The following is a 53,436-nucleotide window of genomic DNA, read 5'->3' as shown; positions in this document are numbered from 1 at the left end:
ACATATTCAAGGCGGCTGACGGCGGATATTCTGGCATATATGTTAACAAGATATCACCCGATGATCTAGACAATTTTATGCCAGACTCGGAAAATCCAATTACCCTACAGAGATATATCGAAAAGGACTTTGAGGTAAGAAACACCTTTGTTTCGGGGATTAATTTTACTTGTAAAATAGAATCCCAGCGTTCCAATCGAGCGAACGTTGATTGGCGTCGGTACGACGTTGCAAACACGCCTCACTCGGAAATTTCGCTTCCAAATGAAATAGATATGCAAGTGTCGTCCATTATGGCTAGGTTAGGTCTATCCTATGGAGCGTTCGACTTCATCGTCGATAAGGATGGGAAGTGGTGGTATCTCGAAGTCAACTCTGCAGGGCAATGGCTATGGATCGAGGACTTGCTAAACTTGCCTATCTCAGAGAAAATCGCTAGTTCGTTGATCAGGAGCATGTAGGAGCGGGCAATGGGCGTTTTTGGACTGCGTTATCTTGAAAAGATGCAAGCAAGCGAAGTGATTGAGGCAAAGGACTGGAATTGGAAGCCTGCTTCGGGTGATGCGTACCGCATCTACGGTTCAGGCAACTCCACGAGTTCGAGAGAATCGACGTATGCCGCCGAAAAAGATAATCGGCAGGATGAAGACCGACCAAACGAAGGTTTGGCTGCCTAGTTTTATAACGATATGTATGGAAAAGGGAGGCGTTGCCTCCCTTTTTTGTTGAATTACTCCGCCGCCGGCAAATAAATCTCCGCGCCCTCCGCCTTAAACCGCGCGCTCATCTCTTCCATCCCCTTGATCGCCGCGGCCTTGCTGGCTGCCGCGGTCTCCGCGCCGGTCGGGCCGGTCGCGATGAAGCCTTCGACGCCCTGATTCTGCTTGCCCGCAAAATCGCGCACTTCCTGCGTGATCTTCATCGAGCAGAATTTCGGGCCGCACATCGAGCAGAAATGCGCGGTCTTGGCGCCTTCTGCGGGGAGCGTCTGGTCGTGATATTGCTCGGCGGTATCGGGGTCGAGCGACAGGTTGAACTGGTCGCGCCAGCGGAAATCGAAGCGCGCGCGGCTGAGCGCATCGTCGCGCAGCTTGGCGGCTGGGTGGCCCTTGGCGAGATCGGCGGCGTGCGCGGCGAGCTTGTAGGTGACCACGCCGACCTTGACGTCGTCACGGTCCGGAAGGCCCAGATGCTCCTTGGGCGTGACGTAGCAAAGCATCGCGGTGCCGTACCAACCGATCATCGCGGCGCCGATGCCGCTGGTGATATGGTCATAGCCGGGCGCGATGTCGGTGGTGAGCGGCCCGAGCGTGTAGAAGGGTGCCTCGCCACACACTTCGAGCTGCTTATCCATATTCTCCTTGATCTTGTGCATCGGCACGTGGCCGGGGCCTTCGATCATCACCTGCACGTCGCTCTTCCACGCGCGGTGGGTGAGTTCGCCGAGCGTGTAGAGCTCGCTGAACTGCGCTTCGTCATTCGCATCGGCGATGCTGCCGGGGCGCAGGCCGTCGCCGAGGCTGTAGGCGATGTCATACGCCTTCATGATCTCGGTGATTTCATCGAAGCGTTCGTAGAGGAAGCTCTCTTTGTGGTGCGCAAGGCACCATTTCGCCATGATCGAGCCGCCGCGCGACACGATGCCGGTGACGCGCTTGGCGGTCATCGGGATGTAAGCGAGGCGGACGCCGGCGTGGATCGTGAAATAATCGACGCCCTGCTCCGCCTGTTCGATCAGCGTGTCGCGGAAGATTTCCCAGGTCAGGTCCTCGGCCACGCCGCCGACCTTTTCGAGCGCCTGGTAGATCGGCACGGTGCCGATCGGCACGGGGCTGTTGCGCAGGATCCATTCGCGCGTGTCGTGGATGTTGCGGCCCGTCGAGAGGTCCATCACCGTGTCCGCGCCCCAGCGGATCGACCACACCATCTTGTCGACTTCGGCGGCGACATTGCTGGCGACGGCCGAGTTGCCGATATTGGCGTTGATCTTGACCAGGAAGTTGCGGCCGATCGCCATCGGCTCGCTTTCGGGGTGGTTGATGTTGTTGGGGATGATCGCGCGGCCGCGCGCGACTTCATCGCGGACGAATTCGGGGGTGACGTAATCGGGGATGCTGGCGCCGAACGATTCGCCGTCGCGGATCAGCTGTTCCTTGGCGGCGGCGCGGCCGAGATTTTCGCGGATCGCGACATATTCCATCTCGGGCGTGATGATGCCGCGCCGGGCATAATGCATCTGGCTGACATTGTGGCCGGATTTGGCGCGCAAGGGACGCCGCACGACATTGGGATATTGCGGCACGCCGGCCGAGCGATCGGGGCCGGTGAGGCCGTTATCCTCGGGGCGGATTTCGCGGGCGTCATATTCTTCCACGTCGCCACGCGCGAGAATCCAGTCGCGGCGCAGCTGCGGCAGGCCGCGGTTGATGTCGATCTGCGCCTTGGGGTCGGTGTAGGGGCCCGACGTGTCATAGACCCGCAAGGGGGCTTCGTTGGCGGAGGGTTCGAGCACGATCTCGCGCATCGCCACGCCCAGGCCCGGAATGTTGGGCGAGGGGACGTGGATCTTGCGGCTGCCACGGATGGCGCCGGTGGTGACGCCGATTTCGGTACGGGCGGGGATGTCGGCCATGGTGTCGCTCCAAAGACTCGGAATGGAGCGAAAACGGAAACCCACTGCGGACACCGCTCCCTCCCTCCGCCCGTGCTAACGGGATCAGGTTCAAACGGGTCGTAGCCTCAGCTACCTCTCAGCTGCTCAGGCGCAGCCCCCCGGGGAATGGTGTCAGTCTAGGCGCATTGGCGGCGGCTGCAAAGCCCCGTAATGTCGCTCAGTTTGCCGCGCTGGTCTTGATATTGCCGTTGACGCCGCCGGGGAAGAACCCGCCGCCAACCACCGCATTCTTATTGAGATACAGCACGTTGAGCACCTGGCCCGCGGTGCGGGCGAGCGCGAGGCCGTTGCTGTCGAGCGGGGAAATGTTCGACGTGACCGAATCGCCGACAATGCCCTGGTCGAGATCGGTCGATCCGTCGAATGCGTCGCGCGCATTGCTGATAAGGCCAGCATTGGTCAGCAGCGACGGAGTCGAGACCGAGCCCTTGGCGTAGAGCACGGTGCGGATCAGCCCGGCGTGATACGACGTGGTGGCGTGAATGCCTGCCGCCGCATCGATCAGCAGGGTGGTCGCGATCGTCGATTGGCGACCGGTATAGGCGGTGACGACCACGTCTTCCAGCATGAACGCTGCCAGCAGGAAGTTCTCGTCGCTGGCATAAGGATCGAACGCCGCGCCTGCCGCCACGACGGTTGCCGCCTGCGCCAGCGCGCTGAAGGCGCCGCTCGCGCTGCCATCGATGTTGATCGCAGGCTGCGCCACCGTCGCCGCACCCAGCGCCGAGCGGAGGAACGCGACATGCGCAACCTTATCGGCGGCGATCTCGCGCGCATATTGTGCGACCAGCGGATCGGTGAAGGTGACTTGCCGCCCGCCCGTTACCGCGCCCTGCACGGTCTGGTTGCCGTCGCCCTTGGCGATCAAGGCGTTGGGCAGGCCCGCGCCAGTCACCGCGACGGTGTAGAATTGCGCCTGGAGATAGGCGAGGTTGAGCAGGAAGTTGAAGCTGTCCTGATCGTTCAGCGTGTCGGTCGAGCTTGGGCTTGGCGTCGGCGTCGAGCTGTCGGTCGCGCTCGGGGTCGAAGTGCCCGAACCGCCGCAGGCAGAAAGCAGTGCGCTGCCGCCGAAGGCGAGCGTCGCCACGCTCGCGCTGCGCAGGAAGTGACGACGCCCGGCGCGGCGGCGCTCCTTGGCATCGGGGGCTGGCACGAGGATATCGCTGTCGTTCACGGTAACTCTCCCATACGGGCGAAGGCAATAAAGAAGGCGGCGCTCAGTTGGCCGCGCTGGTGACGACGGTGGCGTTGAGGCCGTTCGGGTAGAACCCGCCCTTCGTCACTGCCAGGCTGTTGAGATAGAAGATGTTGAGCACGTTCGCCACGAGGCGGCCATAGGCGATGCCATCGGTACCGGCGGGGACGATGTTCGAGGCGGTCAAGCCATTGAGCGCCGCAAGCTGGCTGTTGGCGATCGCTGCCGGCGAAATGCCGACATCGTCCTTGGTCGTCCCGTCCAGCGTGTCGCGGACCGCAGAAATCGCGTCGGCCTGAGTCCGCAGCGCGGCGGTCGTCGCGCCCTTGGTGTACAGGACGGTGCGGATCAGCGCGGCGTGATACGCATGCGCCGCCAGCAGTCCGGCACCGGCATCGCGATAGGCGGGGGTGGAAATAAGCTGTGCCGCCGCCTTGTATGCGGTGACCACGACATCTTCCATGAAGAAGGCGGACAGCAAGAAATTCTCGTCGCTGGCATAGGGATCGAAGGCCACGCCCGACGCGACCACGTTGGCCGCACGCATCGCCACGCTGAAGGCGCTGGTCGCGGTGCTGCCGATATCGATCGCGGGCTGGGCGACGACGGCGGTACCCAGCGTAGCGCGCAGGAAGGCGACTTGCGCTGCCTTTTCATTGGCGATCTCGCGCGCATATTTCGCGACGAGCGGATCGGTGAAGCTGACTTGCTTGCCGCCGGTCACTGCGCCGACGGTGGTGGTGCTGGCGCTGCCGGGGGCGAGCTGGGCGCTGGGAAGGCCCGCGCCGGTGACGGCGAAGGCATAGAATTGCGCTTCAAGATATTCGAAATTGAGCAGGATGTTCAGAAGGTTGGTATCGCTGGTGGTGTCCGCCATGGCACGCGAGCCAAGCGTCACGGCTGCGGCGCCCACCGCAGCGATCGCCCCTGCGCCAAGCGCGGTGCGGAAGAATTCGCGGCGTTCGCTGCGCCGTTCGGCACCCGCTTCGAGTCGCTCGAGCAGCTGTGCGCCGGAGTCCTGGGGGAGATCGGTCATGCGGGCGAACCCTCTTTATCGTGAAACGGGCCTTCTGGCGCAGGCTGCGTGGCACCTCGGGCGTGGCGACGCAAGACTGGATTTCGCGGCGTTGATCAAGTTTGCGCCAGTTAGAGCGAGTTACGGTCGAGCTGCCGACCTTTTCGCGACCAAATGCAGACGACCCGGCAGTCGCGCCGATGCGCTTCTGCCGGTCGAATGGCGGCTTCCTCAGAAGGTATAAGCGAGTCCGAGCGCGCCCAGCCATTGGTTGGGGGACCCGGCAATGCGGGTGACCGGGCTATAAGAAAAGTCACCCAGTTCGCGTGAGTAGCTACCCCCCGCCAGTACCTTGAAGCCGTGCAGCAAATTGCCGGTCAGCGAATAGGTCACGAACCCGCCGACCGAATAGCTCTTCCAGCCGCTGTGGGCATTGTAGGTCGGCAGGCCGCTGGCCAGCGCCTGCGTTGGCGTGATGCTGAAATAACTGTCGGCATAGCCCTGACCGACATGTTCGGCCGAGGCGTACAGGCCGACTGCGGCCTTGGTGCTGAGCGGGGTGAGATAGGTGAATTGCGGTTCCCAAATGTCGCTGCGATGGCCGCCGGATACACCCTTGCGATAGCTGACCGACACCGACACCTTGTCGTACGGGCTGGTGATCACGCCGGTCTTGCCAATCCCGACATAGCCGCCAAGCTCGATCGCGGTGCCGCGCTTGCCCAACGCGCGAATGCGCGGGTCATCGATGCTGGAGAGGCTGGAGCGATCAAAATTGACCACGCCGACCGGGCCCAATTGCAGATCGAGCGTCTGGCCGGGGCGGTTGGGGATCACATCCAGGCTCGCGCGGTTCCCGACGACCGAGAAAGCGAAGCCCTTGACCGACCCGATCGCGACCGGGGCGGGCGTGAACCGATAGGTCTTCGAACCTTCATAGTCCGGAAAATACGCCCCGCCGATCCCGACCGTGACGGTGTCCTTGTCGAAGTCCGCGGCGATTTGATCGCGTTCGGACGTCGCCGGGGTTTCCTGGGCGAGCGCGGGGGTGGCACCGGCCAGCAGCAGGGCGGCGGCGGAAAGGTATAAACGACGGTCAATCACAGGCAGCTCCCAGAGAGAGATTTGGCGGGGTAACGTCCTCGCGACCGCTTTAGGTCCGTTGTTGCCCGATTAGAGCAAGTATCGCATCCGCACCTGTTGCCGATCGGCATCACCTGTCAGGGTGAAGCGGGCTGCGGAAAAGCGCGGCGGGCCAAAGGCGATGGGCGGATTGCGCGAGAAACCAAAGCCTTCGCGGGGGATGCCGGCAAAGGTATCGAGCTTTTTGTTGCCATTCTCGTCATGGATCACGGCAATGGCATAGCCGCCCGGGGGGAGTCCGTCGAAATGAAGGCCGCTGGCGCTGGCCGGGATCGAGCGCGTCACCGCCTTTGCATCGTCGATGCAGGCGGGGAAATTGGCCGGGTCGGCGGTCAGGCAGACGCGCACCATACCCTTGTGCGAGCGCAGGTTGGCAATGTCGACGGCCAGATCAGAAGTCGCCACTGCCCCGGGCAGCGAGAGCAGCAGCCCCATCCCCGCGCCGCCGACGCCGACGAGCCTGCGTATGCGCGCGCGAGAAATCACCGATGCCCTTGTCGGTGCCGCACAGGCGATCCCAGAAACGGAAATAAAGCCCATAATTTCCCCGATACAGATCGTGGTGTCGCTGGTGATGGCTCGCGGTAATCACCCAGCCGCCTAATCGACCGGCCCACATGAACCGGGGGAAAATCTCCCACCCCATATGATTGGTCACCCCCATAACCGTCATGATGCCCAGCACCAAGCCCAGCGCGCCGATGTGGATCGGAATCCCGAGCGTCAGTAGCGGAATTATCACAGCGCCGGTGACCGCCTCGATCGGGTGGAACGCCATTGCCGCCCAGGCGGTCGGCGGGCGGCTGTCATGATGCACCGCATGAGCGATGCGGAACACGCGCGGTGTGTGCATCCACCGATGCGTCCAGTAGAACCAGGTGTCGTGCGCGAAGAGGTACAACAGCACCGACAGCGGCAGATACCATAAGGGATAGGCGTGGACGTCGCGGTAGATGAGGGTCCAGCCGTGCTGCTGCCAACCCCAGGCCAGCACGCCGGCGGGCACGCCATAGATCAGCGCGGAGGCGAGGCTCCAGCCAATCTCGCGCCGGATTTGTGGGGAAAGGCCGTCATACAGCCCCGGATGGCGCGCGCGCGTCGCCGCCGCGAACACACCCGAGACGAGGAGATAGCGCACGCCGACGATCGCGGACATGGCGAGCGCTGAGGCGACGATAGCGATGGCAACCATGATGTCGCATTAGCGCGTGTGGTGCCCCGCGTCAGGCGGTTTCGGCGTGCAGCGTGCTTGCGCGCTGCGGCGTTTCGGCTATCGCTTGGCGATGCCTTCGATCATCCCCTGCGATATCGCCATCGTCGGCGGCGGGCTGGCGGGCGGGCTGATCGCGTTGGCCTTGGCCAAGCAGCGACCCGGCCTCGACGTCCGCATCGTTGAGGGATCGGACAGCATTGGCGGCAATCATTTATGGTCGTTCTTCGCCACCGACATTGCGCAGGACAATCGCTGGCTGGTTGCGCCGCTGATCTGTTATGGCTGGACGCATTATAACATCGCGTTTCCGGCGCACCGCCGCACCCTGAAAAGCGCCTATTATTCTATCGAGTCCGAACGGCTCGACGCGGTGGTGCGCGCCGCCCTCCCGCCCGAGGCGGTGATGACCGGGCGCAAGGTGCTTGCCGCAAGCCCGACGGCGGTGGTGCTTGCCGATGGCGACCGGATCGAGGCGAAGGGTGTGATCGATGCGCGCGGGTCGGGCGATCTCTCCCTGCTCGATCTTGGCTGGCAGAAGTTCGTCGGGCTCGAATTCGCGCTGGAGGAACCGCACGCGCTGTCGGGCCCGATCGTGATGGACGCGACGGTGCAGCAGATCGACGGCTATCGCTTCGTCTACACACTGCCCTTGTCGGCGACGCGGCTGTTCATCGAGGATACCTATTATAGCGACACGCCCGATCTGGCGCGGGCGGAACCCGGCGGGGCAAATGCCGACCCGGTCGCCGAGCGCGTCCGTGCCTATGGCGCGGCGCATGGCTGGGACACGCGCACCGTTACGCGCGAGGAATGGGGTGTGCTGCCGGTGGCGATGGGCGGCGATTTCGAGGCCTATTGGCAATCGGGCGGCAACAAGGTGGCCAAGGCCGGAATGCGCGCCGGGCTGTTCCATCCGACCACGGGCTATTCGTTGCCCGACGCGGTGCGCCTCGCCGCGCTGATCGCGCGGGCGAGTGATCTGTCGGGCACGGCGTTACACACGCTGACGCATGATTTCGCCAGAAGGACGTGGCGGGCGCGCGGCTTCTATCGTATGCTCGACAAGATGCTGTTTCGCGCCGCCGGCCCTGATGAGCGCTACCGCATTCTCGAACGGTTTTACCGGCTCGATCCGCAGCTTGTGCGGCGCTTCTACGCAGGACAATCGACGATGATGGACAAGGCACGGATTTTGACCGGGAAGCCACCGGTCCCGATCACGCGGGCATTGCGCGCGATTATCGGGGGGAAACCGGCATGAGCTCGGCGGCACCACGCGGCACGCCGCGCCGCGCGATCGTCATCGGGGCGGGGTTTGGCGGGCTCGCGCTCGCCATCCGGCTGCAATCGGCGGGGGTCGAGACGACCATCGTCGAGGCGCGCGACAAGCCGGGTGGGCGCGCTTATGTGTGGGAGAAAGACGGCTTCGTGTTCGATGCCGGGCCAACCGTGATCACCGATCCGCCGTGCCTGCAGGAGCTATGGGCGCTGACCGGGCGCGACATGGCCGAGGACGTGACGCTGGCGCCGGTATCGCCTTTCTACCGGCTCAACTGGCCCGATGGCGTCAATTTCGATTATTCGAACGACGAGCCTGCGCTGCGCGCCGAAATCGCCAAGCTCAACCCGGCCGATGTCGCGGGCTACGCCAAGTTCCTGGAATATTCTGCCGGGGTCTATGAGGAGGGCTATCGCAAGCTCGGCTCGGTCGCGTTTCTCGATTTCGCGTCGATGATCAAGGCCGCCCCCGCGCTCGCCAAATATCAGGCGTGGCGCTCGGTCTATTCGATCGTGTCGTCTTATGTGAAGGACGAGCATCTGCGCCAGGCGCTGTCGTTCCACACGCTGCTGGTGGGCGGCAATCCGATGAACACCAGCGCGATCTATGCGCTGATCCACAAGCTCGAAAAAGACGGCGGCGTATGGTTCGCAATGGGCGGCACCAACCAGTTGATCGCCGGGATGGTCAAGCATTTCGAGCGGCTGGGCGGGGTGTTGCGGCTGAACGATGCCGCGGTCGATATCGCCACGCTGGGCGACCGTGCGACCGGCGTCACCACGGCGAGCGGCTGGCACCAGGATGCCGACATGGTCGCGTGCAACAGCGACATCATGCACAGCTATCGCGACTTGCTCAAATCCTCGCGCAGTGCGCAGCGGACCAAGAACGGGCTGGCGCGCAAACGCTATTCGCCGTCGCTGTTCGTGGTGCATTTCGGGATCAAGGGCACCTGGCCGGGTATTCCGCACCACATGATCCTGTTCGGGCCGCGCTATAAAGGGCTACTCGCCGACATTTACGATCATGGCGTGCTACCGGAAGATTTCTCGCTCTATCTGCACCATCCGACCGTGACCGATCCGTCGATGGCGCCCGAGGGGCATTCGACTTTCTACGTGCTGGCGCCGGTGCCCAATCTCGGCAAATTCCCGGTCGACTGGAACGAGATCGGTCCGATCCTGGAGAAGCGCATCCTCGATGAGGTCGGGCGGCGGCTGATCCCCGACATTCACGAGCGGATCGTCACCAAATTCCATTATGCACCCAACGATTTCGCGCAGGATCTGAACGCGCATCTCGGCAGCGCCTTCTCGCTGGAGCCGATTTTGACGCAGAGCGCGTGGTTCCGCGTGCACAATCGCGACGACCATATCCCGAACCTGTATTTCGTGGGGGCAGGCACGCATCCGGGGGCCGGGATTCCGGGGGTGGTCGGCAGTGCAAAGGCCACGGCGGCATTGATGTTGGAGACGGAACGGTGAAGCGTCTGGCGGTGTATTGTGGGTCGGCAACGCCGGCGGACCCGGTGTATATTGACTGTGCGAAAGAGGTTGGCCGGACGCTGGCCGAGCGTGGCATCGGCCTGGTTTACGGCGGTGGTCGGCTCGGGCTGATGGGCGCGGTGGCCGATGCGGCGATGGCCGCGGGCGGCGAGGTGATCGGCATCATCCCGCAGGCGCTGGTCGATGCTGAAGTGGCGCATCAGGGCCTCACCGAACTCCATGTCGTCGGCACGATGCACCAGCGCAAACAGGCGTTTACCGATCTGTCCGACGGTTTCATCAACCTGCCCGGCGGCACCGGCACGATGGACGAATTGTGGGAGGCGCTGAGCTGGGCGCAGATCGGCTATCACGCCAAGCCGGTCGGGCTGCTCAATATCGCTGGCTATTACGACCATCTAATCGCTTTCTATCACCATATGGCGAGCGTCGGTTTCCTGCGGCCGCAACATGCCGGGATCCTGCTGATCGACAGCGCGCTTGACGGGCTGCTGGCGCAAATGGCGAGCCACGAGCCGATCGAGACGATCACCAAGATCGGCGCGCGCGACCTTTGAGCGCGGCGGCACCCTCGCGCGACGCGATCGTCGCGACCGCGCAGGAATCGATCGCACGCGGATCGAAGAGCTTTGCCGCCGCCAGCCGCCTGTTCGCGCCCAAGACGCGCGAACGGGCGTGGTTGCTCTATGCCTGGTGCCGCGCGTGCGACGACATTGCCGACGGGCAGGACCACGGCCATGACATGACCGGGGTCAGCGATGGCCCGGCGCGGCTGGCCGAAATCTCGGCGCTGACCGAGGCGGCGCTGGCCGGGATCGTGGTCGGGGACCCGGCGTTCGATGCGCTACGGATCTTTGCCGCGGAGACGGCGTTGCCCCCGGCGCTGGCGCGTGACCTGATCGCGGGCTTTGCGCTTGATGCGCAAGGGTGGCGGCCGCAGACCGAGCAGGATCTGTATCTTTATTGCTATCATGTCGCGGGCGCGGTCGGCTGCATGATGGCGCTGGCGATGGGCGTGCCCGCCGATGACGAGGCGACGCTCGACCGCGCGTGCGATCTGGGACTGGCGTTCCAGCTTGCCAATATCGCGCGCGACGTGGCCGAGGATGCGCGCGCGGGGCGGTGTTATTTGCCGCAGACGTGGCTCGACGAGCTGGAGATTCCGGCGGACGACCTGCTTGCGCCACAGCATCGCGATCGGCTTGGGCAATTGGGCGAGCGGTTGGGCACGCTGGCGGCGCGCTATGAGGCGAGTGCGCGGCGTGGCACCCCGGTGCTCCCGTTCCGCTCGGCCTGGGCGGTGCTGGCGGCGGCGGGGATTTATGGCGCGATCGGGCGCAAGGTGGCAGCCTTTGGCGCACGCGCCTGGGATCGGCGGGTGAGCACCTCGGGCATCGCCAAGATCGGTTTCATCGTGCGCGCATGGCGCGAGGCGCGGCAGCGCGCGACGCTGTATCCGCCACAGCCGCGCGATCCGGCGCTGTGGACGCGGCCGCGCTGATTCAGCCGAGCAAGGGCTCGCCGGGATAAGGTTTGTGGTGCAGCTTTTGCGCTAGCCAGCCGCCGAGCAACGGCATAACCACCGCGCAGATTTGCATCCATAGCGGATGCGGCAGCATTGCCTGATTGACCAGGCCTGCCACCAGAAACACCAAAGTCACCACCCAGCCGACCCAATGGCCATCGGCAATGCGCAAGGCGAGCCAGGCACCGCCGAGCGGCGAGGCGAGCCAGCCGACGACCATCAGTACTTTTGCGGGCAGGGGAATGCTGGCAATCAGCGCGGCCAGCGTCGCTGTGTCGGCGGCATTGATGTCGCCCGATACGGGGTACAGCGCGCTGCCGATAAAATCGAACAGAGCCACGAGCGCGAACGCGACCAGACACCCCGCGGCGACGGCAAAGAGTTTACGCATTCACATCAGCCCCGCTTTGGAAGCGCGAGCTTACCACGCGCCGCGCGCGCTGGGAATCATCCGCGCGGCGAGTGCGGCACGACCTGTGCCATGCGTTCGCCGGTCGCACGGCACGATGCGGCCACGACGGGGTAATCAATATCGCTGTTGCGCGCCAGGGCGGCGGGCATCGCCATCTGGCAGGCGCGGATCGATTGGTAATGCGCGGGCTCGACGCGGGCCTGCTGGCAGGCGGTGCTGCCGTCGCCGCAACCCATGATCGCCATGACGTAGAACAGCGGTTCCATGATCGTCTCCGTTCGCCTGTAAAACCGACGAGACGCCTTGCTTGTTCCATGAAGCGCTTGGGATACCGCTTGACTGCGCTTACATGAGGGAAAGATGCCCCCCGATACCGCCACCTCCTCGACCGCGTCCGAGCGGCCCATGCTGCCGACGCTCAAGCGTTTCCTGCCCTATCTGTGGCCGGCGGACGCGCCGATGCTGCGGCTGCGGATCGTGGGGGCGATGCTGCTGGTCGCGGTGTCCAAGGTCACCCAGGTCTATGTCAGCGCTTACACGCTGAAATGGGCGGTCGACCGGATGGCGCAGGGCGATCGCTCCGCAATGTGGATCGTGATCGCGTTGGTGCTGGGCTATGCCGGTGCGCGCTTCGCGACGACGCTGTTCGACAATCTGCGCAATGCGGTGTTCGAGCGCGTCGGGCAGGATGCGACGCGGCGCCTCGCAGCGAGCGTATTCCGCCACCTCCACCAGCTCAGCCTGCGCTTCCATCTGGAACGGCGCACGGGGGCGGTGACCAAGGTGGTCGAGCGCGGTACCAAGAGCATCGATACGATGCTGTATTTCATGCTGTTCAACATCGCGCCGACGGTGCTGGAGCTGCTGCTGGTGCTCAACATCTTCCGCTCGAGCTTCGGCTGGGGGCTGGTCGCGGCGACGATGGTGATGGTGGTCGCTTATATCTGGTTCACGCGGATGGTGACCGACTGGCGCGCCGCCTTGCGCACGCGGATGAACGATCTCGACACCGGGGCGGTCAGCCATGCGGTCGATTCGCTGCTCAATTTCGAGACGGTCAAATATTTCGGGGCGGAGGAGCGCGAGGGCAAGCGCTATGATGCGGCGATGGCGGCTTATGCCAATGCCGCGGTCATTTCCGAAAACTCACTGGCATGGCTCAACGTCGGGCAAGCGCTCATCACCAACCTGATGCTCGGCGGCGGGATGGCGTTCGTTGCCTGGGGCTGGGGCGGCGGCAGATTCTCGGCGGGCGACGTGGTGTTCGTCTCGACGCTGCTGTCGCAACTGTTCCGTCCGCTCGATCTGCTCGGTATGGTCTATCGCACGATCCGTCAGGGCGTGATCGATATGGGCGCGATGTTCGACTTGATCGATACGCAGTCGGAGGTGGTCGACGCACCCGACGCCACGCCGCTGCTGGTGGCGCGCGGCCACGTCCGTTTCGAGGATGTGCGCTTCGGTTATGATGCGGGGATGCCGATCCTGAAGGGCATCGATCTGGATATTCCGGCGGGCAAGACGCTGGCGGTGGTCGGGCCATCGGGCGCGGGCAAATCGACGCTCGCGCGGCTGATGTTCCGGTTCTACGATCTGACCGGCGGGCGCATCACGATCGACGGGCAGGATATCGCGCAGGTGACGCAAGCGAGCCTGCGCGCGGCGATTGGCATCGTGCCGCAGGATACCGTGCTGTTCAACGACACGATCGGCTACAACATCGCGTATGGCCGCGAAGGGGCCGGGCAAGACGAGATCGAGGCTGCGGCGCGGGGCGCGGCGATTGCGGGGTTCATCGAGCGCCAGCCCGAGGGCTATGCGACGCGTGTCGGCGAGCGCGGGCTGAAGCTGTCGGGCGGTGAAAAGCAGCGCGTGGCGATCGCGCGGACCCTGCTCAAGAATCCGCCAGTGCTGATCCTGGACGAAGCGACCAGCGCGCTCGACAGCCGTACCGAGGGCGAGATTCTCGATACGCTGCAGGCGATCGAACGCGGCCGCACCACGATCGTGATCGCGCACCGCCTGTCGACCGTGGTCCATGCCGACGAGATCGTCGTGCTGGAAGCCGGGCGCGTGGTCGAACGCGGCAGCCATGCCGTGCTGCTGCGCAAGAACGGGCTGTATGCGGAAATGTGGAACCGCCAGGCGCAGGAGCGGGCGGAGGAGTCGGTGGCGGCGGAGTAGCGCGATCGGGCGGTGGACAGTCCCGAATTCCCGTTCGAAACGAACGGGGTGGGCAATGCTGTTACGCCAGCAATTCCCGATACTCCGGATGCTTCTCGATATAGGCCGCGACGAACGGGCATTGCGGGATGACCTTCAACCCCCGGTCGCGCGCCGAGTCGAGTGCGGCGCGGATCAGTTTCGAGCCGACGCCGCGGCCCTCCAGCGCCTTGGGCACGATAGTGTGGGTGAACACGATCGTGCCGCCTTCCATCTGATAGGCCGCGACCGCGCGCTTGCCGCCGACGGTCAGTTCGAATTCGGCCTCGGCCTTGTTGTCGATCACGTTATCCATGCCCGGCGTTTGCCCGCGATGGATCGGGTTGCGCAAGAGGGTTGGGAGTATGAGGCCGCAGCGCCCACGCCTTGCCGAACGGCGCGAACACGGCATTTCGCCAGCCATGCGGCCGCATCCCGCCACCTTCCACGCCCAACCGCAACGGCTCGCGGCGTGCGCCCGGCACGTATAAGGTGCCGAACAGCCGGTCGAACAGCGCGAGCGTATTGCCAAAATTGCGGTTGTGATGCTGCACGTCCATCGAATGGTGGATCTGGTGATGCGCCGGGCTCAGCAGCCACCGGCCCCAGCGCGGGCCGAACGTCACCCACAGATGCGAATGCTGCAGATGGGTGAGCGTGATGGCACCGATCATCGTCAAGGCGTTCACCCCGCCGATCGTCACACCGTGCGGTTCCCCCAGCAGCGGACCGGCCAGGCCTTGCGTCACCCCGATCAGGATGGCGGTGATATTGGCGAAGACGATCGTGTCGACCGGATGGACGCGGAAGGTCGTCAACAGCGACAGGCTTTCGGCGGAGTGATGGACCGCATGGAACTGCCACAGCAGCGGGACTGCGTGGCTCAGATAATGATCGAGCCAGTACGAAAATTCATAAGCGAGATAGAGCAGCACCGTCAGCACCGCACTCGCCACGAGCGGCGGCAGGCCGAGCGGCGCAATCGGGCCGGTTGCCAGACGAATCAGCGCCGTAATCTGCACGCTCGACAGCACTGCCCAGCCGAACAGCAGCCCATAGCCGAACAGGCTGAATGCGAACCACCACAGATCGGCGCGGCCCGAGGCGCTGGAGAAGATCCGGCGGGGGAATAGCGCGCGCCGCCACACCGCCAGCCGGGGCATCGCCCGCCGCCCGCGCGGCACCGCAAGAAACGCGGCGATCAGCACCGTCACCACCAGCCCGAAAATCGACAGCGTCGACCCCGTGCCGAAGAAGGTTCCGCCGAGTTGATTGGCCCAATAGCCGGCAAGCCAGCCGATACCGTCCGAAACCATCGTCATTGTCGCGTGCACGGCACCCCCAGCCGGTCCGGGTTTCGGGATGGGGTGACTTTAGGACCGGATTGTGAGCGCCCGGTTAATTGCGTGGGTGTGCCCCTTACGCTTCGGGGCGGGGCACGCTAGATCGGGGCATGACGCTCGACCCCCTCCCCATATTGCAATCGACCTTCGGCTTTCCCGCCTTTCGCGGGGTACAGGGATCGGTGGTGGAGCGCGTGCTGGCGGGGCAGAACACGCTGGCGGTGATGCCGACGGGGGCGGGCAAGTCGCTTTGCTATCAATTGCCTGCGCTGGCGCTGCCCGGCACCTGTGTCGTGGTGTCGCCGCTGATCGCGCTGATGCACGATCAGTTGCGTGCGGCGACCGCGATCGGGATCAGCGCGGCGACGCTGACCTCGGTCGATACCGACCAGATGGAGACGATCGCGCGCTTCCGGCGCGGCGAGCTCGATCTGCTCTATGTCGCGCCCGAACGCGCATCGAGTGGCAGCTTTCGCGATTTGCTGGGGCAGGCGCCGCTCGCTTTGTTCGCGATCGACGAGGCGCATTGCGTGTCCGAATGGGGGCATGACTTCCGCCCCGATTACCGGCTGCTGCGCCCGCTGCTCGATGCCTTTCCCGAGGTGCCGCGCCTGGCGCTGACAGCGACCGCCGACGCGCATACCCGTGCCGATATTCTCGACCAGCTCGGTATTCCGCATGACGGGATGATCGTCGCCGGGTTCGACCGGCCCAATATCCAGTACCGCATCAGCCCCAAGGACAATGCCACCCGCCAGATCGCCGATCTGATCGCGGAAACGCCGGGGGCGGGCATCGTCTATGTCCAGAGCCGCGCGGGGACGGAGAAAATGGCGGAGGCGTTGGCCAAGACCGGACGGCCGACGCGCGCCTATCATGCCGGGCTCGATCCGCATGTGCGTGCCAAGAATCAGGCCGATTTCGTCGCCAGCGAGGACATGGTGATGTGCGCGACGGTCGCCTTTGGCATGGGCATCGACAAGCCCGATGTGCGCTTCGTCGCGCATGCCGGGCTGCCCAAGTCGATCGAGGCCTATTATCAGGAAACGGGGCGCGCGGGCCGCGATGGCGATCCGGCGGTGGCGCATCTGTTCTGGGGTGCCGAGGATTTCGCGCGGGCGCGGCAACGCATCGGCGAGGTCGAACCCGCGCGGCAGCCGGGCGAGCGGCAACGGCTGGCGGCGCTGGGCGCGCTGGCCGAGACGGCGGGGTGCCGGCGCAAGATCCTGCTGAAGCATTTCGGCGATGACAGCCCCGAAACATGTGGGAATTGCGACAATTGCCTCAACCCTCCGGCGGCGGTCGACGCGACGGAGGTGGCGAGGAAATTCCTCTCCGCGGTGTTTCGCACAGGCCAGAGCTTTGGCGCGGGCTATATCGAACAAGTCCTGATGGGCCAGTCGAGCGAGCGCAGCCTGATGAACGGGCATGAGTCGCTCGGCGTGTTCGGCATCGCCTCGTCGCCGGAGGAAGCGGCGCTGATCAAGCCGGTGGGACGCGCGTTGTTGCTGCGCGATGCGTTGCGCGCGAACGACTTTGGCGGGCTGGAGTTTGGGCCGGGCGCGCGCGGTATCCTGAAGGAAGGCGAGCGCGTCGATCTGATTCTGCCGCCTAAGCGTACGCGGCGCACGCGCGGCGGCACCGGCGCGCAACTGAATCCGAGCGGCGATCCGCTGTTCGAGGCGCTGCGCACCAAGCGCCGCGAACTTGCGCTGGAGGCAAGCGTGCCGCCGTATGTGATCTTCCACGATTCGGTGCTGCGCGAAATGGCGACGCTGCGCCCCGCGACACTGGCGGCGATGGGGCGAATCACGGGCGTCGGCACGCGCAAGCTGGAGGCCTATGGCGAGGCGTTTCTGGCGGTGGTGCGGCGGTTTTAGGCGAGAAGAAGGGGTTCTCGCGCGAAGCCGCGAAGACGCAAAGAGAAGAAAGGGGGATGGCTGTGCGACCAATCGCTTCGCGCCTTTGCGTTTAGCTTTTCTTCTCCGCGCATCCACAATCTGTCGCTTTCGCAACGCCACCGTGCTGGTTAGATTAACCGCATGACCACACTCCGCACCATCGACGCCACCATCTCCGTCGCGCCGCAGATTGCCCTGGACGATCTGGCGGAGCTCGCTGCGGCCGGCTTTACCGTCATCGTCAACAACCGCCCCGACGGCGAGGATTTCGGCCAGCCGACCGGCGAGGAAATCGCCGCCGCCGCAGCGGCTGCCGGGCTTGGCTATACCGCCATTCCCGTCACCCATGCCGGTTTCTCGCACCCGCAAATCGACGCGATGGCAGCGGTGCTGGGCGAGGCCAAAGGGCCGGTGCTGGCCTATTGCCGCTCGGGCACACGGTCGTGCAATCTGTGGGCGCTGGCGGCGGTGAAGGCGGGCGCGCACCCCGACGCCGCAATGGCGAAGGCTGCGGCGGCGGGGTATGACCTGACCGGCCTGCGGCCGCTGCTCGATGCGCTGTCCACGGCGGCATGAACTGGACGCAACTCGGCTATAGTCTTGCAGGCGTGATCGCGCTCGCGCTGATCGCGCGCTGGTTGCGGCTGGGCGAGAGCCGGATTGCGAGTGTGGCGCAAGCGCGCGAAACCGCCGAGCAGATGCTGGCGGGGTTCATCGCGCATGACGCCGTGATCGGTACCGATGGTGGCGCGGCGCTGGTCGCGGGCAATGGTGCCGTTGCCCTACTCAAACGCCACGGTGCGAGGATCGCCGCGCGTCGCCTGATCGCGCCGCTTCAGCTCAGCCAGGGAATCGAGGGCGTGCGGATAGAAACGGGCGAGCGGCTGTTCGGCAGCGTGCTGTTGTTCGGCGTAACCGATATCGAAGTGCGCGCGATCGAGGCATCGGCCGACCGACCGCGCGATGTCGTGGTCACGCTGCATTGACAAAGAGGCACTGACAAGGGTGTAAGTAGCGTCATGGAGCTGCCCGATCCCGTCCAATATGCTGTGCCCGGCTTCATTGTGCTGGTGCTGGCCGAGATGGTGGTCGCCCGGATGCGCGACCGCACCCGTTACGAACCGCGCGATACGTTGACCTCGCTCTTGCTGGGGCTGGGCAGCACCGTCGCGGGGGCGCTGTCGGTCGGCCTGGTTTATGCGATGGCGCTGTGGGTGTGGCAGTTCCGGCTGTTCGACATCGGCTACCAATGGTATTGGTTCGTGCTCGCCTTCGTCCTCGACGATCTGGCCTATTATGTCTTCCATCGCTCGGCACACCGCGTCCGCTGGTTCTGGGCGAGCCATGTCATCCACCATTCGAGCCAGCATTATAATCTGTCGACCGCGCTCAGGCAGACCTGGACGGGCTTCATCTCGATCGGGTTCATCTTCCGCCTGCCGCTGTTCCTGATCGGTTTTCCGCCAGCAATGGTGTTCTTCGTTGCGGGGCTGAATCTGATCTACCAATTCTGGATCCACACCGAAGTGATCGACCGGATGCCACGCTGGTTCGAGGCGGTGATGAACACGCCGTCGCACCACCGTGCGCATCACGCGACCAACCCGCGCTATCTCGACACCAATTATGCCGGGGTGTTCATCGTGTGGGACCGGATGTTCGGCACGTTCGAGCCCGAGCGCGCCGATGACCGGCCCCAATACGGCATCGTCAAGAATCTCGGCAGCTTCAACCTGTTATGGGCGGCGTTCCACGAATGGATCGGCATCGCGCAGGATGTGTGGCGCGCGCCCGGGCTTCGTGCCAAGCTCGGCTATCTGGTGATGCCGCCGGGGTGGAGCCATGATGGCAGCCGCGACACGTCGGAGACGATCAAGGCGCGGTGGCGCGCGCGCGTGAGCGGCACCACAGAGCAAGACACAGACAGGGTGCAGTAAAGCGCCAGGGTGGGGAGAGGTCGAATGGAAGAAGCCGACATCGTCGTCGTCGGGGGCGGATCTGGCGGAGCGGCGGCGGCCGGGCGGCTGAGCGAAGGCGGGAAATTCTCGGTCGCCTTGCTGGAGGCGGGCGGGCGCAACACCGGTTTGCGCACGCGCATTCCGGCTTTCCTCGCTTTCCAGACCGACAAGACCAACTGGAATTACGAGACGGTGCCGCAAGCCGGGTTGAACGGCCGACGCGGGCATCAGCCGCGCGGCAAGGGGCTGGGCGGATCGAGCGCGATCAATGCGATGATCTATATTCGCGGCAATCGCTGGGACTATGACAATTGGGCGGCGATGGGCTGTCCCGGCTGGTCGTATGACGAGGTGCTGCCCTGGTTCAAACGCAGCGAACACAATGTGCGGCGTGGCGATGCCTATCATGGCGGCGACGGGCCGTTATGGGTGAGCGACCAGAAATTCGCCAATCCCGGCAGCCTTGATTTCATCGAGGCAGGCGCGAGCCTGCAAATCCCGCGCAACATGGATTTCAATGGCGAACGGCAGGACGGGATCGGCCTGTATCAGGTGACGCAGAAGAATGGCGAGCGCTGGACCTCGGCGCGCGCCTATCTGGGGGATCGCCCGGCCAATCCCGATCTGCATATCCTGACCGGCGTTACCGCCGAACGTGTGCTGTTCGACGAAGGGCGGGTGTGGGGTGTCGCCTATTTGCAGGATGGCCAATCGAAGGTGATTCGCGCGCGGCGCGGCGTCATCCTGGCGGGCGGCGTGTTCGGCACAGCGCAATTGCTGATGCTGTCGGGGATCGGACCCGGCGTGCATTTACGCGAAAAGGGTATCGCGGTGCGGGTGGACCGGCCTGCGGTCGGGTCCAATTTGCAGGACCATATCGATTATGTCGCAGCGTTCGAGACACCGGGGACCGAGTTTGTCGGTTCATCGCTGAAGGGCACGCTGGCGATGGGCAGCGCGTTCTTCCAATGGCTGCGCAAGCGCCAGGGCATGATGACCACGCCTTTTGCCGAAGCCGGTGCCTTTCTGACCGTATCGCCCGATGCCCCCGCCCCCGACGTGCAGCTCCATTTCGTGATCGCAGCACTCGAGGATCATGGCCGCACCAAGGTGCCTGGGCATGGCTTTTCCTGCCACGTCTGCGTGCTCCGGCCCGAAAGCCACGGCACGGTGCGGCTGGCCTCGGTCGATGCGCGCGCAGCACCGTTGATCGACCCCGCCTTTTTCAGCGATTCCCGCGACATGGAGGTGATGAAGCGCGGCGTGCGCGCGATGTACCGCATTCTCGAGACCGCGCCGCTGAGCAACCACAAGGGGCGCGATCGCTACCCGATCGATCTGAGCGACGATGACGCGCTGGAGCGCCTGATCCGCGCGCGCGCCGACACGGTGTATCACCCGGTCGGGACGGCGCGCATGGGATCGGACGACGCGGCGGTGTGCGATCCGCGGTTGCGCGTGCGCGGCGTGGAAGGGCTGTACGTGGCCGATGCCTCGGTTATGCCCAAGCTCATCTCGGGCAACACCAACGCCCCATCGATCATGATCGGGGAGCGCTGTGCCGATTTTGTGACAGCGGATCTGGGATGATCGTCTAAGCGCTCCGGATGGAACGCAAAGAAACGAACTGGAACCGGATTGGGCTGGCGGCAGCGGTGGTGCTGGTGCCGGGGGGCTTTCTGCTCGGTGCCGCCCTGATGGCGCGGCGCTATCGGCAGAAGAGCGTGGGCAACTCGGCGGCCGCAGCGGAGGCCGACGAAGCGGACCCCGTCATCGAGCAGACGATTAGCGGGTAGCCGGTGCTTTCGCCTCGGTCGGGGTGGTGGCCCGCGCGCCTTCGGTCGGGTGCAGCGTTACAAGAGCGACCGCGCCCAAGGCGAAGCCACCCGCAAACTGCCACAAGAAACCCGACTTAAGAACGCTGCGCATTGTAAACCCTTTCGCGCTCGGCCCAATGCCGATCGCTGCGACGCAGCAAATCGACATTGTCCGATCGTTTCGCAAGAGGCTTTTCAGCAACCAATCGTTGCTAAAAGCTGAACCAATGGCTCAACGTACGTTTGCGCAGGCCGTCTGGATGCGTTCGCAGGCTTCGCGCAGCAGCGCGTCGGAAGTGGCATAGGAAATGCGCATCGCCGGGGACAGGCCGAATGCCGCACCCTGGACGGCGGCGACCTTGGCATCGTCGAGCAGATAGGCGACGAAGGCTTCGTCGCTGTCGATCAGCTTGCCCGACGGCGTCGATTTGCCGATCAGCGCCGAGAATTCGGGATAGACATAGAACGCCCCCTCCGGCTTCGGGCAAGTGATGCCTTCGGCCTCGTTCAGCATCGACACGACCAGATCGCGCCGCACCTGGAACGCGGCGGCACGGTCCTTGAGGAAGCTCTGGTCGCCATTGAGCGCCGCAACGGCAGCGGCCTGCGCGATCGAGCACGGGTTGCTGGTCGATTGCGACTGCAGCTTGGACATCGCCTTGATCAGCCACGACGCGCCCCCGGCATAGCCGATGCGCCAGCCGGTCATGGCATAGGCCTTGGAGCAGCCGTTGACGGTCAGCGTGCGCTCGTACAGCGACGGGCATACTTGCGCGATCGTGGTGAATTCGAAGCCGTCATAGAGGATATGCTCGTACATATCGTCGGCGAAGATCCACACATGCGGGTGGCGCTCGAGCACTTCGCCCAGCGCCTTCAACTCGGCAGCGCTATAGGCAGCACCGGTCGGGTTCGAGGGCGAATTGAGGATCACCCATTTGGTGCGCGGGGTGATCGCCGCCTCGAGCTGCTCGGGACGCAATTTGTAGCCCTGCTCCGGCCCAGCCGCGACGAACACCGGTGTGCCGCCCGCGAACAGCACGACATCGGGATAGCTCACCCAATAGGGCGCAGGCACGATCACTTCGTCCCCGACATCGACCGTGGCGACGATCGCGTTGAACAAGGTGTGCTTGCCGCCGACATTCACGCTGATCTGGTCGGGGGTGTAGGACAGTTCGTTGTCGCGCGCGAACTTTGCGACGATCGCGGCCTTCAGCTCCGGCGTGCCGTCGACATTGGTGTACTTGGTCTGGCCGTCGCGAATCGCCTTGATCGCGGCTTCCTTCACGAAATCGGGCGTGTCGAAATCGGGCTCGCCTGCGCCGAGACCAATCACGTCAACGCCTGCGCGCTTCAATTCCTGCACGCGCGTGGTGATCGCCAGCGTCGGCGAGGGCTTGATGCGGGCGAGCGCGGCGGATGGATGCATAAGAAAGAGCCTTGGGAAAAAGCCGTGGCGGCGGGGAACTCGCGCGAGCGCTTATCCCGCCAGCGGCGTTGCCGCAACCGTGCGTCGCGCACGAATCAGTCCGCGCAGGGCGTTACCGACGAAAAATTCATGCGCCAGATCGGCCTCGGTGAGTACACCCTCGATCGCCCGGCCTTGCGCCAGCAGGTCGGCGCGCAACACCCCTGGTAACAGTCCGTCCTCCAGTGGCGGCGTAACGAGGACATCCCCGCGCGGCACGAACAGCGAGGTGAAACTCCCCTCGGTCAGCCGCCCGTCGGGGCGCACGAACACCACTTCGTCGCTGCCCGCAGCCACACGCGCGCGGTCGTAAAAGGCGCGGTCGCTGGTTTTGTGGCGTAGGCGAAAATCGTCGGGGGTGACCGGCAGGGGAACCACCGCCACCGACAAGGGCTGATCCGAAGCCGCAGGCATTTCGGCGATTTCGATCGCGACCGCGCCGCTCGGTGCCAGCACCAGGCGGACCTTGCGCCGCGTCCGCAGGCGGAAGGTCGCCGCCTGCAGCTCATTGCGGGTGCCGTGCCGGTCGAACGCGAAGCCGAACGCCTGCGCACTCGCCGCAAGCCGCCGGAGGTGGCGATCCAGCCGCAAGACGCCGTGCTCGGGATCGAACGCCATCGTCTCGATCAGGTCGAACGCGCGCGCATCTCGAGTCAGGAAGTCGGTCTTGGCACGTGCTTCGTCCCATTCCTCGGCCGCGACCGAATCGGCGACGATGCCACCGCCCGCGCCAAAGCTGGCGTACTCCGCGCCATACGGCAGCGTCAGCGTGCGAATCGCGACGTTGAACATGGCATCGCCATCGGCATCCAACCGGCCGATCGCTCCGGTATAGAGTCCGCGTGCGCCCCCTTCGATCGCGGCGATTGCCTCCATTGCCGCGATTTTCGGAGCGCCGGTGATCGATCCGCACGGAAACAGCGCCGCCAGCACGTCGATCGCGTCGGTGTCGGGCGCGATCGACGCGGTGACGGTCGAGACCAATTGATGCACCGTCGGGTAGGTTTCCACCTCGAACAAATGCGGCACCGCGACCGATCCGGCGCGGGCAACGCGCGCCAGATCGTTGCGCATCAAGTCCACGATCATCAAATTTTCGGCGCGCTGCTTGGGGTCTTCGACCAGCGCTGCGGCAATCGCGCGGTCGGCATCGGCGCTATCGCCGCGCCGCGCCGTGCCCTTCATCGGCCGACACAGCAGCGTGTCGCCTTCCAGCGAAAAGAACAATTCGGGCGAAAGCGAGAGGATCCGTTCGGCCCCGGTGTCGATCAGCGCACCAAACCCGGCGCGCGCTGCATTGCGCAGGCGCGCGTACAGCGAAAGCGGATCGCCGAGGACACGGGCGTGTGCGCGATAGGTGAGATTGGCCTGGTACAGGTCCCCGGCGACGATGCGCGCCTGCACGGCGGCGAAATGCGCATCATAGGTCGCGCGGTCGATCGCCGGTTCGGGCGCACCGATCCACGCCCCCGCCGGATCGGGCAGCATGGCCGGCACCGCGTCGGGGGCGATCTCGGTATAACGTTCGAACAAGCCGAACCACAGCAAAGGAGTCCCGGTCTCGTCCGGCTCCGCTCCCGCGACCGACTCGAACGCCGTACCGGCTTCGTAGGACAGGAATCCGGCGGCCTGCAGCCCGCCAGCCCGCGCGGCGCGCAGCGCCTCCAGCGCCGGGCGGACTTCGGACACCGATCGCGCCGTGACGATTCGCACCGGATCGCAATAGAGCCGCGCCGCTGCACCGCCATCGCGCGCGTCGTCCAGCAGGACGAAGGGGCTCCGCAGGACAAGCGGGTTGGGCGATGGCGTGTGCATAATGTCGTGTAACAAATGCCCCGGCGACGCCCCTGTCGGCAACCCTTGGTTTTCGCGCGCTTGGTTTTCCGCCGCACTCACCGTATTTCAGGGCGCATGACCGCTCAGCCCCCCCAGCCGCCGCTTCGCGCCACGATCATCCCGGTGACGCCGCTGCAACAGAATTGCACGCTGTTATGGTGCACCGCGACGATGCGCGGGGCGTTCGTCGATCCGGGTGGCGACTTGCCCAAGCTGCTCGCCGCCGCCGCGCAGCACAAGGTGACGGTCGAGAAGATCATCCTTACCCACGGCCATATCGACCATTGCGGCGAGGCCAAGCCGCTCGCCGAACAGCTCGGCGTCGCGATCGAGGGGCCGCATGAGGAGGATCGTTTCCTCACCTCGACCCTGTCCGAAAGTGGTGCGCAATACGGCATCCCCGGCGTCAATTTCGAGCCGGACCGCTGGCTGGTCGAGGGCGATACCGTCACCGTCGGCAATCTCGTGCTCGATGTTTATGAGACGCCTGGCCACACGCCTGGCCACGTCGTCTTCCACCACGCGCCCTCCAAACTGGCGCTGGTCGGTGACGTGCTGTTCGCAGGGTCAGTCGGCCGCACCGATTTCCCGCGCGGCAACCATCCGCAATTGCTCGAGTCGATCGTCACCAAGCTGTGGCCGCTCGGCGACGACACCACCTTCATTCCGGGGCACGGCCCGGCGAGCAGTTTCGCGCATGAGCGCCGCACCAACATGTTCGTCAGCGATGCGGCGCTCGCCGCCTGAGGCTCAGCCCGCGCGGACGGCGCTCGGGGCGGTCACGCTGGTCGCCGCGTGTGGCAGATAGGGCAGCACCACCGCATAGCCGCCCAGGCCGAGCAGCAGCGCGAACGTAATGATCGTGCCGACCATCCGTCCGCCGGGCAAACCTTCCATCCCGAGCGCATGGCCGACTCGGCCAAGCAGGAACACCGCGCTCGCCACCCACAGCCACAGCGACGTGCCTGTGGTGTATTCGATCAGGGCGATCAGGATCAGGATGAAGGGCGTATATTCGACGAAATTCGCATGTGCGCGCATCCGGCGAATCAGCAAATCGTTGCCGCCGTCGCCAATATCGATCTTGGCCTTGGTCCGGACCGAGCCGGTGCGCATGGCGAGCCACAAATTGAGCAGGGCGGCGGCACCCGCTGTCATCAATGTGATTGGCAACATGATCGAACTCATCGTTCTTCTCCCCCAGAAAGTCCGGTAAACCGTGTGATGCGGCCTTGGCATCCATTCCCTGAGCTTGCAACGCCGCGCAGAATCGCTATAGGCCGCCATCTTCGCGATTTGTCTGGCATCGGTGCCGCTTGCGCGGCCAACCTCAGGCGTTGGTTGCGGAGAGCCCGAACCGGGCGTATCGCACCTGTCAGACAAGCATAAGGTTTCGCCGAAATGGCCGTCCCCAAAAGAAAAACCACGCCGTCCAAGCGCGGCATGCGTCGTTCGCACGATTCGCTGACCGTCGCGTCGTTCCAGGAATGCCCGAATTGCGGCGAACTGAAGCGTCCTCACAATCTGTGCCCGTCGTGCGGCCATTATAACGGTCGTGAGATCGTTTCGGTCGAAGGCTGACCTGACGCAACGCTCGGACAGTGAACAGGGGGCGGCCAGCGTGACGAACAGCTCCCGGATCGCGATCGATGCGATGGGTGGCGACGAAGGGCTGGCGGTGATGCTCGCCGGGGTGGCGCGTGCCCGCCGCCGGTTCGAGGACATGCGCTTCATTCTGGTCGGCGACGAGGCAGCGATTCGGGCTGGGCTGTTGAACCACCCCAACCTCACCGCGCATTCCGAAATCGTCCATGCGCCGGAGGTTGTCGGCTCGAGCGACAAGCCGAGCCAGGCGATTCGCCGCGCCAAGACCACATCGATGGGTATTGCCATCGACATGGTGAAGCAGGGCCGCGCTGCCGCTTGCGTGTCGGCGGGCAATACCGGTGCGCTGATGGCGATGTCGAAGCTGTCGCTGCGCATGATCCCGGGGATCGACCGCCCGGCGCTGGCGGGGCTGATGCCGTCGCTGGGCGACAATGACACGGTCGTGCTCGATCTCGGTGCCAATACCGAGTGCGATTCGCGTAATCTCATTCAGTTTGCCGTGATGGGCGCGGCCTATGCGCGCACGACGCTGGATCTCGCGCGCCCGCGAGTCGCGCTGCTCAACATCGGCAGCGAGGACCAGAAGGGCACCGAGACGATTCGCGACGCCGCCACCGCCTTGCGCGCCGCCGCGCATCTTCCACTGGAATTTACCGGCTTCATCGAAGGCGACAAATTGTCGCGCGGTGATGTCGATGTGATCGTGTGCGACGGCTTTTCCGGCAATATCGCGCTGAAAACCGCCGAAGGCACCGCGCGGTTCGTCGCCGATCTGCTCAAGCGGGCTTTCCGGTCTTCGGTCCGCTCGAAGATCGGCTTCCTCATCTCGCGCCCCGCAACCGAATTACTGCGCCATCATCTCGACCCGAATAACCACAATGGTGCCGTTTTTCTGGGGCTTAACGGGCTGGTCGTTAAAAGCCACGGCGGTGCCAACGAAGTGGGCGTGGCCACCGCAATCGCGGCGGCGGCGAAGATGGTGCGCGATGATCTGACGCGGCGAATCGCGGAAGATCTGGGTGATTTCGAGAAAAAGGCGGCATGATGCAAAGCGTGATTATCGGCACCGGATCGGCGCTGCCGACGCGGCGCGTGTCCAATGCCGAGCTGGCCGAAACCGTCGACACCTCGGACGAATGGATCGTCGAGCGCACCGGCATCCGCTTCCGTCACATCGCCGGCCCTGACGAGACCACCGCCACGCTGGCCGCAGACGCCTGCCGCGCGGCGCTGGGTTCCGCCGGTATTGCGGCGCAGGACATCGATTTGATCGTGCTGGCGACGGCCACGCCGGACCAGACCTTCCCGGCCAGCGCGACCAAGGTGCAGGCGATGCTCGGCATCGATGATTGCGTGGCCTTCGATGTCGCCGCCGTCTGTTCGGGCTTTCTCTATGCGCTGCAGGTTGCCGACAGCATGTTGCGCAGCGGGGCCGCCAGGCGTGCGCTGGTGATCGGTGCGGAGACCTTCAGCCGTATCCTCGACTGGGAAGACCGCGCGACCTGCGTGCTGTTCGGCGATGGCGCGGGCGCAGTGGTGCTGGAGGCGCAGGACACGGGCGCACGCGGCATTCTCGCGGTGCGGCTCCACGCCGATGGCCGCCATAACGAACTGCTTTATGTCGATGGTGGTCCCTCGACCACCGGCACTGTCGGCAAGGTGCGGATGAAGGGGCGCGAGGTGTTTCGCCACGCCGTCGTCAATCTCGCCTCGGTGATGACCGAGACGCTGGCCGTTGCCGGGCTTTCGGCGGGCGATGTCGACTGGCTGGTGCCGCATCAGGCCAATGCCCGCATCCTGGATGCAACGGCGCGCAAGCTCAACCTGTCGCCCGACAAAGTCGTCGTCACGGTTGACCAGCATGCCAACACTTCGGCCGCCTCGGTTCCACTCGCGCTCGATACCGCGGTCAAGGACGGGCGGATCAAGCATGGCGATCTGATTGTGCTGGAAGCGATGGGCGGCGGCTTCACCTGGGGTGCCGCGGTGATTCGCTTCTAATCCCTTCTTACGAGGAAGTAACTAGTACTTTCAGTCAAGCACTTCTGTGTGTTAGGTCGGTTCTCTACCATTCTTCGGGGAGGGAAACGGAATGGCATCTGTAGGAACGTTGACACGGGCCGATCTGGCGGAGGCGCTCCATAATAGTGTTGGCCTGTCGCGCGCGGATTCGTCCAAGCTGGTTGAGCAAATCCTTGGCCATATGTGTGGTGCGCTGGCCAAGGGCGACAACGTCAAGATTTCGGGCTTCGGCACCTTCGTCCTGCGCGACAAGGGCGAGCGCGTCGGTCGAAATCCAAAGACGGGCATCGAAGTCCCGATCGCGCCGCGCCGCGTGCTTACCTTCCGCGCCAGCCAGATGATGCGCGATCGCATCGTCGACGCCGACTGACGCTGACCATGGCGGTTCCGCCCGCGAAAGCCGACGCTCCTGCTGCAGCGGAGTCGGGCGGCAAGGCGGCGGGCGCGTATCGCACGATCGGGGAATTGTCGCGGGAGACGGGGCTGCCGCAGCATATCTTGCGCTATTGGGAGACCCGCTTCCCCCAGCTGCGACCGCTGCAGCGCGCCGGCAATCGCCGTTATTACCGTCCCGAGGACGTGGCGCTGGTCCGGCGTATTGCGGCGATGCTGGAGCAGGACGGCTATACGATTCGCGGCGTGCAAAAGGCACTGTTGCTCGAGGGCAAACCACCGTCGCCCCGCAACGCCGCGCTGGATAACAGAGCGCGGGACGCAATTCTGGCGGTGCGCACCGCTTTGGCAACGGCCCTCACCGACGACGCGTGAGCGGCGTGCCGAAGGGAGGGGAAGCGGAGGACAGCGCCCGCTTCCCGCGCGTGCTTCACCCGTCCAGGCTGCGCGACGCCTGTTCCGCCATATCCTTCGACAAGCCCGGCACCGCCACGATCCGTTCGAGCTGCGCGCGCATCAGCGCGGCGCGGCTGGGGTCGAAGCGCTTCCAGCGGCCGAGCGGGGGAATCAGCTTGGCGGCGGTTTGCGGGTTGATCCGGTCCAGCGCGATCAGTTGATCGGCCAGGAAGCGATAGCCCGATCCATCGGCTGTGTTGAAGGCGCGCTGATTGACCCCGAAGGCACCGATCAGCGCGCGTGCGCGATTGGGGTTGGCGAGCGTGAAATCGCGATGCTGTGACAGTTCCAGCACGATCGCGCCGGTGTCGTCGCGCGGGGCCATCGCCTGCACCGAGAACCATTTGTCGAGCACCAGCGCATTGTCGCTGTAGCGATTGTAGAAGATGTCGAGCGCAGGCGTGCGCTGGGTGGAATCGCCCGCGACCAAGGTGGTCAACGCGCTTTGCCGGTCGGTCATATTGTCGGCGGCTTCGAATTGCGCGAACGCCAGTGCGCCCGCGTCACCCGCCCCCGACGCCGCAATATAGCCGAGCGCCACCGATTTCAGCCGCCTCAGGCCCTTGGCCTCCGGCGAATAGACATAGCCGTCGGTGGTGGCGCGGGCCGCATGATAGGCAGTGCGCCACGCATCCTCCAGCGTGCGCCCGATATCGCGGCGCAGGGCTTCGCGGGCGCGGAAGATCGCTTCGGGATCGACCACCGTCATCTGGTCGCCGATGAAGCTTTCCGATGGCAGCAGCACGGCTTCCGCGACGAAAGCGCGGTCGAGTTGCGGGTTGGCGAGCGTGCCGCCGATCGCGGCGATCACGGCGGTGTGATCGACGCGGGCACCACCGGCACTTTCCACCAGCGTATCGAGCATGAGTTGCTGCAACGCTTCGTAGCGCGCGAACGGATCGTCATCCTGCGCGGCGAGGAAGGCCAGGTCGGCGGCGCTGCGATCGGTCTCGAGGATCGCCGGGGCGGAGAAACCGCGGTTGATCGACAGGATCGGGCGTTCGCGCACGTCTTCGAAAACGATGCGGTGTTCCGCCTCGGTCAGCAGCACGGTTTGCTCGGGTGCATAGGGCTGTCCGCTGTCGGCCCCGAACAGTTTTACCCGCAACGGCAGCACGACCGGTTGCTTGATGCTTTGGCCCGGCGTCGGGGGGGTGTTTTGCGCCAGCACCAGTTCCGCGCGGCCCGAGCCTTGATGATGCAGCAGCGAGGCGGTGATGCGCGGCGTACCCGCCTGGGAGTACCAGCGGCGGAACTGGGTCAGGTCCGTAGCGCTGGCATCTTCCAGCGAGGCGACGAAATCCTCGCAGGTGGCCGCGGTGCCGTCGAAGCGGTCGAAATACAGGTCGGTGCCGGCGCGGAACGCCTGCGCGCCCAGGATGGTCGCCAGCATCCGGATGATCTCGGCACCCTTGTTGTAGATGGTGGCGGTGTAGAAGTTGGAGATTTCCTGATAGGAATCGGGGCGGATCGGGTGGGCGAGCGGTCCGGCATCCTCGGGGAATTGCGACGCACGCAGGCCGCGCACATCCTCGATCCGCTTGACTGCGGCCGAGCCCTGATCGGCCGAGAAGCACTGGTCGCGATAGACGGTGAAGCCTTCCTTCAGCGACAGCTGGAACCAGTCGCGGCAGGTGACGCGGTTGCCCGACCAATTATGGAAATATTCGTGCGCGACGACGGCGGCGATGCCGTCATAATCATAATCGGTCGCGGTGTCGGGGTCGGCGAGGATGTAGCGGCTGTTGAAGATGTTCAGCCCCTTATTCTCCATCGCGCCGAAGTTGAAATCATCGACCGCGACGATGTTGAACACGTCGAGATCATATTCGCGGCCATATGTCTGCTCGTCCCAGGCCATTGCGGCTTTGAGCGCGGCGAGCGCATGGTCGGTGCGCGGCACGTCGGCGGCGCGCACCCAGATGCCGAGCGCGACTTCGCGCCCCGACATCGTAACGAAGCTGCCGCGATTGACCGCGAGATCGCCCGCCACCAGCGCGAACAGGTAACAGGGCTTGGGGAAGGGGTCGCGCCACTCGGCCCAATGCTTGCCCTCGGGCAAATCGCCCGAGGCGATCGGGTCGCCATTGGCGAGCAGCACCGGATAGCGCGCCTTGTCCGCAGTCATCCGCACCTGGTAGCGGCTGAGTACGTCGGGCCGGTCGGGGAAATAGGTGATGCGGCGAAAGCCCTCGGCCTCGCACTGCGTGCAGAGGTTGCCGCCCGAGGCATAGAGGCCCATCAGCTGCGTGTTGCGCTCGGGCGCGATCTCGACCTCGGTTTCGACGACATGCGCCGAGCCCGCCAGCGGCAGCACCAGCGTTTCGCCCTCGATCGTCCAGTCATTGACCGCGACCCCGTCGACGCTGACCGACAATAGCGTCTGCCCCGCCCCGTCGAGCCGCAGCGGGCGATCATGCGTGTCGCTGCGCTGCACGTGCAGCATGGCCTTCACGCGCGTGCTGGCCGGGTCGAGGTCGAAGTCGAGCGCGATCTCGGGCACTTGCCAGTCGGGCGGCGTGTAATCCTCACGGCGCGTAACATGCGGCGTGGCCGTCGGCAGGGCGGAGCTGGTCTGGATATCGAGCATTCCCTGCGATGTAGGGCCCGCAACCGTGCCGTGCCACCGAAATCGCCCGTTTTGCGTGCGGTAATCCCTATGGTAGCGGGCCAGGATAGCAAAAGGGATGACGATGAAGATCTGGATGGCGGGCATGATTGCGCTCGCGAGCGCAAGCGCGGGGCTCGCGCAGGACGCGCCCTTGCCCGACGATCAGGCCGCGATGAAGGCGCATGTCCTGTTTCTTGCCTCCGATGCGCTGCGCGGGCGCGAGGCGGGCAGCCCCGAATATAGGATCGCCGCGGAATATGTCGCCGCGCAATTCTTTGCCGCCGGGCTGAAGCCTGCCGGGGATGCGGGCAGCTATATCCAGAAGGTGCCGCTGGTCACCTATCGCGCTGCCGACAAGGGCGATGTCGTGCTGACCGGCGCGGGCGCGGGCCCGCGCACGCTGGTCTTTGGCGAGGATTATGTGCCGGGCGCGGTGGCGAGTGCCGCGCAGACCGCGCTCGATGCGCCGGTGGTGTTCGTCGGCTATGGGCTGGTCGCGCCGACTTATCGCCGCGACGATTATGCCGGGGTGGATGTGCGCGGCAAGATCGTCGCGCTGTTCGCGGGCGCGCCGAACAGCTTCCAGAGCGAGGAACGCGCGCATTTCCAGAGCGTGGCGACCAAGGCGGTGATCGCGGCGCAGCATGGCGCGGTCGGCGTGGTGGTGCTGACGCGGGGTCCTCTGCCGGGGAACGGGGCGGGCTTCGACCGGCCGCGCACGACCTGGGCGCGCGCCAATGGCACGGGCGAGACCGTCGGCGCGCCGGTGCTGGCGACGCTCAGCGCGACCGGGGCGGCCAAGCTGTTCGCGGGCGCGAAGGCGCCCTGGAGCGATATCGTCAAAGCTTCAGCCGACCGCGAGGCGGTTCTCCGCGCGGAGCCGCTGGGCGTCAGCATGACGGTGTCGCTGAAGACGGCGTTCGAGGCGATGGGCAGCGGCAATGTCGCCGGGATGCTGCCCGGCAGCGACCCCAAGCTCGCCAAGGAGGTGGTCGTGCTGTCGGCGCATCTCGATCATCTCGGCGTCGGGCGGCCCGATGCCAAGGGCGACACGATCTATAATGGCGCGGAGGACAACGCCGTCGGTATCGCCTCGCTGATCGAGGAAGCCAAGCGTTTCAAGGCTTCGGGCAAGCGCCCGCGCCGCTCGATCCTGTTCCTGGCAGTGACGGCGGAGGAGAAGGGGCTGGTCGGCTCCGACTATTTCGCCAAGCACCCGACCGTGCCGATCTCCAGCATCGTCGCCGACGTCAATCTCGATATGCCGATCCTGTCTTACGCCTTTGAAGACATGACGGTGTTCGGGGCCGATCGCTCAACCTTGGGGCCGATCGTCGCGCAGGCGGTCGGCACCTTGGGGGTGACGATGTCGCCCGATCCCGATCCGGCGCAGGGCATTTTCGTGCGCTCCGATCATTATCGCTTCGTCCAGCAAGGCGTGCCCTCGGTGTTCCTGTGGCCAGGGCAGAAGGGGCCGGGCAAGGCGGCGACGGCGGAGTTCTTCGCGCACCGCTATCACCAGCCGGCCGACGACCTGTCGCAGCCGATCGACTGGGCGCAGGGCATCCGCTTCGTCGATGCCAATTATGCGATCGCACGCGCGATTGCCGATGGCGATGCGCGGCCGCGCTGGAACAAGGGCGATTTCTTCGGGTTGCTGTACAATGGCTATGGGGCGAAGTGATGTGCGGCTGCTGATCTTCGGGCTTGGCTATACCGCGCAAGTGCTGGCGGCGCGGGTGCGCGGCGCAGGCGGGGTGGTGGTCGGCACCACGCGCGACGGGCGCGACGGTACGATCCGCTTCGATGATGGCGCGGCGGTTGCGCTGGAACTGGGCGCGGCGACGCATATCCTGTCCTCGGTGCCGCCTGCGGGCGAGATCGATCCGGTGCTGGTCACCTATGGCACAGCCCTGCGCGCGAGCGGGGCGTGGCTCGGCTACCTGTCCTCGACCGGGGTTTACGGCGATGCTGGCGGGGCGTGGGTCGATGAGAGCGCCGCGATCGGCAGCGGTCGCCGCAATGCGCGGGCCGAAGCCGATGCCGCGTGGCAGGAGATCGGCGCTGGGGTGTTTCGCTTACCGGGTATTTACGGTCCGGGGCGGTCGCCGCTGGATCGTGTCGCCAGCGGTATGGCGCACCGCGTCGATGTCGCCGACCAGGTGTTCAGCCGTTGCCATGTCGACGACATAGCCCGCGGGGTGATCGCGGGGTTTGCGGCCCCGCCCGGCGCGTACAATCTCGCCGACGATGTCCCGGCCAGCCAGAATGCGGTGGTGGCGTTCGCGGCGCGGCTGTTGGGGCTCGCCGCGCCTGCCTTCGTGCCGCTGGAGACGCTGTCGCCAATGGCGCGCGGTTTCTATGCCGAGAATCGGCGGGTGGCCAACGGCAAGGCGAAGCGCGTGCTCGGCTGGAGACCGCTCTACCCCGATTACCGCGCGGGTCTGCGTGCCCTGAGCGCGATGATCAGGCCGCCGATCACCAGCGCCGCGCCTGCCCCGGCGAGCAGCGACCAGCGATAGCCCTCGAACAGGGTCGACAGGCACATGGCGATGACGGGGACGAGCACGCCCGAATAGGCCGCCTTGGCCGGGCCGATCACGCGGAGCACGCCGAAATAGAGCGGGAAGGCGATCGCCGAGGCGAACACGCCGAGATAGAGCGTGGCGGCGAGATAGGGTAAAGTCGGCTCGATCACCGGTGGCCCGGTCGTCACCCAGGCGAAGGCGGCGTCGAACGACGCGCCGATCAGCATGGCCACGCCGAGCGTCGGGATCATCGGATAGGCGCGCGCGGTGCGCGTGCCCTGCATGACATTGGCGGTCGAGGCGGAGAAGATCGCCAGCGTGGTAAAGCCGATCCCGGTCATCACTTCGCCGGGACCATGCGGATCGATCCGCATTTCGCGCAGGAACAGGAGGGTGACCCCGACCATCGCCACGCCGACCCCGACGAGCAATTGCCGCCCGAGCCGCTGGCCGAGAAAAATGAGCCCGAACAAGGCGTTGGGCAACAGCATCAGCGCGAACACCACCGCCACCAGCCCGGAGGCGATATGCGCCTCGGCACGATAGACGAAATTGAAGTTGAGGCAGAATTGCATCAGCCCGAGCAAGGCGGCAAAGCCCCAGCCGCGCGCATCGAGCTGGACGCGCTCGCGTCGGACGGCGGCATAGCCGAGCATCACGATCCCGGCGATGAGGAAGCGATAGGTGACCGACCAGCTTGGCGGCACCACGCCCAATTGCCCGCGAATGACCAACCAGGTCGACCCCCAGATCAGCGTGACGATGCCGAACGGGATCAGGATCGCGAGACGGCTCGAATTGGGGGGCGGATCGCCGCTCAAAGCGCGGCGATCGCATCGGCGAGCGGGCGGATGTCCTCGGGGCGCTGATTCCACGAAACCACCAGTCGCGCTTCGCCCGGACCCCAGTCATAGAAATCGAAACCAAGTGCGCGCAGTGCCTCGGCCTCGGTGGCGGTGACGCGCAGGAACACTTCGTTCGCCTCGACCGGGTTGACCAGCCGGTCGCCCGCAGCCTGCGCCAGCAAGGCCGCCCCGGCATTGGCACCCCGCGCCAGATCGAGCCACAGATCGCCGTCGAGCATCGCCAGCAATTGCGCCGCGAGATAGCGGCCTTTGGACAATAGCAACCCGGCGCGCTTGCGGCGATAGAGCGTCGCGGCGGCAAGCTCGGGCTTGAAGAAGATCAGCGCCTCGGCGCTCATCCCGCCATTTTTGATAAAGCCGAAGCTCAGCGCATCGACCCCGGCACGCCACGTCACGTCGGCGGGGGCGCAGCCGAGATGCGCGACCGCATTGGCGAAGCGCGCACCGTCCATATGCAGGCCGAGCCCGCGTTCGCGCGCGAGATGGCCGATCGCGGCGACGTCATTGGGGGAGTAGACCAGCCCATATTCGGTGGCGTTGGTGATCGAGATGGCGTGCGGCTGGACCTGGTGGACGTCGGTGCGCGTCGCATCGAGCAGGGCGCGGATCGAATCGGGGGTCAGCTTCGCGCCCTCGCCCTCGGCCAGCAGTAATTTGGCACCGTGCGTGTAGAATTCGGGCGCGCCGGCTTCGTCATTCTGGATATGCGCGTCGCGGTGGCAGACGATCGCGCCATGCGGCGGGCACAGAGCGGCGAGCGCGAGGCAATTGGCCGCCGTGCCCGAGGGCACCCACAGCGCGCGAACCGGGGTTTCGAACAGCTCCGAAAAACGCGCGTCGAGCTGCTTGCTCCAGCCGTCGCCGTCATACGCGGTGTCGAGCACATTGGCGTCGGCCATGGCAGCGAGGACGGTGGCGTGGACGGGGGCGGCATTGTCGGAGAAGAAGCGCATGGCACAGCAATGCGGGCGTGCTTGCCCGGCGTCAACCGGCGCTATTGGTCGTCGTTCGGATCACTCTGGTCGCGGCGCGGGGCGCGATCGTCGGGGGCATCGCGGCGGCGGTCGCGCTGGTCGGGGCGGGTGGGCGCGAAGTCGATTTCGCCATTGCGCAACCGTATCCGTCCGACGCCCGGAATCTCGCCCTCGACCGGGGGAATCGCGCTGGGATCGAGGAAGTTTTCGAGCGCGTCGCCCAGCGAATTGCCCGCATCGGGATCGACTTCTTCGACCGGTTCCGGCGCGGCGGCGGGGCCGACGCCGAGCGCGGTCTGCATGAAATCGCGCCACACCCGCGCCGGAATGCCGCCGCCCGACAGCCCGGCATTGGGGGTGTTGTCGTCATTGCCGACCCACACGCCGACCACGAGCCCATTGGCGAAGCCGACGAACAGCGCGTCGCGGCTGTCCTGCGTGGTACCGGTCTTGCCATAGGTCTTGACCGACAGAGCGGCGGCGCGCCCGGTGCCCGTCTCGGCCGAGGCGGAGAGCAGATCGAGCATCTCGTCATGGATGGTGCCATCGAGCGAATGGGTGCGATCGGTGAGCGCGGCGATGATCCCGTGCTCCGCCGGAGCGGCCTCCAGCCCGTGTGCATGGACCGGATAGCGTTCGGCGAGAATCGCGGCATAAGCCGAGGTCAGTTCGAGCAGCGACATGCTCGACGTGCCGAGCGCGATCGTCGCTTCATTGGGGATGGGCGAGGTCACGCCCAAGTCGCGTGCCGCCTGGATGACGTTGGCGACGCCGACTTGCTGGGTGATCCGTGCTGCTGCCACGTTGGAGGAGCGCGCGAACGCCTGGCGCAGCGTGATCGGCCCGAGATAGCGGCCATCGGCGTTCTTGGGCGACCAATTGGCGATGGTGATGGGCTTGTCGTCGATTACCGAATCGGGCGTCAGGCCGTGGCGCATCGCCGCGAGATAGACGAACAGCTTGAACGCCGAGCCCGGCTGGCGCTGGGCTTGCGTGGCGCGGTTGAACGGGCTGTCGGCATAGGATTTGCCGCCGACCATCGCGACCACGCGCCCGTCCGGCCGCATCGCCACCAGCGCAACTTGCGCCTGGCGCAAGCCCGCACGCCGGACCGCATGTTCGGCGGCGCGTTGCAGGCGGCGGTCGAGCGTGGTCTGCACCGTCGTCTCCGTCGCGATCTCGCCCGCGCGGTCGCGCGCCTCGGGCAGTACCCAATCGGCGAAATAGGTGCCGTTGGGCAGCACCTGGGTATGGTCGGCGATCGGGCGCGCCGGACGGACCGTGGCGGCCTCTGCCTTATCGAGAAAGCCCGCATCGACCATCGCCGCGACGACCAAGGCGGCGCGATCGCGCGCGCCCTTCAGGTTGATCGTGGGGGCGAGCTTGGATGGGGCCTTGACCAGCCCGGCCAGCATCGCCGCCTGGCCGATCGACAGATTTTCCGGCGTGCGCCCGAAATAATGCCGCGCGGCGGCGCGCAGGCCATAGACGTTGTCGCCGAAATAGACGTTCGACAGATAGCGCGACAGGATCTGGTCCTTAGTCAGCCACGCCTCCAGCCAGAAGGCGATCATCACTTCGCGAATCTTTCGCGCGGCGGTGCGATCCGAATCGAGAAAGGCGTTCTTGGCGAGCTGCTGCGTGATCGTGCTGCCGCCCTGGTCGCGCCCCTTGGAGGTGATGTTGTGGAAGAAAGCGCGGGTGATGCCGCGCGGATCGATCCCCCAATGCGTGCGGAAGCGCCGGTCCTCGATCGCCAGGAACGCGTTGGTGACGTTTTTGGGCAGCTTGGCGGCATCGACCGGTGCCCCCAGGATCGCGCCGCGCCGCGCGATCGGCGTGCCGTCATCGGCGAGCAGGGTGATGCTGGGCGGGGTCGGCGGCTGCAACGATTTCGACAAGGGCGCGGTGACCGCGAGCCAGCCGACCGCGAACACGAACAATACGATCAGCGCGGCGATGCCGCGCATGACCCAGCGCAGCCGGTTGGGCCGCTGCACCACCGGCAGGGTGGTCGTATAGCCGTCGTCCTCATCGGCGTAAGGCTCACCCTCGGCCTGGTAGCTCGGCCCCCCATGACGTTCGGGCGGCGGCATACCGCCGGTCAGCTCGAGCGCATCGTCCGCGCGCTGCGGCCGATCGGCCGGATCGAAGGGATAGGAACGCATGGACTAGATCCCGCTACACCGAAAGCGTGTGTTACTCATATAAAACAGATCGTGCAAGCAAGGGTCACGCATCGATGCCGGGTGTAGCAGCGCGGGGGGCAAGGCGCGAGGGGGAGCCGATCGGGCCCCAGTTGGCGATTGAGCCCGGCGCGCGCGCCCGCTATCGAACGCGGACCGTGGCCGTGTGCCGCCCCGCTGCGAAAGATTTCCCCGATGGCCGATTCCGCGCCCGATCTGCCCCTTGTCGTCGGGATTGGCGGCACGATCGGAGGGGTGTCCTCGACCGAGCGCGCGCTGGCGATCGCGCTGGACGCGGCGGCACGCGAAGGTTTTCGCACGCGCATGTTCGGCGGTGCCGACATGGCGCAGCTGCCGCTTTATGATCCAAGAGCGACGACGCGGACCCCGCAGGAGCGCGAGTTCGTCGATACCGTGCGGCAAGCCTCGGCGCTGATCATCGCCTCGCCCGGCTATCACGGCAGCATTTCGGGCGTGGTCAAGAATGCGCTCGACTTGCTCGAGGAAACCGCGCGCGATCCGCATCGTCCATATCTGGCCGATATGCCGGTCGGCTTGATCGCGACGGCCTATGGCTGGCAGGCGACGGGCAGCACCATCGCCGCGCTGCGCTCGATCGTCCATGCCCTGCGCGGCTGGCCGACGCCGTTCGCGGCGGCGGTCAACACGCAACTCACCAAATTCGATGCCGAGGGCGGCGCGAGCGACCCCGCCGTGATCGAACAGCTTTCGCTGGTCGGGCAGCAAGTCGCGCGCTTTGCGCCGCTGGCGATCCAGCATGGCTGAGTGGCTCCGCCAACCCATCGCGCGGCGCAGCGCGCTGACGCTCGGTGCGGGCGCACTGGCGAGCAGTCCGCTGTGGGCGCAATCCCTGGTCGATCTTGGCTTTTCGCAGGGCGATGGCCGCCGCCCGCTGACCGATGCTTTTCCGGGCAAGCGCGGCATGATCCTGCAGCGCGTGCGCGCGCCGCTGCTCGAAACGCCGATGGCGGCGTTTGACGGGGAATTGGGCGCATCGACCTTCACCCCGAACGACCGCTTCTTCGTGCGCTGGCATTATGCCGACATTCCGCTGTCGGTCGATGTCGACAGCTTCCGCTTGCAGGTCGGCGGGGCGGTCAAGCACCCGCTGTCGCTGAGCCTCAAGCAGCTACAGTCGCTGCCGCAAGTCGAGATCGCGGCGGTCAACCAATGTTCGGGCAATTCGCGTGGGGCTTTCGGTCCGCGCGTGGCGGGCGCGCAATGGGGCAATGGCGCGATCGGCAATGCGCTGTGGACCGGGGTGCGTTTGCGCGATCTGCTGGAACGTGCAGGCGTCGCGCCGGGCGCGGTGCAGGTGCAGTTTGCCGGGCTCGATCGTCCACCGGGCGATGCGCCGTGGTTCGCCAAGTCGCTGGCGATCGACCATGCCCGCGCCGACGAGGTGATCGTGGCGTACGGCATGAACGGTGCGCAACTCCCGCTGCTCAACGGCTTTCCGCTGCGGCTGATCGTGCCGGGCTGGTTCTCGACCTATTGGGTCAAGGCGCTTGACCGCATCACCGTGCTCGCCGCGCCCGACACCGGCTATTGGATGGACAAGGCCTATCGCATCCCGGCGACCCCGCGCGCAAACGTGGTGCCGGGGGCCAAGGATTTTCCGACCGTGCCGATCGGGCGGATGCTGCCGCGTGCCTTTTTCACGCGCGCCGATGTGGGCGCGGTGCGCGGCATCGCGCTGGGTGGGGCGGCTGGCGTGGCCAAGGTCGACTGGTCGATCGATGGCGGCAAGAGCTGGCATCCGGCGCAGCTTGGCCCCGATGCGGGGCGCTACGGTTTCCGGCGCTGGGCGGCTTCCGTCCCGCCGGGCGCGCAGACGGTGGCGGTGCGCACCACCAACACCAATGGTGAGACGCAACGCTTCGATCCGATCTGGAACCCCGGTGGCTATATGCGCAACAGCATCGAGACGATGAAGGTGACCCGGGCATGATGCGACGGCTTGGATCGATCGTCGCGCTGGCCGCAGTGGCGCTGCTGGCCGGGTGCGAGCGTTATGCCACGCCCGAGTCGCTGCGCGGCACGGGCGCGCCGATCGCGCTGACCTCGCAAAGCATCACTTTGCCCGACGAGACGGTGACGCTGCCCGCCAGTGCCGAGATCGTGACGGTCAACTGCACGGCGTGCCATTCGCCCGATTTGATCCTGAGCCAGCCCAAGCTCAAGCCCGAGCAATGGCAGGCCGAAGTGACCAAGATGCGCGGTGCCTATAAAGCGACGATCGATGAGAAGGACGACGGCAAGATCGTCGCGGCCTTGCTCGCACTTCAGAAATAGGCGCGCCAGAAAAACACCAAAGTGGTCGCGCCGGTGACGAACAAGGTCCAGCCGCGCACCACGCCGTGTGACAGGCGCTTGCCGATATGCGCGCCGATCCAGCCGCCGAAGACCGCGCCGACCAGCATCGGCAAGCACGCGGCCCAGGCGATCAGCCCGGCGAGGATGAAAATGATCGCGGCGGCGGCATTGGCGATGGCGAGCATCAAGGTGCGCGGCGCGAACAGGGCGCGCGGCGAAACGCCCGCGAGCAGGCCATAGACGGCGGTGGTCATCAACCCGACGCCGCCGCCGAAATAGCCACCATAAATGCCGAGCGCCGCCTGCACGACCACCAGCATGTGCGGCGTGATGGTGACGCGGCTGTGCAGCGCATCGGCGGCGCGTTTGCCGAAGGTGATGACGACGAAGGCGAACAGCAGCAGCCACGGGATCAGCAAGTCGAACACATGCGTCGGCGTCGCCCAGAGCAGCGCGCTGCCGGCCAGGCCGCCGACAAAGGTGATTGCGGCGAGCAAGCGGATGCGAACCCCGCCGATCGGCTGCAATTCGTCGCGAAACGCCCAGGCGCTGGTCGCGGCCCCCGGCAACAAAGCGAGGTTGGAGGTGGCGTTGGCGGTGTTGGCAGGCAGGCCGAGCGCGATCAGCGCGGGCAGCGTGGCGAAGGTGCCGCCGCCCGCCAGCGCGTTCATCGCGCCGCCTAGAAGGCCCGCGCCTGCAGCGAGGCCGATTGTCGTCAGATCCACCGTCATTCCGTCATGCCGGGCTTTGTCCCGGCATCGACCGTGCCGCACATTCCGCCAGACCGGTTTGTGACGCGCGCGACCGGGCGAGGCAAGGTGTGCAGCTCGCTGACCTCCGCCGTGCTCCTGCGCTGGCAGGAGCCCAGGGCTGCAAGCGCCACGCCCGTAACCCTGGGTTCCTGCCAGCGCAGGAACACGGGGGGTTAACCCAGCGCCGCCTGCTTTTCCTCGGCCAGCCGGTCGAGCTCGGCGCGGGTCCGCTTTTCGCTGGCGGTTTTCAGCTGCCCGCAGGCGGCATCGATGTCGCGTCCACGCGGGGTGCGCACCGGCGCGCTGATGCCGGAATCGAACACGATGTTGGAGAAGGATTTGATCCGCTCGGGCGTCGAACATTCATAGGGCGCGCCGGGCCAGGGGTTGAACGGGATCAGGTTCACCTTGGCGGGCAGATCGTATTTCTTCAGCAGCCGCACCAGCTCGCGCGCATCGGCGTCGCTGTCATTCTTGTCCTTGAGCATCACATATTCGAAGGTGATGCGCCGCGCATTGTTGGCCCCCGGATAATCCGCGCACGCTTGGAGCACCTGCTCGAGCTTGTACTTGCGGTTGATGGGGACGATCTCGTCGCGGATCTCGTTGGTGACGGCGTGAAGCGACACCGCGAGGTTGACCGAAATCTCTTCGCCCGCGCGCGCCATCAGCGGCACGACGCCGCTGGTCGACAGCGTGATGCGGCGGCGTGACAGGCCGATGCCGTCGCCATCCATCACGATCTTCAGACCATCGCGGACATTGTCGAAATTGTAGAGCGGCTCGCCCATGCCCATCATCACGATGTTGGTGAGCATCCGCCCCTCGGGCTGGCTCGGCCATTCGCCCAGCGCGTCGCGCGCGAGCATCACTTGCCCGACAATCTCGCCCGGCGTCAGGTTGCGCACCAGCCGCATCGTGCCGGTGTGGCAGAAGCGGCAGTTGAGCGTGCAGCCGACCTGGCTCGACACGCACAAAGTGCCGCGATCGGCGTCGGGGATGAACACCATCTCATAATCATTGCCGTCATCGGTGCGCAGCAGCCATTTGCGCGTGCCGTCGGTCGACACTTGCGCCTCGACCACTTGCGGGCGGCTGATCGTGAACCGCTGTTCCAGCCAGGGCTGCATGGCCTTGGAAATGTCGGTCATCAGCGCAAAATCGGTGACGCCGCGATTGTAGATCCAATGCCACAATTGCTTGGCGCGCAATTTCGCCTGTTTGGGGTCGAGCTGCGAAGTTTCCAGCGCCAACCGCAAATCGGCCTTGGACAGGCCGAGCAAATCGATTCGCCCGTCGCTGCGAGGCACCAGCGCGCGCGGCACGGGTACGGGATCGATATGCCCCGGAATGGGCATGGAGAGGGCTGGAGCTGTCTGCATCCGGGGCACATAGGCTAAAATGCCCGCTTTTTCTACTCCCGCCGATTTTCGTGCGGCAGGCAGCCGAGCGCGCGCAGCGTCGTGGCCATCGCCTGGTCGAGCGGGGTGTGCGGTTCCGCGCCCAATAGTGCCACCAGATCGCGATGGTCGAGCGCGAGCGGGTTGCGCCAGAAGGTGCGCATCTCGATCAATTCGCGCATGGTCGCGTTGAACGGTGCGATCAGCGGCAGCAGCGCCCAGGGCATCCGCCGCACGGGCAGCGCAGGATTGCCGACGGCGTGGCGGATGGCACCTGGGAACAGCGTGCCGTCGGGGTCGTAATAGCCCGCGAAATGATAGCGCGCGAAATCCGGCAGCGTGGCGTCCCGGTCGAGCAATTGCGCGAAGGTCTCGCCGACATCGGGCAGATAGGCCCAGCTATGGCCGATGCCGCGATCGCCGGGATAGGTGATGGCGGTAACCGGCTTGCCCGGGGTGACCATGCCCTGTGACAGCCAACTGCCACCCGGGCGCGGCCCGAAAAAGTCGCCAGCGCGCAGGATGACAGCGCGCATTCCGCCGCGACAGGCCGCTTCGATGCGCTGTTCCATCGCGACGCGGATGGCACCTTTGCGCGTCACCGGCTGCTGCGGAGAGTCCACCATGGCGACGGCGATGGTGCCGACATCGTAATTGTAGATCGTGCCTGGCAAGGCGAGCCGCGCGCCCACCGCCTGGGCCGCGGCGATGCTGTTGTCGAGCATTGGCAGCACCAGCCTGCTCCAGTTGCGATAGCCGGGCGGGTTGACCGCATGGACGATCGCATCGACGCCGTGTGCGGCATCGAGCACGGCGGCGGCGTCCATCGCGTCGCCGGCGAGCCAGGTGATGCCAGGCTGCGCGGCGCGCGGCGTTCGTGTCAGCGCGCGCACTTGCCAGCCGTGCGCGATCAACGCCCGTGCGGTTTCCCCGCCGACGCCGCCATTGGCACCCAAGATCAAAGCCGTTTTGTAGGTCATCTGCGCCTCCTGTTGCTGCGACATGGAGATACGCGCCCAGGGGGTTGTCGAAAATTGGCAAGAACTGCCAGGCCGCCTATACAAAAATGATGAGCATCGACTCGATCGACTGGGAGCGTCAGCGCGCCTTTCTGGCGGTGCTGCGGACGGGCAGCCTGTCCGGCGCGGCGCGGCTGCTGGATATCGCCCAGCCGACGGTGCGGCGGCGGATCGCCGAGCTGGAGGCGGCGACGGGGGCAGCGCTGTTCACCCGCACACCGGGCGGGTTGCAGCCAACCGAGGCAGGCCGCGCGGTGGCGGGCCATGCCGAGGCGATGGACCATGCCGCCGCCGCCTTCGCCCGCGCGGCGAGCGTTTCGGCCGAGGTCGCCGGGCGCGTGCGCATCTCGGCGAGCGAGATCATCGCGGTCGAAGTGCTGCCGCCGATCCTTGCGGGGTTACAACGTGCGCATCCGGGCTTGATGATCGACTTGTCGCCGACCAACCGCAATGAGGATGTCTTGCGGCGCGAGGCCGATATCGCGGTACGCATGGTCCGCCCGACGCAAGACGCGCTGGTCGCACAGCGCGTCGGCGATGTGCCGCTCGGCCTGCACGCGCGGCGCGACTATCTCGCCCAGTACGGGACGCCGGACAGCGTTGCCGAGCTCGCCGGGCATCGCATCATCGGCGTGGAGCATGACAATGCCATCTTGCGCGGGATGCGGGCGCAAGGCTGGCCGATCGACGTCGAGCGTTTCGGCTTTCGCAGCGATAACGACCTGGCCCAGCTCGCGGCCATTCGCGCAGGCCTGGGAATCGGTTTTTGCCAGATCGGGCTGGCGGCGCGCGATCGCGATCTTGTGCGGGTCTTGCCCGATACCGTAGCGGTGGCGCTCGACACCTGGGTCGTTGCGCATGAGGATCTGCGTGGCGTTGCGCGGATCCGGGCAACCTTCGATCATCTTGTCGCGGGCCTGCGCGCCTATATCAGCGCCTGAGGCAGCCGAGCGATGCCGCGTCGATGGCGGTTGCGGCTCCGCGCAGCGCATAGACATCGGCAAAGGGCGCACCGCTTTTGGCGAGCGTCTCGACACTCATGCTGCGGCTGGAGCGAATCGCGGTGACGATCGCGGCATCGGTGCGCGCATCGGGGGCCCAGGCGTCGGCATTGCCCGCGACCAGATCGAAGCGCCGCTCGCCCACCGACAGCGTGACGCGCGATTGCGGATTGCGTTCGCGGCTGAGGCGGATGTGGAGCTGGTTGCGCACGCCTTGCCCCGGCCAGGTGGCGATGCTGGCAAAGGGGCGCCAGGCGGACGCTCCGCCCGATTGCGCCGGGGCGGCGATCGCGTAGCAGCGCAGCGGAGAGGGATCGGTAAAGGCCCCCCAGCGATCGAACACGCCAAGCGACTCCCGCGCGGCGGCGGGGGCGGCGAGCAGGACCAGCAAAACCGCCACCCGGCGCTTCATGCAGGCGCGTGCCCCAGGCCGAGATGCACCACGCTTTCGATGCCGCGATCGATCATCACGACCGACCCCTGTGGCAGGCCGGGCGCTGCGGGTGCGCCATAACCGGGTGTGTCCGCAGCGTTCGTCATCACCCCGCGCAGTACCCGGCTGGAAATGCCGTGCATGATGACGAGCCGGTCGCCATGATCGGCGGCGGTATCCGCCAGCCAGCCGGACACGCGCGCCGCAATTTCGGGATAGGTTTCGCCATCGGGTGCGGGAAACAGCAGGCCGGCATCCCGATCGACCACGCGCGCACCCTCTGCCGCGAGATCCGCGTAATAGCGTCCGCCCCACGCGCCCATGTCGATTTCGACGAGCCGCGAATCGGTACGCGCCGCATGCCAGTCGAGTTCGAGATGCTCGGCGATCACCGCGAGCGTCTGCAACGCGCGTCCGGTGGGGGAGGCCCATAGCGTCAGCGGCGGGCGCGGCCCCAATTTTTCCCGCAGTGCCCGTCCCATTTCGTCGGCCTGGGCAAAACCGGCACGGGTGAGGGGGGTATGGGCATGGTCGCCCTGCAACCGTCCGGCGGCGTTGAACACCGTTTCACCGTGGCGGGCGATGAAATCGCGGCCCTTTCGTGGCGGCATCTGGGCGTTGGAATCCATGGCCTGCCTTTCAACCCCGTGTGACGCAAAAGCAACGGTTTTCCTCGTTGTCTGAGGTTCATGCAACTCCCCGCCGGGCTGCCTATTTGAGGGTTCCCCACGCAATACCAGTGGGATGTACCAACGGAGTTACCCTAATGCGCAAGCTAGCCCTCACCGCCACCGTTGCCGCTTTCGGCCTCGGCCTGGCCGCCCCCGCCTTCGCTCAGGACGGACCCCCGCCGTCGCGCGACGATGCAACCTTCACCGGCCCCCGCGTCGGCGTGATCCTTGGCTATGACAAGCTGCAGCCGGGCCGCGGTCCCAATTCCAGCATCAGCAGCGACCGCAAGGCCGATGGCCTGACCTATGGTGGCGATTTCGGCTATGACGTGGCGCTCAACCGTTTCGTGATCGGTGCCGAAGGTGAAGTCACCGGCTCGACCGGCGATGTCAGCAACGCACCGACCAGCGCCGCCGCGCTCGGCTATGGCCGCGTCAAGCAGGGCCGCGACCTGTATGCCGGTGCCCGCATCGGCTATGTCGTCGCACCGAAGACGTTGATCTACGCCAAGGGCGGTTACACCAACGACCGTCTCGACTTGACCGCCAACAACGGCACCACCACGACCGGCGCGCACTATAACCTCGACGGCTATCGCGTCGGTGCCGGTGTCGAGCAGAAGATCGGCCGCACCACCTACGCCAAGCTCGAATATCGCTATTCCAACTATGGCGATGCGCGGCTGGAATATGCCAATGGCGGCAACACCAACAATTTCAGCGTCGACACCGACCGTCATCAGGTCGTTGCCGGGCTGGGTGTCCGCTTCTGATGCAAGCTGCCTGTTTGCAGGCGTAAAACGGGGGTCGGGGCGCTTGCCCCGGCCCCTTTTATGTTTAAGGAAAGAGACACGGCGAATTGCCCCCGGCGCGTACGCGTCCGGCGGGAGTGAAGTGGGCGATGGGCCCGGGGGAACGACATGAAGGCGACGATCGAACGGGCGACTCTGTTGAAGGGCTTGAGCCACGTCCAATCGGTGGTGGAGCGGCGTAACACCATTCCGATCCTCTCCAACGTGCTGATCGAGGCGACGGCCGAGGGCGGCCTGAAGCTGATGGCGACCGATCTCGATCTCCAGATCAACGAGACCGTTGCCGCCGCAGTCGACCAACCCGGTGCGACCACGGTGTCGGCGCACACGCTGTTCGACATTTGCCGCAAGCTGCCCGAAGGCAGCCAGGTGTCGCTCGCCGCCGCCGACGGCAAGCTGACGATCATGGCCGGGCGCGCCAAATTCCAGCTCGGCACGCTGCCGCGCGACGATTTCCCGGTGATCGCCGAGGGCGAGCTGCCGGTGTCGTTCGAACTGCCCGCCGAGACGCTGAAGCAGATCATCGACAAGACGCGCTTCGCGATTTCGACCGAGGAAACGCGCTATTATCTGAACGGCATTTTCTGGCACGTGTCGGAAGACCCGCTGCCGGTGCTGAAAGCCGCCGCGACGGACGGCCACCGCCTGGCGCGCATCACCATGCCGCGGCCCGAGGGGGCGGAGGGGATGCCCGATATCATCATCCCGCGGAAGTGCGTGGCCGAGTTGCGCAAGCTACTCGACGAAGTCGACGGGTCGGTCGGCGTGTCGATGTCGGCGACCAAGATCCGCTTCGATCTCGGCCAGGCGCTGCTCACCTCCAAGCTGATCGACGGGACCTTCCCCGATTATTCGCGCGTCATTCCGACCGGCAATGACAAGATCCTCAAGATCGACCCGCGCAGCTTCGAGGAAGGCGTCGACCGTGTCAGCACGATCGCGACCGAGAAGACGCGCGCGGTGAAGATGGCGCTCGACCGCGACAAGATCATCCTCTCGGTCACCAGCCCCGAAAATGGCACGGCGGCGGAAGAAGTGCCGGGCGAATACACTTCGATGGGCTTCGAGATCGGCTTCAACAGCCGCTATCTGCTCGACATTCTCGGCCAGCTTCAGGGCGACACGATCGAAGTGCATCTGGCCGACGCCGCTGCGCCGACGCTGATCCGCGAGAATGACAAGTCTGCCGCGCTGTATGTGCTGATGCCGATGCGAGTGTGAGGGACGCCTCCACCTAAAGGCCGATTGACGTAGCGGCACCCGATCTTTATTGACATGCATGTCAGCAAGGATCGAGTCGATGGCCAAGCTTCCGCCTTTTCCGGGTACGACCGGGCGTCGCGACTGGCGCACCGCCTTTGATGCCATTCGCAAGCTGCTCGCCAATGGCGACGACACGACGCAGGTGTTCCGCATCATGCGCGCGCTGAATGTCGGCAACGCGCCGATGAATTACGCGCGGTTGATCGCCACCACGCAGGGCGGGCGGCTGGCTTCCGAGCAGGTCGAGCTGGCGGCGCGCTTTTCCGATCCGGCCTTTGTCGCGCAATTTGGGCCTGGCACGGTCGGTGCGGCGTATCGCCACTTTCTGGAAACAACCGGCTATTCCGCCGACGGGCTGGTCGCGGTCAGCAAGGTAATCAACGAAGATCAGGTTCAGCATCCTTATGCGTGGTTCGGTCGTCGCGTGCGCGACACGCATGACATCTGGCATGTGCTGACTGGCTATCAGGCCGATGAATCGCTCGGCGAAGCATGCCTGGTGGCGTTCAGTTATGCGCAGGTCGGCGGGCTCGGCTGGGCGTTCATCGCGGTGGCGGCGGCGCTGAAGAGCCTGAAGGCGACCGGCAACACGCTGTTCGCCCGCGCGGTGTGGGAAGGTTATCGTCACGGTCGCCGCGCGCAGTGGCTGTCGGGCGAGGATTATGAAGCCTTGCTGGCGGAGCCGATTGACGCGGCGCGCGCACGGTTGGGAATCGCGACGCCGACGGCCTATCTGAAGGCGCAGCGCGAGCTGGGGCCGGAGATGGCCTCTTATCTCAGCCAGCGGCGTGGTGACGCGGCACCGGTTGCTGCCTGATTCGATCACGATCGCGTTTCAAACGAATCGTACCCTGCGCCCCCGTTCGCCCTGAGCCTGTCGAAGCGCCCCTCCGCAGGCGACATCCTCGCTTGTGGGGGGGCTTCGACAGGCTCAGCCCGAACGGTGTGGGGGAGGCGGTGGCGGCCACTTCCCCCGTTCGCCCTGAGCTTGTCGAAGGGCACCCCTCCACCCCGTGAGCGCTGCGCTTGCGGAGAGGGGCCCCTCGACAATCTCATCCTGAACGGAATTTCGGGTATCCCCCTCTAAAACCCAGCGGCTCTAATCCCGCTCAGGCACCGGCACGTTGAAGCCGTTGAGCGTCATCGACACCAACGCATACAGCCCGACCAGATAGATCAGCTCATTGGTGCCGTGCTGGCCGAAGGTGTGCACCGCGAGCCGGTAGCACGGCTCGGGCAGCACCCCGCCATTGACCAGCGCAAAGGCCACATCATAGGCGACGCTCTCTTGCGGAGAGAGGTCGTGCGGCTTGATGTTGGCGCAAAGCTCGGACAGGCGCTGCGGCGACATCTGCTCATGCTCGGCGACCGCAATGTGCGCGTAGATTTCATAGGCCGCATCGAAATGCGCGCCGCACACCAGGATGGCGATCTGGCGCGGCTTGTCGTCGAGCGTCGCTTGCGCGGTCATCGCCTTGGTCAGCTCCCACACCGCCTTGCCGATCACCGGCTCGTGCAGCCACGGATTCCACGGGCCGATCAGCGCGCCATCGGCATTGACCGTCTTGAACACGTTGAAATTGGAGGCGATGCCCGCCTTCATGTCTTCGTAGAGCGGCTTTTGCTGCTCGGTCAGGTCGGCGGGGGTGATCAGGGGCAAGCGCATCGACGGTCTCCTTCGGCGCGGCAGCGCACCAGCGCCGCCTTGGTTCCTGAAAGCTGCGCGGAAATTGCGAAAGCTGCGCGACAGGGTAGAGCGGACGCGATGCTCACGCGCCTGGTCCTGACCGATTTCCGCAACCATGCCGATCTGGCGATCGCGCCGGGGCCGGGCTTTGTCGTGCTGACGGGCGAAAATGGCGCGGGCAAGACCAATGTGCTCGAAGCCGTATCGCTGCTCGCGCCGGGGCGGGGCTTGCGCCGTGCGAGCCTGGGGGAAATGGCGCGGCAAGGCGGGCGTGGCGGTTTTGGCGTAGCGGCGGAGCTGGTCGGCGACGTTGCGATCGCGACCGGCACGCAGGCAGCCGCCCCCGAACGCCGGATCGTGCGCGTACAAGGCGCGGCGGTGGCGGCGACGGCGCTGGCGGAATGGCTCACGGTCTTGTGGCTGACCCCGGCGATGGACCGGTTGTTCGTTGAGCCGGCGGGCGAGCGGCGGCGTTTTCTTGACCGGCTGACGCTGGCGCTCAGTCCCGGCCATGCCATCCACGCCAATCGCTATGAAGCCGCGATGCGCGCGCGCAATCGCTTGCTGGGGGAGGAGGGCCCGCCCGACCGCGACTGGCTGGCCGCGCTGGAGGCGCAAATGGCCGAGCACGGCGCGGCGATCGACGCGGCGCGGCGCACGACCGTGGTGTCACTTGGCGAACGGCTGGCCGACCAGCCCGAAGGGCCGTTTGCGCGCGCCGGGCTTCGCCTCGAAGGGTGGACCGACGGTGGCGCGACGCTGGCGGCCGATCTGGCGCAGAGTCGCGCGCGCGACGCGGCGGCGGGCCGCGCGCTGGTCGGCCCGCATCGCAGCGATCTGGCGGTGACGCACCTCGGCAAGGGGCAAGCGGCGGCCTTGTGCTCGACCGGGGAACAGAAGGCGCTGCTGCTGGGGCTGATCCTCGCCCATGCGGGGCTCGTCGCGGAACGCACCGGCGCGCCACCGATCCTGCTGCTCGACGAAGTGGCCGCGCATCTCGACCCCATGCGCCGCGCGGCCTTGTTCGAGCGGCTGGCGGGCAGCGGGCAAGTGTGGATGACGGGCACCGAGCCTGCGCTGTTCGCCGAGCTTGATGGAGCGGCGGTGCGGCTGACGCTGGGCGCGGGCGGGTAACGGTACGGGAGGCCCAGCGGCTGCATCCACGATTGCGCGGCGTGCATCCCGATTGTCATTGTGTCGCACCCGTAACAGGCCGATATTCCCCCTCGCGCTTCCGATGAAGCGCTGCGGCCCCGGCATCCTATCGGGGGCGTTCCGGGGCAAAGCTCTTTCATGAAATCGCTGGATCTGTGGCTCGTCGGCTTCGGCTTGCGCTGCGCAGGGCTGCTCGTGTGCGAGCTCGCCTGTTTCGCGTTCGTCATCCCGACGCTGTTCAATTTGCATAGCGACGCGGCGGATGCCGCGGCCGCGCTGATCGCGCTCGTCGCGTTGGTGGCAGGCTTCCTGTCGGTCACCGCGCTGACGCGCGAATTCACTCTCCTCTTGCTGGACAAGGACCATGACTAAGTTCGTTCGTTTCGTGCCGCTGCTGCTGATCCCCCTAATTGCGATCGTGCCGATGAGTTCGTGCAGCCGGGTCGAGCCGGGGCATGTCGGCATCAAGGTGAGCAATTTCGGCAGTTCGGCGGGCGTGTCCGACCATGCGCTGGGCGTGGGCTGGTATTTCACGCCGGTCGGCACCAACATCTATGAATATCCGATCTACACCTCGACCTATGCCTGGACCAAATCCTCGACCGAACAGAGCGGCAATGATGAGGAGTTTCCGTTTCAGGATCGCAACGGGCTCAACCTGTCGGCGGACGTGTCGGTCGCGTATCGCGTCGACCCGGTGAAGGCGCCGATCCTCTTCCAGAAATACCGGATCGACATGGCCGGGATCGTCGCCGGGCCGCTGCGCAATGCGGTGCGCAGTGCGCTGAACGAGGAAGCGGCCGGGCTGGGGATCGAGGAGATTTACGGGCCCAAGAAGGCGGCGTTGCTGTCGGCGGTGCAGCGCGATGTCGCGCGCTATTTCGAGCCGGTCGGGCTGCATGTCGAGCAGCTCTATTGGGCGTCGAACATCCGCGTGCCGGATCAGGTGCTGAGCCAGATCAACACCAAGATCGCCAATGAACAGGCAGCGCTGGCAGCGCAGGCGAACGTCGCGACGGTCAAGGCCAATGCCGATGCGCGCATCGCCGATGCCGAGGGCAAGGCCAAGGCGTCGCAGATCGAAGGCGATGCGCTGCGCGCGAACCCCGCGATCCTGCGCCAGCGCGCGATCGAGAAATGGGACGGCAAGCTGCCGACCTATAGCGCCGGGAGCGGGCAATTGCCGTTCATTACCGAAAAATAGCCGTATCCGGCCCGGGGCTCTGCGCACCCCGGGCCGGGAAACGCCATTTTGCTTCCGTTTTCGCGTGCGCGACCGTATAGGCTTGGCATGGCAGAAGACCCCAATACCAACGATTATGGCGCTGACTCGATCAAGGTGCTCAAAGGCCTTGACGCGGTGCGCAAACGCCCCGGCATGTATATCGGCGATACCGACGACGGCTCCGGCCTCCACCACATGGTGTTCGAGGTGTCGGACAATGCAATCGACGAGGCTCTGGCCGGGCATTGCGACCGGATCGACATTACGCTGAACGCCGATGGATCGGTGTCGGTGGAAGATAATGGCCGCGGCATTCCGACCGGCATCCACACCGAGGAAGGCGTTTCGGCGGCCGAGGTCATCATGACCCAGCTCCACGCCGGTGGTAAGTTCGAGAACACGTCGGACGACAACGCCTATAAGGTGTCGGGCGGTCTGCACGGCGTCGGCGTGTCGGTGGTCAACGCGCTGTCCGAATGGCTCGATCTGACGATCTGGCGCGACGGACAGGAACATTATATGCGCTTCGCGTTCGGCGATGCGGTGGCACCGCTCAAGGTCGTGGGGCCAGCGCCGGGCCGCAAGGGCACGCGCGTCACCTTCTTCCCGAGCCCCGCCACCTTCAAGATCACCGAGTTCGATTTCGACAAGCTCGAACATCGCTATCGCGAGCTCGCTTTCCTCAATTCGGGCGTGCGGCTGTATCTCAACGATGCGCGCCACGAAGAGGTGAAGACGGTCGAGCTCTATTATGAAGGCGGCATCGCTGCGTTCGTGAAATATCTCGATCGCAACAAGATCCCGCTCATGCCCGAGCCGGTGGCGATTGCGGGCACGCGCGACGACGTGACGATCGACGTCGCGCTGGAGTGGAACGATTCGTATTACGAGAACGTCCTCGCCTTCACCAACAACATCCCGCAACGCGACGGCGGTACGCACATGGCGGCGTTCCGCGCGGCGATGACGCGCACGCTCAACAATTATGCCGAAAAGTCGGGGCTCCTGAAGAAGGAGAAGGTCACGCTGACCGGCGACGACATGCGCGAGGGGCTGACCGCGATCGTTTCGGTCAAGCTGCCCGACCCGAAATTCTCTTCGCAGACTAAGGACAAGCTGGTCTCGTCCGAAGTGCGCCAGCCGCTCGAAAGCCTGATGGCGGACAAGCTCGCCGAATGGCTCGAGGAAAATCCGGCGCACGGCAAGGCGATCGTCGCCAAGATCATCGACGCCGCTGCTGCGCGTGAAGCCGCCAAGAAGGCGCGCGAGCTGACGCGGCGCAAGGGCGTGATGGACATCGCGTCCCTCCCCGGCAAGCTGGCGGATTGCCAGGAGCGCGATCCGGCCAAGTCAGAACTGTTCCTGGTCGAAGGGGACTCGGCCGGCGGTTCGGCCAAGCAGGGCCGCGACCGGCATTTCCAGGCGATCCTCCCCTTGCGCGGCAAGATCCTGAACGTCGAGCGCGCGCGCTTCGACCGGATGCTGTCATCGAAGGAAATCGGTACGCTGATCCAGGCGATGGGCACCGGCATCGGGCGCGACGATTTC

The 53,436-nt window shown here is 65.5% G+C and carries 56 protein-coding genes and 1 riboswitch (2 of these 57 cut by a window edge); of the genes, 32 read left to right on the top strand and 24 right to left on the bottom strand.

The genetic code is table 11. The annotated features are described in order from the left end of the window. A protein-coding gene (locus ACP7BY_RS14375; RefSeq protein ID WP_137902479.1) for an MvdC/MvdD family ATP grasp protein crosses the window boundary here: on the top strand, positions 1 to 461 show its final stretch. The gene continues 499 nt to the left of window position 1, outside the view; 461 of the gene's 960 nt are visible here — the last part of the coding sequence; its start codon lies off the left edge, out of view; its stop codon occupies positions 459 to 461. A 9-nt stretch (positions 462 to 470) separates the two neighbouring features. After that, the gene (locus ACP7BY_RS14370) at positions 471 to 677 is read left to right on the top strand and encodes a hypothetical protein (protein ID WP_137902478.1); all 207 of its coding nucleotides are present in this window, start codon (positions 471 to 473) and stop codon (positions 675 to 677) included. Between the two features lie 53 nt (positions 678 to 730). On the opposite strand, the gene thiC is transcribed toward ACP7BY_RS14370, so the two are convergent. From thiC to ACP7BY_RS14340, 6 genes are all read right to left on the bottom strand, one after another. After that, positions 731 to 2,632: a phosphomethylpyrimidine synthase ThiC gene (thiC, locus tag ACP7BY_RS14365; RefSeq protein WP_137902477.1), complete on the bottom strand. Its 1,902-nt coding sequence runs from the start codon at positions 2,630 to 2,632 to the stop codon at positions 731 to 733. Positions 2,633 to 2,676: 44 nt separating this feature from the next. After that, positions 2,677 to 2,785: riboswitch (TPP riboswitch) on the bottom strand. Positions 2,786 to 2,831: 46 nt separating this feature from the next. Further along, complete coding sequence (locus ACP7BY_RS14360) at positions 2,832 to 3,848, bottom strand: ferritin-like domain-containing protein (RefSeq protein ID WP_033963587.1); 1,017 nt, start codon at positions 3,846 to 3,848, stop codon at positions 2,832 to 2,834. Between the two features lie 43 nt (positions 3,849 to 3,891). Continuing rightward, on the bottom strand, positions 3,892 to 4,905 hold the full coding sequence (locus tag ACP7BY_RS14355) for a ferritin-like domain-containing protein (RefSeq protein ID WP_033963585.1): 1,014 nt from the start codon (positions 4,903 to 4,905) through the stop codon (positions 3,892 to 3,894). A gap of 210 nt (positions 4,906 to 5,115) precedes the next feature. Next, a complete protein-coding gene (locus tag ACP7BY_RS14350; protein ID WP_033963584.1) occupies positions 5,116 to 5,988 on the bottom strand; it encodes a MipA/OmpV family protein in 873 nt (290 codons plus the stop codon). Positions 5,989 to 6,057: 69 nt separating this feature from the next. Then, entirely contained in the window at positions 6,058 to 6,462 is a 405-nt protein-coding gene (locus ACP7BY_RS14345; protein WP_137902476.1) for a DUF2141 domain-containing protein, read from the bottom strand. Next, positions 6,419 to 7,219 (bottom strand): sterol desaturase family protein, encoded by an 801-nt coding sequence (locus ACP7BY_RS14340; protein WP_033963581.1) that lies wholly within the window; start codon positions 7,217 to 7,219, stop codon positions 6,419 to 6,421. Before ACP7BY_RS14340 ends, ACP7BY_RS14345 begins: the two co-directional genes overlap by 44 nt. A gap of 91 nt (positions 7,220 to 7,310) precedes the next feature. Here ACP7BY_RS14340 and crtY point away from each other — a divergent pair, with 91 nt between their 5' ends. Genes crtY through ACP7BY_RS14320 form a run of 4 tightly spaced genes read left to right on the top strand, consistent with a single transcriptional unit; the run spans position 7,311 to position 11,525 of the window. Beyond that, positions 7,311 to 8,501 (top strand): lycopene beta-cyclase CrtY, encoded by a 1,191-nt coding sequence (gene crtY, locus ACP7BY_RS14335; protein ID WP_033963615.1) that lies wholly within the window; start codon positions 7,311 to 7,313, stop codon positions 8,499 to 8,501. Beyond that, a complete protein-coding gene (locus tag ACP7BY_RS14330) occupies positions 8,498 to 10,003 on the top strand; it encodes a phytoene desaturase (RefSeq protein WP_137902475.1) in 1,506 nt (501 codons plus the stop codon). The genes crtY and ACP7BY_RS14330 overlap by 4 nt, the downstream gene beginning before the upstream one ends. Further along, positions 10,000 to 10,581, top strand: a complete 582-nt coding sequence (locus ACP7BY_RS14325; protein ID WP_126845866.1) for a TIGR00730 family Rossman fold protein — start codon at positions 10,000 to 10,002, stop codon at positions 10,579 to 10,581. The genes ACP7BY_RS14330 and ACP7BY_RS14325 overlap by 4 nt, the downstream gene beginning before the upstream one ends. Continuing rightward, a complete protein-coding gene (locus ACP7BY_RS14320; protein ID WP_033963580.1) occupies positions 10,578 to 11,525 on the top strand; it encodes a phytoene/squalene synthase family protein in 948 nt (315 codons plus the stop codon). The genes ACP7BY_RS14325 and ACP7BY_RS14320 overlap by 4 nt, the downstream gene beginning before the upstream one ends. A gap of 1 nt (position 11,526) precedes the next feature. Here the strand turns inward: ACP7BY_RS14320 and ACP7BY_RS14315 are convergent, their stop codons facing one another. Together ACP7BY_RS14315 and ACP7BY_RS14310 are read right to left on the bottom strand one after the other, a co-directional pair. Next, positions 11,527 to 11,940, bottom strand: coding sequence for a hypothetical protein (locus tag ACP7BY_RS14315; protein WP_033963579.1), 414 nt, complete (start codon positions 11,938 to 11,940; stop codon positions 11,527 to 11,529). A gap of 56 nt (positions 11,941 to 11,996) precedes the next feature. Then, entirely contained in the window at positions 11,997 to 12,227 is a 231-nt protein-coding gene (locus tag ACP7BY_RS14310; protein ID WP_033963578.1) for a hypothetical protein, read from the bottom strand. Positions 12,228 to 12,321: 94 nt separating this feature from the next. Here ACP7BY_RS14310 and ACP7BY_RS14305 point away from each other — a divergent pair, with 94 nt between their 5' ends. Next, a complete protein-coding gene (locus tag ACP7BY_RS14305; RefSeq protein ID WP_033963577.1) occupies positions 12,322 to 14,145 on the top strand; it encodes an ABCB family ABC transporter ATP-binding protein/permease in 1,824 nt (607 codons plus the stop codon). Between the two features lie 61 nt (positions 14,146 to 14,206). Here ACP7BY_RS14305 and ACP7BY_RS14300 read toward each other — a convergent pair whose 3' ends face one another. Both ACP7BY_RS14300 and ACP7BY_RS14295 read right to left on the bottom strand, forming a co-directional pair. Next, a complete protein-coding gene (locus ACP7BY_RS14300) occupies positions 14,207 to 14,479 on the bottom strand; it encodes a GNAT family N-acetyltransferase (RefSeq protein WP_033963576.1) in 273 nt (90 codons plus the stop codon). Next, positions 14,472 to 15,485, bottom strand: a complete 1,014-nt coding sequence (locus tag ACP7BY_RS14295; RefSeq protein ID WP_052192070.1) for a sterol desaturase family protein — start codon at positions 15,483 to 15,485, stop codon at positions 14,472 to 14,474. The genes ACP7BY_RS14300 and ACP7BY_RS14295 overlap by 8 nt, the downstream gene beginning before the upstream one ends. Positions 15,486 to 15,616: 131 nt before the next feature. On the opposite strand from ACP7BY_RS14295, the gene recQ reads away from it, so the two are divergent. The 6 genes from recQ (at position 15,617) to ACP7BY_RS14265 (ending at position 21,161) form a co-directional block, all read left to right on the top strand. Next, the gene (gene recQ, locus ACP7BY_RS14290; protein ID WP_137902474.1) at positions 15,617 to 17,386 is read left to right on the top strand and encodes a DNA helicase RecQ; all 1,770 of its coding nucleotides are present in this window, start codon (positions 15,617 to 15,619) and stop codon (positions 17,384 to 17,386) included. Positions 17,387 to 17,548: 162 nt separating this feature from the next. Next, positions 17,549 to 17,983: a TIGR01244 family sulfur transferase gene (locus ACP7BY_RS14285; RefSeq protein ID WP_137902473.1), complete on the top strand. Its 435-nt coding sequence runs from the start codon at positions 17,549 to 17,551 to the stop codon at positions 17,981 to 17,983. Next, entirely contained in the window at positions 17,980 to 18,393 is a 414-nt protein-coding gene (locus tag ACP7BY_RS14280) for a hypothetical protein (protein ID WP_033965882.1), read from the top strand. Before ACP7BY_RS14285 ends, ACP7BY_RS14280 begins: the two co-directional genes overlap by 4 nt. 33 nt (positions 18,394 to 18,426) lie before the next feature. After that, on the top strand, positions 18,427 to 19,344 hold the full coding sequence (locus tag ACP7BY_RS14275; protein WP_033965880.1) for a sterol desaturase family protein: 918 nt from the start codon (positions 18,427 to 18,429) through the stop codon (positions 19,342 to 19,344). Positions 19,345 to 19,368: 24 nt separating this feature from the next. Next, positions 19,369 to 20,955 (top strand): GMC family oxidoreductase, encoded by a 1,587-nt coding sequence (locus ACP7BY_RS14270; RefSeq protein ID WP_126845887.1) that lies wholly within the window; start codon positions 19,369 to 19,371, stop codon positions 20,953 to 20,955. 17 nt (positions 20,956 to 20,972) lie between these two features. After that, positions 20,973 to 21,161: a hypothetical protein gene (locus tag ACP7BY_RS14265; RefSeq protein WP_033965878.1), complete on the top strand. Its 189-nt coding sequence runs from the start codon at positions 20,973 to 20,975 to the stop codon at positions 21,159 to 21,161. Here the strand turns inward: ACP7BY_RS14265 and ACP7BY_RS14260 are convergent. The 3 genes from ACP7BY_RS14260 to pabB all read right to left on the bottom strand — a co-directional run bounded on the left by ACP7BY_RS14260 (position 21,151) and on the right by pabB (position 24,468). Further along, a complete protein-coding gene (locus ACP7BY_RS14260) occupies positions 21,151 to 21,294 on the bottom strand; it encodes a hypothetical protein (RefSeq protein WP_171010460.1) in 144 nt (47 codons plus the stop codon). The genes ACP7BY_RS14265 and ACP7BY_RS14260 overlap by 11 nt on opposite strands. Before the next feature lie 120 nt (positions 21,295 to 21,414). Then, positions 21,415 to 22,614: a pyridoxal phosphate-dependent aminotransferase gene (locus tag ACP7BY_RS14255; RefSeq protein WP_033965875.1), complete on the bottom strand. Its 1,200-nt coding sequence runs from the start codon at positions 22,612 to 22,614 to the stop codon at positions 21,415 to 21,417. A gap of 51 nt (positions 22,615 to 22,665) precedes the next feature. Further along, a complete protein-coding gene (pabB, locus tag ACP7BY_RS14250; RefSeq protein ID WP_137902541.1) occupies positions 22,666 to 24,468 on the bottom strand; it encodes an aminodeoxychorismate synthase component I in 1,803 nt (600 codons plus the stop codon). 96 nt (positions 24,469 to 24,564) lie between these two features. Here pabB and ACP7BY_RS14245 point away from each other — a divergent pair, with 96 nt between their 5' ends. Then, positions 24,565 to 25,236 carry an MBL fold metallo-hydrolase gene (locus tag ACP7BY_RS14245; RefSeq protein WP_033965874.1) on the top strand — a complete coding sequence of 224 codons (672 nt, stop codon included), beginning with the start codon at positions 24,565 to 24,567 and terminating at the stop codon, positions 25,234 to 25,236. A 3-nt stretch (positions 25,237 to 25,239) separates the two neighbouring features. On the opposite strand, the gene ACP7BY_RS14240 is transcribed toward ACP7BY_RS14245, so the two are convergent. Then, entirely contained in the window at positions 25,240 to 25,677 is a 438-nt protein-coding gene (locus ACP7BY_RS14240) for an MAPEG family protein (protein ID WP_137902472.1), read from the bottom strand. A gap of 213 nt (positions 25,678 to 25,890) precedes the next feature. Here ACP7BY_RS14240 and rpmF point away from each other — a divergent pair, with 213 nt between their 5' ends. From rpmF to ACP7BY_RS14215, 5 genes are all read left to right on the top strand, one after another. After that, positions 25,891 to 26,070 (top strand): 50S ribosomal protein L32, encoded by a 180-nt coding sequence (gene rpmF, locus ACP7BY_RS14235; RefSeq protein ID WP_010406047.1) that lies wholly within the window; start codon positions 25,891 to 25,893, stop codon positions 26,068 to 26,070. Positions 26,071 to 26,110: 40 nt separating this feature from the next. Beyond that, positions 26,111 to 27,142, top strand: coding sequence for a phosphate acyltransferase PlsX (plsX, locus tag ACP7BY_RS14230; RefSeq protein ID WP_033965872.1), 1,032 nt, complete (start codon positions 26,111 to 26,113; stop codon positions 27,140 to 27,142). Beyond that, positions 27,139 to 28,098: a beta-ketoacyl-ACP synthase III gene (locus tag ACP7BY_RS14225; protein WP_033965871.1), complete on the top strand. Its 960-nt coding sequence runs from the start codon at positions 27,139 to 27,141 to the stop codon at positions 28,096 to 28,098. The genes plsX and ACP7BY_RS14225 overlap by 4 nt, the downstream gene beginning before the upstream one ends. 91 nt (positions 28,099 to 28,189) lie before the next feature. Then, on the top strand, positions 28,190 to 28,489 hold the full coding sequence (locus ACP7BY_RS14220; RefSeq protein ID WP_029622769.1) for an integration host factor subunit alpha: 300 nt from the start codon (positions 28,190 to 28,192) through the stop codon (positions 28,487 to 28,489). A gap of 8 nt (positions 28,490 to 28,497) precedes the next feature. Further along, a complete protein-coding gene (locus tag ACP7BY_RS14215; RefSeq protein ID WP_033965869.1) occupies positions 28,498 to 28,887 on the top strand; it encodes a MerR family transcriptional regulator in 390 nt (129 codons plus the stop codon). 55 nt (positions 28,888 to 28,942) lie between these two features. Here the strand turns inward: ACP7BY_RS14215 and pepN are convergent, their stop codons facing one another. Next, positions 28,943 to 31,558, bottom strand: a complete 2,616-nt coding sequence (gene pepN / locus ACP7BY_RS14210; RefSeq protein ID WP_137902471.1) for an aminopeptidase N — start codon at positions 31,556 to 31,558, stop codon at positions 28,943 to 28,945. A gap of 97 nt (positions 31,559 to 31,655) precedes the next feature. Here pepN and ACP7BY_RS14205 point away from each other — a divergent pair, with 97 nt between their 5' ends. Both ACP7BY_RS14205 and ACP7BY_RS14200 read left to right on the top strand, forming a co-directional pair. After that, on the top strand, positions 31,656 to 33,263 hold the full coding sequence (locus tag ACP7BY_RS14205) for a M28 family metallopeptidase (protein ID WP_137902470.1): 1,608 nt from the start codon (positions 31,656 to 31,658) through the stop codon (positions 33,261 to 33,263). A gap of 1 nt (position 33,264) precedes the next feature. Then, positions 33,265 to 34,101 (top strand): NAD(P)-dependent oxidoreductase, encoded by an 837-nt coding sequence (locus ACP7BY_RS14200; RefSeq protein WP_137902469.1) that lies wholly within the window; start codon positions 33,265 to 33,267, stop codon positions 34,099 to 34,101. Here the strand turns inward: ACP7BY_RS14200 and ACP7BY_RS14195 are convergent. Genes ACP7BY_RS14195 through ACP7BY_RS14185 form a run of 3 tightly spaced genes read right to left on the bottom strand, consistent with a single transcriptional unit; the run spans position 34,011 to position 38,115 of the window. Continuing rightward, entirely contained in the window at positions 34,011 to 34,928 is a 918-nt protein-coding gene (locus ACP7BY_RS14195) for a DMT family transporter (RefSeq protein WP_137902468.1), read from the bottom strand. The genes ACP7BY_RS14200 and ACP7BY_RS14195 overlap by 91 nt on opposite strands. Next, complete coding sequence (locus tag ACP7BY_RS14190) at positions 34,925 to 35,926, bottom strand: threonine aldolase family protein (protein ID WP_137902467.1); 1,002 nt, start codon at positions 35,924 to 35,926, stop codon at positions 34,925 to 34,927. Before ACP7BY_RS14190 ends, ACP7BY_RS14195 begins: the two co-directional genes overlap by 4 nt. A gap of 41 nt (positions 35,927 to 35,967) precedes the next feature. After that, the gene (locus tag ACP7BY_RS14185) at positions 35,968 to 38,115 is read right to left on the bottom strand and encodes a transglycosylase domain-containing protein (protein WP_137902466.1); all 2,148 of its coding nucleotides are present in this window, start codon (positions 38,113 to 38,115) and stop codon (positions 35,968 to 35,970) included. Between the two features lie 213 nt (positions 38,116 to 38,328). Between ACP7BY_RS14185 and ACP7BY_RS14180 the strand changes: the two genes are divergently transcribed. Genes ACP7BY_RS14180 through ACP7BY_RS14170 form a run of 3 tightly spaced genes read left to right on the top strand, consistent with a single transcriptional unit; the run spans position 38,329 to position 40,449 of the window. Beyond that, positions 38,329 to 38,919 (top strand): NADPH-dependent FMN reductase, encoded by a 591-nt coding sequence (locus ACP7BY_RS14180; RefSeq protein WP_033966586.1) that lies wholly within the window; start codon positions 38,329 to 38,331, stop codon positions 38,917 to 38,919. Further along, a complete protein-coding gene (locus ACP7BY_RS14175) occupies positions 38,912 to 40,105 on the top strand; it encodes a molybdopterin-dependent oxidoreductase (RefSeq protein WP_137902465.1) in 1,194 nt (397 codons plus the stop codon). Before ACP7BY_RS14180 ends, ACP7BY_RS14175 begins: the two co-directional genes overlap by 8 nt. Next, on the top strand, positions 40,102 to 40,449 hold the full coding sequence (locus ACP7BY_RS14170; protein ID WP_033966582.1) for a hypothetical protein: 348 nt from the start codon (positions 40,102 to 40,104) through the stop codon (positions 40,447 to 40,449). Before ACP7BY_RS14175 ends, ACP7BY_RS14170 begins: the two co-directional genes overlap by 4 nt. Here the strand turns inward: ACP7BY_RS14170 and ACP7BY_RS14165 are convergent. The 3 genes from ACP7BY_RS14165 to ACP7BY_RS14155 all read right to left on the bottom strand — a co-directional run bounded on the left by ACP7BY_RS14165 (position 40,440) and on the right by ACP7BY_RS14155 (position 43,602). Continuing rightward, entirely contained in the window at positions 40,440 to 41,201 is a 762-nt protein-coding gene (locus ACP7BY_RS14165) for a sulfite exporter TauE/SafE family protein (protein ID WP_033966581.1), read from the bottom strand. The two genes, ACP7BY_RS14170 and ACP7BY_RS14165, sit on opposite strands and share 10 nt — an antisense overlap. Before the next feature lie 194 nt (positions 41,202 to 41,395). Next, on the bottom strand, positions 41,396 to 42,604 hold the full coding sequence (gene rlmN, locus ACP7BY_RS14160) for a 23S rRNA (adenine(2503)-C(2))-methyltransferase RlmN (RefSeq protein WP_033966579.1): 1,209 nt from the start codon (positions 42,602 to 42,604) through the stop codon (positions 41,396 to 41,398). Positions 42,605 to 42,636: 32 nt separating this feature from the next. Then, the gene (locus ACP7BY_RS14155) at positions 42,637 to 43,602 is read right to left on the bottom strand and encodes an NAD(P)H-binding protein (RefSeq protein ID WP_033966589.1); all 966 of its coding nucleotides are present in this window, start codon (positions 43,600 to 43,602) and stop codon (positions 42,637 to 42,639) included. Positions 43,603 to 43,688: 86 nt separating this feature from the next. On the opposite strand from ACP7BY_RS14155, the gene ACP7BY_RS14150 reads away from it, so the two are divergent. Continuing rightward, positions 43,689 to 44,582 carry a LysR family transcriptional regulator gene (locus ACP7BY_RS14150; RefSeq protein WP_249340805.1) on the top strand — a complete coding sequence of 298 codons (894 nt, stop codon included), beginning with the start codon at positions 43,689 to 43,691 and terminating at the stop codon, positions 44,580 to 44,582. Here ACP7BY_RS14150 and ACP7BY_RS14145 read toward each other — a convergent pair. After that, a complete protein-coding gene (locus ACP7BY_RS14145) occupies positions 44,572 to 45,054 on the bottom strand; it encodes a hypothetical protein (protein WP_033966576.1) in 483 nt (160 codons plus the stop codon). The two genes, ACP7BY_RS14150 and ACP7BY_RS14145, sit on opposite strands and share 11 nt — an antisense overlap. Further along, positions 45,051 to 45,704, bottom strand: a complete 654-nt coding sequence (locus ACP7BY_RS14140; RefSeq protein WP_137902464.1) for a histidine phosphatase family protein — start codon at positions 45,702 to 45,704, stop codon at positions 45,051 to 45,053. The genes ACP7BY_RS14145 and ACP7BY_RS14140 overlap by 4 nt, the downstream gene beginning before the upstream one ends. A gap of 137 nt (positions 45,705 to 45,841) precedes the next feature. Between ACP7BY_RS14140 and ACP7BY_RS14135 the strand changes: the two genes are divergently transcribed. The 3 genes from ACP7BY_RS14135 to ACP7BY_RS14125 all read left to right on the top strand — a co-directional run bounded on the left by ACP7BY_RS14135 (position 45,842) and on the right by ACP7BY_RS14125 (position 48,638). Then, positions 45,842 to 46,519, top strand: coding sequence for an outer membrane protein (locus ACP7BY_RS14135; protein WP_033966575.1), 678 nt, complete (start codon positions 45,842 to 45,844; stop codon positions 46,517 to 46,519). 147 nt (positions 46,520 to 46,666) lie between these two features. Further along, a complete protein-coding gene (gene dnaN / locus ACP7BY_RS14130; protein WP_033966574.1) occupies positions 46,667 to 47,779 on the top strand; it encodes a DNA polymerase III subunit beta in 1,113 nt (370 codons plus the stop codon). 79 nt (positions 47,780 to 47,858) lie between these two features. Next, complete coding sequence (locus ACP7BY_RS14125) at positions 47,859 to 48,638, top strand: Coq4 family protein (protein ID WP_033966573.1); 780 nt, start codon at positions 47,859 to 47,861, stop codon at positions 48,636 to 48,638. Between the two features lie 282 nt (positions 48,639 to 48,920). Here the strand turns inward: ACP7BY_RS14125 and ACP7BY_RS14120 are convergent, their stop codons facing one another. Then, positions 48,921 to 49,487: a carboxymuconolactone decarboxylase family protein gene (locus ACP7BY_RS14120; protein WP_033966588.1), complete on the bottom strand. Its 567-nt coding sequence runs from the start codon at positions 49,485 to 49,487 to the stop codon at positions 48,921 to 48,923. A gap of 99 nt (positions 49,488 to 49,586) precedes the next feature. On the opposite strand from ACP7BY_RS14120, the gene recF reads away from it, so the two are divergent. From recF to gyrB, 4 genes are all read left to right on the top strand, one after another. Beyond that, positions 49,587 to 50,642, top strand: coding sequence for a DNA replication/repair protein RecF (recF, locus tag ACP7BY_RS14115; RefSeq protein WP_137902463.1), 1,056 nt, complete (start codon positions 49,587 to 49,589; stop codon positions 50,640 to 50,642). Positions 50,643 to 50,801: 159 nt separating this feature from the next. Beyond that, positions 50,802 to 51,035, top strand: coding sequence for a hypothetical protein (locus tag ACP7BY_RS14110; protein WP_033967305.1), 234 nt, complete (start codon positions 50,802 to 50,804; stop codon positions 51,033 to 51,035). Next, positions 51,028 to 51,867 (top strand): SPFH domain-containing protein, encoded by an 840-nt coding sequence (locus tag ACP7BY_RS14105; protein WP_171010458.1) that lies wholly within the window; start codon positions 51,028 to 51,030, stop codon positions 51,865 to 51,867. Before ACP7BY_RS14110 ends, ACP7BY_RS14105 begins: the two co-directional genes overlap by 8 nt. An 87-nt stretch (positions 51,868 to 51,954) precedes the next feature. Next, a protein-coding gene (gene gyrB, locus ACP7BY_RS14100; RefSeq protein ID WP_033967304.1) for a DNA topoisomerase (ATP-hydrolyzing) subunit B crosses the window boundary here: on the top strand, positions 51,955 to 53,436 show its 5' portion. 1,026 nt of this gene lie beyond the right edge of the window; the window shows 1,482 of its 2,508 coding nt (coding positions 1-1,482); it begins with the start codon at positions 51,955 to 51,957; its stop codon lies off the right edge, out of view.

The organism is Sphingomonas sp. PSPC2-2 (genome assembly GCF_049897725.1).
In the GTDB taxonomy this organism is placed as follows: domain Bacteria; phylum Pseudomonadota; class Alphaproteobacteria; order Sphingomonadales; family Sphingomonadaceae; genus Sphingomonas.
The sequence above is the reverse complement of the archived record's forward strand: the minus strand, read 5'-3'. Positions and strand labels throughout refer to the sequence as shown.

What these genes read in the sequence shown, in the direction of transcription:
- ACP7BY_RS14190 (WP_137902467.1), bottom strand. Translation starts at nt 35,926, where the DNA reads ATGCGCTTCTTCTCCGACAATGCCGCCCCCGTCCACGCCACCGTCCTC.
- ACP7BY_RS14225 (WP_033965871.1), top strand. Translation starts at nt 27,139, where the DNA reads ATGATGCAAAGCGTGATTATCGGCACCGGATCGGCGCTGCCGACGCGG.
- dnaN (WP_033966574.1), top strand. Translation starts at nt 46,667, where the DNA reads ATGAAGGCGACGATCGAACGGGCGACTCTGTTGAAGGGCTTGAGCCAC.
- ACP7BY_RS14125 (WP_033966573.1), top strand. Translation starts at nt 47,859, where the DNA reads ATGGCCAAGCTTCCGCCTTTTCCGGGTACGACCGGGCGTCGCGACTGG.
- ACP7BY_RS14205 (WP_137902470.1), top strand. Translation starts at nt 31,656, where the DNA reads ATGACGATGAAGATCTGGATGGCGGGCATGATTGCGCTCGCGAGCGCA.
- rlmN (WP_033966579.1), bottom strand. Translation starts at nt 42,604, where the DNA reads ATGCAGACAGCTCCAGCCCTCTCCATGCCCATTCCGGGGCATATCGAT.
- crtY (WP_033963615.1), top strand. Translation starts at nt 7,311, where the DNA reads ATGCCTTCGATCATCCCCTGCGATATCGCCATCGTCGGCGGCGGGCTG.
- recF (WP_137902463.1), top strand. Translation starts at nt 49,587, where the DNA reads ATGCTCACGCGCCTGGTCCTGACCGATTTCCGCAACCATGCCGATCTG.
- rpmF (WP_010406047.1), top strand. Translation starts at nt 25,891, where the DNA reads ATGGCCGTCCCCAAAAGAAAAACCACGCCGTCCAAGCGCGGCATGCGT.
- ACP7BY_RS14110 (WP_033967305.1), top strand. Translation starts at nt 50,802, where the DNA reads ATGAAATCGCTGGATCTGTGGCTCGTCGGCTTCGGCTTGCGCTGCGCA.
- ACP7BY_RS14140 (WP_137902464.1), bottom strand. Translation starts at nt 45,704, where the DNA reads ATGGATTCCAACGCCCAGATGCCGCCACGAAAGGGCCGCGATTTCATC.
- ACP7BY_RS14185 (WP_137902466.1), bottom strand. Translation starts at nt 38,115, where the DNA reads ATGCGTTCCTATCCCTTCGATCCGGCCGATCGGCCGCAGCGCGCGGAC.
- ACP7BY_RS14220 (WP_029622769.1), top strand. Translation starts at nt 28,190, where the DNA reads ATGGCATCTGTAGGAACGTTGACACGGGCCGATCTGGCGGAGGCGCTC.
- ACP7BY_RS14155 (WP_033966589.1), bottom strand. Translation starts at nt 43,602, where the DNA reads ATGACCTACAAAACGGCTTTGATCTTGGGTGCCAATGGCGGCGTCGGC.
- ACP7BY_RS14120 (WP_033966588.1), bottom strand. Translation starts at nt 49,487, where the DNA reads ATGCGCTTGCCCCTGATCACCCCCGCCGACCTGACCGAGCAGCAAAAG.
- ACP7BY_RS14180 (WP_033966586.1), top strand. Translation starts at nt 38,329, where the DNA reads ATGGCCGATTCCGCGCCCGATCTGCCCCTTGTCGTCGGGATTGGCGGC.
- ACP7BY_RS14315 (WP_033963579.1), bottom strand. Translation starts at nt 11,940, where the DNA reads ATGCGTAAACTCTTTGCCGTCGCCGCGGGGTGTCTGGTCGCGTTCGCG.
- ACP7BY_RS14355 (WP_033963585.1), bottom strand. Translation starts at nt 4,905, where the DNA reads ATGACCGATCTCCCCCAGGACTCCGGCGCACAGCTGCTCGAGCGACTC.
- pepN (WP_137902471.1), bottom strand. Translation starts at nt 31,558, where the DNA reads ATGCTCGATATCCAGACCAGCTCCGCCCTGCCGACGGCCACGCCGCAT.
- thiC (WP_137902477.1), bottom strand. Translation starts at nt 2,632, where the DNA reads ATGGCCGACATCCCCGCCCGTACCGAAATCGGCGTCACCACCGGCGCC.
- ACP7BY_RS14305 (WP_033963577.1), top strand. Translation starts at nt 12,322, where the DNA reads ATGCCCCCCGATACCGCCACCTCCTCGACCGCGTCCGAGCGGCCCATG.
- ACP7BY_RS14165 (WP_033966581.1), bottom strand. Translation starts at nt 41,201, where the DNA reads ATGACGGTGGATCTGACGACAATCGGCCTCGCTGCAGGCGCGGGCCTT.
- ACP7BY_RS14145 (WP_033966576.1), bottom strand. Translation starts at nt 45,054, where the DNA reads ATGAAGCGCCGGGTGGCGGTTTTGCTGGTCCTGCTCGCCGCCCCCGCC.
- ACP7BY_RS14280 (WP_033965882.1), top strand. Translation starts at nt 17,980, where the DNA reads ATGAACTGGACGCAACTCGGCTATAGTCTTGCAGGCGTGATCGCGCTC.
- ACP7BY_RS14135 (WP_033966575.1), top strand. Translation starts at nt 45,842, where the DNA reads ATGCGCAAGCTAGCCCTCACCGCCACCGTTGCCGCTTTCGGCCTCGGC.
- ACP7BY_RS14105 (WP_171010458.1), top strand. Translation starts at nt 51,028, where the DNA reads ATGACTAAGTTCGTTCGTTTCGTGCCGCTGCTGCTGATCCCCCTAATT.
- ACP7BY_RS14255 (WP_033965875.1), bottom strand. Translation starts at nt 22,614, where the DNA reads ATGCATCCATCCGCCGCGCTCGCCCGCATCAAGCCCTCGCCGACGCTG.
- ACP7BY_RS14310 (WP_033963578.1), bottom strand. Translation starts at nt 12,227, where the DNA reads ATGGAACCGCTGTTCTACGTCATGGCGATCATGGGTTGCGGCGACGGC.
- ACP7BY_RS14175 (WP_137902465.1), top strand. Translation starts at nt 38,912, where the DNA reads ATGGCTGAGTGGCTCCGCCAACCCATCGCGCGGCGCAGCGCGCTGACG.
- ACP7BY_RS14270 (WP_126845887.1), top strand. Translation starts at nt 19,369, where the DNA reads ATGGAAGAAGCCGACATCGTCGTCGTCGGGGGCGGATCTGGCGGAGCG.
- ACP7BY_RS14170 (WP_033966582.1), top strand. Translation starts at nt 40,102, where the DNA reads ATGATGCGACGGCTTGGATCGATCGTCGCGCTGGCCGCAGTGGCGCTG.
- ACP7BY_RS14340 (WP_033963581.1), bottom strand. Translation starts at nt 7,219, where the DNA reads ATGGTTGCCATCGCTATCGTCGCCTCAGCGCTCGCCATGTCCGCGATC.
- ACP7BY_RS14370 (WP_137902478.1), top strand. Translation starts at nt 471, where the DNA reads ATGGGCGTTTTTGGACTGCGTTATCTTGAAAAGATGCAAGCAAGCGAA.
- ACP7BY_RS14150 (WP_249340805.1), top strand. Translation starts at nt 43,689, where the DNA reads ATGATGAGCATCGACTCGATCGACTGGGAGCGTCAGCGCGCCTTTCTG.
- ACP7BY_RS14265 (WP_033965878.1), top strand. Translation starts at nt 20,973, where the DNA reads ATGGAACGCAAAGAAACGAACTGGAACCGGATTGGGCTGGCGGCAGCG.
- pabB (WP_137902541.1), bottom strand. Translation starts at nt 24,468, where the DNA reads ATGCACACGCCATCGCCCAACCCGCTTGTCCTGCGGAGCCCCTTCGTC.
- ACP7BY_RS14330 (WP_137902475.1), top strand. Translation starts at nt 8,498, where the DNA reads ATGAGCTCGGCGGCACCACGCGGCACGCCGCGCCGCGCGATCGTCATC.
- ACP7BY_RS14285 (WP_137902473.1), top strand. Translation starts at nt 17,549, where the DNA reads ATGACCACACTCCGCACCATCGACGCCACCATCTCCGTCGCGCCGCAG.
- ACP7BY_RS14300 (WP_033963576.1), bottom strand. Translation starts at nt 14,479, where the DNA reads ATGGATAACGTGATCGACAACAAGGCCGAGGCCGAATTCGAACTGACC.
- ACP7BY_RS14345 (WP_137902476.1), bottom strand. Translation starts at nt 6,462, where the DNA reads ATGGGGCTGCTGCTCTCGCTGCCCGGGGCAGTGGCGACTTCTGATCTG.
- ACP7BY_RS14260 (WP_171010460.1), bottom strand. Translation starts at nt 21,294, where the DNA reads ATGCGCAGCGTTCTTAAGTCGGGTTTCTTGTGGCAGTTTGCGGGTGGC.
- ACP7BY_RS14240 (WP_137902472.1), bottom strand. Translation starts at nt 25,677, where the DNA reads ATGAGTTCGATCATGTTGCCAATCACATTGATGACAGCGGGTGCCGCC.
- ACP7BY_RS14295 (WP_052192070.1), bottom strand. Translation starts at nt 15,485, where the DNA reads ATGACGATGGTTTCGGACGGTATCGGCTGGCTTGCCGGCTATTGGGCC.
- ACP7BY_RS14215 (WP_033965869.1), top strand. Translation starts at nt 28,498, where the DNA reads ATGGCGGTTCCGCCCGCGAAAGCCGACGCTCCTGCTGCAGCGGAGTCG.
- ACP7BY_RS14275 (WP_033965880.1), top strand. Translation starts at nt 18,427, where the DNA reads ATGGAGCTGCCCGATCCCGTCCAATATGCTGTGCCCGGCTTCATTGTG.
- ACP7BY_RS14245 (WP_033965874.1), top strand. Translation starts at nt 24,565, where the DNA reads ATGACCGCTCAGCCCCCCCAGCCGCCGCTTCGCGCCACGATCATCCCG.
- recQ (WP_137902474.1), top strand. Translation starts at nt 15,617, where the DNA reads ATGACGCTCGACCCCCTCCCCATATTGCAATCGACCTTCGGCTTTCCC.